42 protein-coding genes and 2 pseudogenes (1 of these 44 running past the window's edge) are annotated in these 57,671 nt (G+C 55.5%); 32 read left to right on the top strand and 12 right to left on the bottom strand.

Annotation, left to right across the window (positions count from 1 at the left end):
• On the bottom strand, positions 1-984 hold the beginning of the coding sequence (locus tag HY788_09300) for a tetratricopeptide repeat protein (protein MBI4774357.1). Its footprint begins 1,830 nt before the window's first position; only the first 984 of its 2,814 coding nucleotides appear in the window; the start codon lies at positions 982-984; its stop codon lies off the left edge, out of view.
• Position 985: 1 nt separating this feature from the next.
• Complete coding sequence (locus HY788_09295) at positions 986-2,179, bottom strand: hypothetical protein (protein ID MBI4774356.1); 1,194 nt, start codon at positions 2,177-2,179, stop codon at positions 986-988.
• Between the two features lie 697 nt (positions 2,180-2,876).
• Here HY788_09295 and HY788_09290 point away from each other — a divergent pair.
• Positions 2,877-3,686 (top strand): methyltransferase domain-containing protein, encoded by an 810-nt coding sequence (locus tag HY788_09290; protein ID MBI4774355.1) that lies wholly within the window; start codon positions 2,877-2,879, stop codon positions 3,684-3,686.
• Positions 3,687-3,734: 48 nt separating this feature from the next.
• Here HY788_09290 and HY788_09285 read toward each other — a convergent pair whose 3' ends face one another.
• The 4 genes from HY788_09285 to HY788_09270 form a co-directional block, all read right to left on the bottom strand.
• Positions 3,735-5,930, bottom strand: a complete 2,196-nt coding sequence (locus tag HY788_09285; protein ID MBI4774354.1) for a hypothetical protein — start codon at positions 5,928-5,930, stop codon at positions 3,735-3,737.
• Between the two features lie 353 nt (positions 5,931-6,283).
• Positions 6,284-7,690: a HAMP domain-containing histidine kinase gene (locus HY788_09280; GenBank protein ID MBI4774353.1), complete on the bottom strand. Its 1,407-nt coding sequence runs from the start codon at positions 7,688-7,690 to the stop codon at positions 6,284-6,286.
• Positions 7,691-7,997: 307 nt separating this feature from the next.
• The gene (locus tag HY788_09275; GenBank protein MBI4774352.1) at positions 7,998-8,456 is read right to left on the bottom strand and encodes an Hsp20/alpha crystallin family protein; all 459 of its coding nucleotides are present in this window, start codon (positions 8,454-8,456) and stop codon (positions 7,998-8,000) included.
• 108 nt (positions 8,457-8,564) lie between these two features.
• Positions 8,565-9,065 (bottom strand): CDC27 family protein, encoded by a 501-nt coding sequence (locus HY788_09270; GenBank protein ID MBI4774351.1) that lies wholly within the window; start codon positions 9,063-9,065, stop codon positions 8,565-8,567.
• A gap of 262 nt (positions 9,066-9,327) precedes the next feature.
• Between HY788_09270 and hflX the strand changes: the two are divergent.
• Positions 9,328-10,909 (top strand): annotated as a pseudogene (hflX, locus tag HY788_09265) (GTPase HflX).
• Positions 10,910-11,015: 106 nt separating this feature from the next.
• Here hflX and HY788_09260 read toward each other — a convergent pair.
• The 3 genes from HY788_09260 to HY788_09250 all read right to left on the bottom strand — a co-directional run bounded on the left by HY788_09260 (position 11,016) and on the right by HY788_09250 (position 15,230).
• A complete protein-coding gene (locus HY788_09260) occupies positions 11,016-11,330 on the bottom strand; it encodes a hypothetical protein (protein ID MBI4774350.1) in 315 nt (104 codons plus the stop codon).
• Positions 11,330-12,505: a J domain-containing protein gene (locus tag HY788_09255; GenBank protein ID MBI4774349.1), complete on the bottom strand. Its 1,176-nt coding sequence runs from the start codon at positions 12,503-12,505 to the stop codon at positions 11,330-11,332. The genes HY788_09260 and HY788_09255 overlap by 1 nt, the downstream gene beginning before the upstream one ends.
• Before the next feature lie 238 nt (positions 12,506-12,743).
• Positions 12,744-15,230 (bottom strand): AAA family ATPase, encoded by a 2,487-nt coding sequence (locus HY788_09250; protein MBI4774348.1) that lies wholly within the window; start codon positions 15,228-15,230, stop codon positions 12,744-12,746.
• A gap of 1,553 nt (positions 15,231-16,783) precedes the next feature.
• Here HY788_09250 and HY788_09245 point away from each other — a divergent pair.
• From HY788_09245 to HY788_09190, 12 genes are all read left to right on the top strand, one after another.
• Entirely contained in the window at positions 16,784-17,680 is an 897-nt protein-coding gene (locus tag HY788_09245) for an FAD-dependent oxidoreductase (protein ID MBI4774347.1), read from the top strand.
• Positions 17,652-17,987, top strand: coding sequence for a hypothetical protein (locus tag HY788_09240; GenBank protein MBI4774346.1), 336 nt, complete (start codon positions 17,652-17,654; stop codon positions 17,985-17,987). The genes HY788_09245 and HY788_09240 overlap by 29 nt, the downstream gene beginning before the upstream one ends.
• Positions 17,988-18,047: 60 nt before the next feature.
• Positions 18,048-19,868 (top strand): DUF1566 domain-containing protein, encoded by a 1,821-nt coding sequence (locus tag HY788_09235; GenBank protein ID MBI4774345.1) that lies wholly within the window; start codon positions 18,048-18,050, stop codon positions 19,866-19,868.
• Positions 19,869-20,074: 206 nt separating this feature from the next.
• A complete protein-coding gene (gene recC / locus HY788_09230; protein ID MBI4774344.1) occupies positions 20,075-23,323 on the top strand; it encodes an exodeoxyribonuclease V subunit gamma in 3,249 nt (1,082 codons plus the stop codon).
• The gene (gene recB, locus HY788_09225; GenBank protein ID MBI4774343.1) at positions 23,296-26,943 is read left to right on the top strand and encodes an exodeoxyribonuclease V subunit beta; all 3,648 of its coding nucleotides are present in this window, start codon (positions 23,296-23,298) and stop codon (positions 26,941-26,943) included. Before recC ends, recB begins: the two co-directional genes overlap by 28 nt.
• Entirely contained in the window at positions 26,892-28,832 is a 1,941-nt protein-coding gene (gene recD / locus HY788_09220) for an exodeoxyribonuclease V subunit alpha (protein MBI4774342.1), read from the top strand. Before recB ends, recD begins: the two co-directional genes overlap by 52 nt.
• Positions 28,833-28,988: 156 nt before the next feature.
• On the top strand, positions 28,989-30,938 hold the full coding sequence (locus tag HY788_09215; GenBank protein ID MBI4774341.1) for a chemotaxis protein CheW: 1,950 nt from the start codon (positions 28,989-28,991) through the stop codon (positions 30,936-30,938).
• A 317-nt stretch (positions 30,939-31,255) separates the two neighbouring features.
• On the top strand, positions 31,256-31,663 hold the full coding sequence (locus HY788_09210) for a hypothetical protein (GenBank protein MBI4774340.1): 408 nt from the start codon (positions 31,256-31,258) through the stop codon (positions 31,661-31,663).
• Between the two features lie 544 nt (positions 31,664-32,207).
• A complete protein-coding gene (locus HY788_09205) occupies positions 32,208-32,540 on the top strand; it encodes a DUF2318 domain-containing protein (protein MBI4774339.1) in 333 nt (110 codons plus the stop codon).
• 2 nt (positions 32,541-32,542) lie between these two features.
• Positions 32,543-33,700: an ABC transporter permease gene (locus tag HY788_09200; protein ID MBI4774338.1), complete on the top strand. Its 1,158-nt coding sequence runs from the start codon at positions 32,543-32,545 to the stop codon at positions 33,698-33,700.
• Positions 33,701-33,710: 10 nt separating this feature from the next.
• Positions 33,711-34,463 carry an ABC transporter ATP-binding protein gene (locus HY788_09195; GenBank protein MBI4774337.1) on the top strand — a complete coding sequence of 251 codons (753 nt, stop codon included), beginning with the start codon at positions 33,711-33,713 and terminating at the stop codon, positions 34,461-34,463.
• A gap of 373 nt (positions 34,464-34,836) precedes the next feature.
• The gene (locus tag HY788_09190; GenBank protein ID MBI4774336.1) at positions 34,837-35,754 is read left to right on the top strand and encodes a tetratricopeptide repeat protein; all 918 of its coding nucleotides are present in this window, start codon (positions 34,837-34,839) and stop codon (positions 35,752-35,754) included.
• Between the two features lie 23 nt (positions 35,755-35,777).
• Here HY788_09190 and HY788_09185 read toward each other — a convergent pair whose 3' ends face one another.
• From HY788_09185 to HY788_09175, 3 genes are all read right to left on the bottom strand, one after another.
• Positions 35,778-37,328 carry a HAMP domain-containing protein gene (locus tag HY788_09185; protein ID MBI4774335.1) on the bottom strand — a complete coding sequence of 517 codons (1,551 nt, stop codon included), beginning with the start codon at positions 37,326-37,328 and terminating at the stop codon, positions 35,778-35,780.
• Between the two features lie 294 nt (positions 37,329-37,622).
• Positions 37,623-39,017, bottom strand: coding sequence for a S41 family peptidase (locus HY788_09180; protein MBI4774334.1), 1,395 nt, complete (start codon positions 39,015-39,017; stop codon positions 37,623-37,625).
• Positions 39,018-39,172: 155 nt separating this feature from the next.
• Positions 39,173-40,528 carry a TolC family protein gene (locus HY788_09175; protein ID MBI4774333.1) on the bottom strand — a complete coding sequence of 452 codons (1,356 nt, stop codon included), beginning with the start codon at positions 40,526-40,528 and terminating at the stop codon, positions 39,173-39,175.
• 216 nt (positions 40,529-40,744) lie between these two features.
• On the opposite strand from HY788_09175, the gene HY788_09170 reads away from it, so the two are divergent.
• The 18 genes and pseudogenes from HY788_09170 to HY788_09085 all read left to right on the top strand — a co-directional run bounded on the left by HY788_09170 (position 40,745) and on the right by HY788_09085 (position 57,629).
• Positions 40,745-41,182: a DUF177 domain-containing protein gene (locus tag HY788_09170; protein MBI4774332.1), complete on the top strand. Its 438-nt coding sequence runs from the start codon at positions 40,745-40,747 to the stop codon at positions 41,180-41,182.
• 19 nt (positions 41,183-41,201) lie between these two features.
• Positions 41,202-41,381 (top strand): 50S ribosomal protein L32, encoded by a 180-nt coding sequence (gene rpmF, locus HY788_09165; protein MBI4774331.1) that lies wholly within the window; start codon positions 41,202-41,204, stop codon positions 41,379-41,381.
• Positions 41,382-41,443: 62 nt separating this feature from the next.
• Positions 41,444-42,421: a phosphate acyltransferase PlsX gene (gene plsX, locus HY788_09160; GenBank protein MBI4774330.1), complete on the top strand. Its 978-nt coding sequence runs from the start codon at positions 41,444-41,446 to the stop codon at positions 42,419-42,421.
• 9 nt (positions 42,422-42,430) lie between these two features.
• Positions 42,431-43,588, top strand: a complete 1,158-nt coding sequence (locus HY788_09155; protein MBI4774329.1) for an acyl-CoA dehydrogenase family protein — start codon at positions 42,431-42,433, stop codon at positions 43,586-43,588.
• A 9-nt stretch (positions 43,589-43,597) separates the two neighbouring features.
• Positions 43,598-44,392, top strand: a complete 795-nt coding sequence (locus HY788_09150; GenBank protein ID MBI4774328.1) for an electron transfer flavoprotein subunit beta/FixA family protein — start codon at positions 43,598-43,600, stop codon at positions 44,390-44,392.
• 139 nt (positions 44,393-44,531) lie between these two features.
• Positions 44,532-45,725 carry a 4Fe-4S binding protein gene (locus HY788_09145; GenBank protein MBI4774327.1) on the top strand — a complete coding sequence of 398 codons (1,194 nt, stop codon included), beginning with the start codon at positions 44,532-44,534 and terminating at the stop codon, positions 45,723-45,725.
• A 108-nt stretch (positions 45,726-45,833) separates the two neighbouring features.
• Entirely contained in the window at positions 45,834-46,577 is a 744-nt protein-coding gene (gene fabG / locus HY788_09140) for a 3-oxoacyl-[acyl-carrier-protein] reductase (GenBank protein MBI4774326.1), read from the top strand.
• Positions 46,578-46,665: 88 nt separating this feature from the next.
• On the top strand, positions 46,666-46,902 hold the full coding sequence (gene acpP, locus HY788_09135; GenBank protein MBI4774325.1) for an acyl carrier protein: 237 nt from the start codon (positions 46,666-46,668) through the stop codon (positions 46,900-46,902).
• Positions 46,903-46,931: 29 nt separating this feature from the next.
• Positions 46,932-48,115 (top strand): annotated as a pseudogene (locus HY788_09130) (beta-ketoacyl-[acyl-carrier-protein] synthase II).
• 400 nt (positions 48,116-48,515) lie between these two features.
• Positions 48,516-49,763, top strand: a complete 1,248-nt coding sequence (locus HY788_09125) for a serine hydroxymethyltransferase (protein ID MBI4774324.1) — start codon at positions 48,516-48,518, stop codon at positions 49,761-49,763.
• Between the two features lie 180 nt (positions 49,764-49,943).
• Positions 49,944-50,435 (top strand): transcriptional repressor NrdR, encoded by a 492-nt coding sequence (nrdR, locus tag HY788_09120; GenBank protein MBI4774323.1) that lies wholly within the window; start codon positions 49,944-49,946, stop codon positions 50,433-50,435.
• Positions 50,410-51,528 carry a bifunctional diaminohydroxyphosphoribosylaminopyrimidine deaminase/5-amino-6-(5-phosphoribosylamino)uracil reductase RibD gene (gene ribD, locus HY788_09115; GenBank protein MBI4774322.1) on the top strand — a complete coding sequence of 373 codons (1,119 nt, stop codon included), beginning with the start codon at positions 50,410-50,412 and terminating at the stop codon, positions 51,526-51,528. Before nrdR ends, ribD begins: the two co-directional genes overlap by 26 nt.
• Positions 51,529-51,626: 98 nt before the next feature.
• The gene (locus HY788_09110) at positions 51,627-52,280 is read left to right on the top strand and encodes a riboflavin synthase (GenBank protein MBI4774321.1); all 654 of its coding nucleotides are present in this window, start codon (positions 51,627-51,629) and stop codon (positions 52,278-52,280) included.
• A 76-nt stretch (positions 52,281-52,356) separates the two neighbouring features.
• The gene (locus HY788_09105) at positions 52,357-53,556 is read left to right on the top strand and encodes a bifunctional 3,4-dihydroxy-2-butanone-4-phosphate synthase/GTP cyclohydrolase II (protein MBI4774320.1); all 1,200 of its coding nucleotides are present in this window, start codon (positions 52,357-52,359) and stop codon (positions 53,554-53,556) included.
• A gap of 40 nt (positions 53,557-53,596) precedes the next feature.
• A complete protein-coding gene (locus HY788_09100) occupies positions 53,597-54,061 on the top strand; it encodes a 6,7-dimethyl-8-ribityllumazine synthase (protein MBI4774319.1) in 465 nt (154 codons plus the stop codon).
• 6 nt (positions 54,062-54,067) lie between these two features.
• Positions 54,068-54,520 carry a transcription antitermination factor NusB gene (nusB, locus tag HY788_09095; protein ID MBI4774318.1) on the top strand — a complete coding sequence of 151 codons (453 nt, stop codon included), beginning with the start codon at positions 54,068-54,070 and terminating at the stop codon, positions 54,518-54,520.
• Positions 54,521-54,526: 6 nt separating this feature from the next.
• The gene (locus HY788_09090) at positions 54,527-57,112 is read left to right on the top strand and encodes a leucine--tRNA ligase (protein MBI4774317.1); all 2,586 of its coding nucleotides are present in this window, start codon (positions 54,527-54,529) and stop codon (positions 57,110-57,112) included.
• Complete coding sequence (locus HY788_09085; GenBank protein MBI4774316.1) at positions 57,099-57,629, top strand: LptE family protein; 531 nt, start codon at positions 57,099-57,101, stop codon at positions 57,627-57,629. The genes HY788_09090 and HY788_09085 overlap by 14 nt, the downstream gene beginning before the upstream one ends.
• Positions 57,630-57,671 lie beyond the last annotated feature (42 nt).

Here is a 57,671-nt window from a genome sequence, read left to right as displayed (position 1 = left end):
GACGCTTTGAGGTACGCGGCGTTCGGAGAGGAATTCCACGATCTTCTGCTGAAGCGCCGGGAGCGGCTGCATCTGTTCCTGGTAGTACGTCGTGAGGCTGTCCACCATTTCCAGAAAAGATCGCGCCAGATCCTGGACGGATTCCCGATCTATAAACTGATAGAAAATCACCAGGAGTCGCGGATTGCCCCCGGTGATCTCGTGAATTGCGCGGATCCGGCCCCGACCCGCCTCCGATCGAAAGGACTTCCCGAGGTGCGCGCGTTCCTCGGATTCCGCCAGCTTTTCCAGCAGCTCGACCGCTTCCTCGAACGTGAATGTCCGGAGGTGTTGAATTCGAAAAAACCCATAAAACGGGGCCTGCTGGGTCTGAATGTCTTTAAAGAGTGATTGCGTTGACGCCATGATAATCCAGAAAGGATGCTGCTGGACCAGGTCCCTGAATCTGCGCTGCCCATCTTTGCCCATGCCTTTGGTGTCCGAAAAAATCTCGCCAAGGTTTTCCGCAATCAGCAATAGCCTCCGGTCACCCACGAAATCGAGCAGGATTCGCTCCGCCATGATTTGGGCGTCTTCTATCGGCATCCGGGTGAGTCGAATCAATTCATCTTCAAGCGACACGTCTTTTTTGGACTGGGCAGGGGTCTCTTGGCGTCGCTCCAGAGCTCTAAGGATTCGCACGAGCCAGTCGAGAAAGGTAGCTACGCCGCGTTCTTCTTCCTTCATATAGGCGATGGCCAAGCGGTCCCGGAAGTCCGGATTGGCGTCGATCCGGTTGTAGAGGACAGCCAGCAGGTGCGTCTTTCCCGTTCCCCGGGGGCCTATTAGGAGCCAGTTGTGTCCGACCCCGGTCCGAATGCTGTCCAGGACGGCTTTTTCGAGTGTATCGACGAGGTGGTGTTGGCCAACGAGCATGGATTCCAACAGCCCTGGCGTGCAGTTTCCCGGACTGAACAGCGAGACGGTGTCCATCTTTGTCGGCATGTTACCCTCTATTCTTGAGCCACCATCTCCTGATGATGTCGTACTTGAATTGGTACAACCTGTTTTTCTCGTCATGGTCTCGGCGCAAATAGTGGTCCTTGACCAACAAGCCGAGGACCCTTTGGAAAAGATTCCGGTCCGTAACTACCATTTGCGCGGCAACATGATTCAAAATGTCGTCTTCACCGAGTGACTCATCAGAGCGGCAGAGGCTCTTCAGAATCTCGAAGGCGATATCTCTCTGCTGAAACCGTGAGGGATAATAGGCTTGGATGCGTTCCGCATAGTGACCGAAATGAGCTTTGTCTTCGGGATCCAACAGCAGCCCGTCGATTGCCGATACCGCGTCTTCGCATCCGATGGGCTGTCTGAATTCGGATAAAGTCTCCACTGCGTAGTTGATATAAAAAGGCAGACCGTCCGTCGCCGCGGCGATGGTTCGCCCAACACCATCGAGAGAATCTCGAAGTTCTATTTCGCCGTCATCCATCAGTTCCTGCAATCCCTGACATGCGAGTTCCCCTGCATATCGAGGGCCAAGACCTTCCAAAGCAAACGTGGCCATGTCGTTGGTAGGATCGTTCCGGTAGCCGGCGTGGTAGAGTTCCGAGATGACCAGATGAAGCCCAACGGAACCGGTGTAGATCATTCGCAGTTTTCCCGAATCATCGGCTATGCGGTGGTCCCTGAGGATATCTAGGAGTTCCATCGCCGTTTTGACTCCGAGGTCGTCTTTGATATTGGAGATCATGAGGGGCAGCTCGTCCCAAAGAAAGAGAACCGTTTCGTCGAAGTTGTCTCGGATATCGTTGAGAGTCGTTTGAAGCAATCGCTTCCAATTCTCCTTGAATTGGGGCAGGGTCCAACTGCCGATGCTTCCACCGCCGAGTTCCACACACATTTGCCTGAACTTGGTTAAAGCGCGACCTTTCTTGCTCAATATAGGGGATACGGCTTCAACGATTTTTGAGATGAATTCGGAGGGAGATCGGACGCCTTCGATGACCAGGTAGACCGGGTACCAACCGTCGATGGGCTCTTTTCCCATTTTGCGTATAACGGACGTCTTGCCGATCCTGCGCTCTGAAACCAGCACAACACTTTGATTTTCAAGGGCGTTCCATATTCTTCGAATGTCGTCGTCTCGTCCCACGACCCGGTCAGGCGGTACATATCCTCCGACAACTGGTCTCATTTCGCCCCCTTCTACGCCGTTGTTGATGTACGTTACTATTGATGTACGTCTCTATTGGTGTATATTACCTTTTCTCTGCCGGCTGTCAACCCCGTAAATGGCCCACCTCGCTATCTCCATTTAGAATTTCGAGTAATCGTCGCACTTCTCGCGGGTGAGAAAGAGTCGATGTCCGACCGTATGGTCATACGATATTAACGCTTAACCTGTGAACAGCGACACCGGAGCGTGGGTGCCTTCCCGTTTAGGTCAACCACTTTATAAGTTACTTATTTTATTGTGAAATAAATTGGATATCCATGGCCTGGAATTCTTTCAGGTACAAGCCTTGATCCTTTCTCCCCAATTCTCTAAAATGCATTGCCTGCTCGAACGCGGCGCAAACAGCCACGGATATTCCACTGTGAAGGTATACTGATATGCAACATCCTCTGTTCATTCAAGGGGCGTATATCTCGACTTCCGGATAAAGTGGAGGAATGGGGCCGTGTATCGTCCCTGCCGCAGAGTAAGCTTTCCGGGAGAGTGTTTATGGACCGGCGAGCGAATCCAGTGGAACCCGATAAGAACTTCCGTATGTATTGGGCTTGGCTCTTCAACCCAACCTTCGGCTCCCTCCTTGATGGGCGCGTCGGGATCGATACGGGGTTGACGTTGCGCCGGGTTTTGAAGAGGCGTCATGCCTCGGGGGATAAGAATGAGCAACATCTACGTTCACGGCTATGACCGGAAAGAGACCGTCCGGCTGCAGGACCAGGCATCCACGTTGGTCGAACTTCTGCATGCGGACACCGCATTTCCCGCGGGGAGTCTCGTTCTTGAAGCAGGCTGCGGAGTGGGCGCCCAGACCGTCACTCTTGCACGGAGCAGCCCAGACGCTCGGATTACCTCGCTTGACATATCCAACGCTTCGGTGGTCGAAGCCCGTCGGGCCGTGTTGTCTGCCGGTTCAGGGAATGTCACTTTCTTACAGGGCGATATTTTCCATTTGCCGTTCAGGGTCGAGACGTTTCACCACATTTTCGTCTGTTTTGTCCTCGAACATCTATCCGAGCCGGTGGACGCGTTGATCCATCTGAAAGCCCTTCTCCAACCCGGCGGCTCCATCACAGTAATTGAAGGGGATCACGGGTCCGCCTATTTCTTTCCGGACAGTGATTGCGCCCGGAGAGCCATCCAATGTCAAATCGAACTTCAGGCGGCCTCCGGGGGCAACGCCTTGATCGGTCGCGAGCTGTATCCTCTGCTCGACAGAGCCGGGTTCGAGAACGTCTCCGTTTCCCCCCGCATGGTCTATGTGGATACCAGCAGGCCGGAACTGGTCGACGGATTCACCCGGAAGACGTTCACAGCCATGATCGAGGGTATTCGCGAGTCCGCCCTCGAGGCCGCTTTGATCGATCCGGCGACCTTCGACAAAGGGATAAGGGACCTCTACCGAACCACGGAACCCGACGGCGTCTTTTGCTACACGTTTTTCAAGGCGTCAGCTCGGAAGAAATCATAATTCGTCCGCTCAAGTCAGAATATGTGTATCGCAAGAGCGGTACTATTTCTATTGCACGGAAGCCGGACCGGGCCCCACGAAAAATTGTTTCAGCATACGCATCGCGTCTCCAAAATTGAGCCTGCCGAAGTCCGGCATGATCGTGGCATCCGTGAAGGTCCCAGTGACTCGAAGCGGCAGGCTGAAATCCTTCGACGTCGAATCCGCATCGCGCGCGGACGCCAATAAGGTGGGCGTGATCGTCATATCCAGTGTCTGATCCAGCCCGAAAGAGCCCTTGCCCGCTACGGTGAGCACCGGCCCCTCCATGAACAGATCTTCGCTGTGAAATCGACCGTTGAGGATGCGAAACGAGCCTTCCAGCCTGCTGAAAGGAATCTTCATTCGAGGTGCGGTATTGCTTCCGAGGATCTGATGTTCGACGAACCGTACGCCGGCCAGCAGATCCGGTCCGACCAGGGCGCCATGTTTCATTCGAACCCAGGCCCGTCCCTCGATTCGGTTGACGAGATCCTCGAAGCGGGGCGCTACGCCGGTCAGTTGTATGCCCATCCTCGCCAGGCCTTGAATCTGCTCGATGCCGGTCAGATCCCGTGACAGATCGCTCGTCCGAATTCCAAGCAGCGTGCCGTCCATTTCCAATCGCCGGACGTCCGGACTGGTCTCCATAGTCGCCTTGGCACGGGCGGAACCGCCATAACACTGAAAGCCGAAGGGATCTAGTTCGTACCGGCCGCTTTCCCCATTCAGGGTGGTCTTCAAGGCCGAAAACCGAAAGCCTCCAACGAGGCCTTCTTCCAAGAAGACCCTGCCCGATACACGGATTCCGCTCTCTGAATCCGGGCCGTTTCGCAGCGCCGCGAACGCTTCCGCGCGTTTGAAGCCAAGGGTGGACGGCGAACGCTTCCATGGGAGGAAGAGGTAACGGTCCATGTCCAACCCGGTCACGTGGAGATCGAAGTTGATACTCCGTGCGGCGTTGAGGCGCAACTGTGCGCTGAACCGGCAGGAGGTGTGGTCTATCTGAAAAAGGCCGTTCTTGACCTTCAAATCATTGGCCGATCCGGAGATGTCCGCGTCCAGACGCACCTGATCGAAGGCTTTGTAACGGACATCGGCGGGTCCGGAAACCATTCCCGCGCGGACGAGTAGTTCGTAAGCACGGAACCCGGGAATAGCGATACGCAGATCGATATCCGGAGATCGGGTCACGTTTCGGAGTTCTCCGTCCGCTTTAATCCGGCCGGGACCGACCTTGGGCTGCACGGTGACCTCTTTTAGCAGCAGCACATCCTTCAGAGGATCATAGTCGGCTCGGCAGCGCGCCTCGATCAGACGCAGAAAGGGTGAAGCGTCGCTTGTCCATTCGGCCCCGGCCTCCAACGAAATCGGATTTCCCGGAGACCCGGACAGATCGAGTGTCAGCGACACGGGTCGATGATCGAGAACAGCGATCCGCGGCCAGCCGAAGTTGGGCAATACAAGCGCCGGTCGGAAGTCGGCGCTTTTCAAAATCGCGCGAAAGGCTGGGAAAGAGAGGATCGGTTGTTCAGAGAGGGGTCCCACGGTTCCCGATAACGTTACCTCGGAACCATACAGTCGGAAATGTCCTTTGAACGGCGCCGGGCGCTTCCGGGACTCAAAGACCGAGTTCAGAGTGATGTGATCCACCCTCACGGGAGGTTCTCCTTCCCTGGAGGACAAGAACAGGGAACCGTCGGACATCCGGAGTTCCACGCTTTCCAAACCGGACCAAGTGTATCCATTCAAAGCCAAGGTTTTCGTAAGAGCCGGAATAGACTCCCCGTTAGCGGGTTTCGGCGCGCCTGCGCCGGGCGGGTCGGGCCGGTCTTCGGCCTTTTCCCTTCCTCCTCCGGTTTGAGAGGAAAGTCGCTGTACTGTAAATACGGGAGCGTTCAGGATGATCCGATAGGGTTTCAAGCTCTTTCGCAGGAAAGAAAGGAACCTTATTCGCATCTCGATGTGGGGGACGGACACGCTGGTCCGGGAGGCGAACCCGCGCAATCCGGAGAGGGAAAGATCGTAGCCGTGGACCGTGATCTTGGGGTACAGGGACAGACTCAATCGCCCGATAGTGGGTCTGGCCCCGGTAGCCGTCTCGACTTCCCGAATGAGCAGCTGCCGATACCTCTCTAAGTCCGTGCGCTCCTTAAAGGCCCACAAGAAAGCGATCAGAGAGGCGAGGCCGACGGCGACCAGGAACAGAGCTTTGTAATTCTTCATAGTGTCAAAACAGACCTTCGGAAACCGTGAGAACGAGAACGATCCGCCCCCATTTGCCCTTCCCGCGCGGCGAGGCGATTGCCGGGAAGGGAGACTCCGCCGTCCCCCGAACGAGAGGAATCCGCTTTATCCCGAACGGATCTTCGAGGGACGTGCATGGGAAGAAGAATCGGCTCCCGGAGAACTCTTTTGGCGAACGCCGGACCTTCCGTCCAACGATCCCGCACCTTGCACATCCAGAAACTCTTCAAGCGCGACTCCCGCGTCCCGATGCGGCATCAAACGGAACGGACCACGCGGTTCAGCCGCCGACACGGTGGGGGATTTCCCGGTTGCCTCGTGAGAGAATTCGATTACTTGGGCAAAATGAAATAGAAGTTGTTGCCCATAGGCGTGGGTTCGTAACCGGCTTTTCCACCGTGCAACTCTATTACTTCTTTGATGAAGTTCAACCCGTGCCCGGTGCCGTATTCATCCCCAACGTTTTTGCCGCGATACCCTTCGCTGAACAATCGGAGCACGTCTTCATCGGGGATATGGGGTCCCGTGCTGAACAGGTTGAACTTGATCCCGTCCTTGCCTTCCCCGAAATAGCTTCGGAGGATCTCAAGTCCCAACGCGATGAACTTGTGACGGTTTCCGTACGGGTCCGACGCTTCCCTGGTATATTTCACCGCGTTGGTGAATAAATTCGCGTACACCTGAGAAATCAATCCGGCATCCGCCACAACCGTGATTTCGTCATCCGGGATTCCGATGAGACGGTCGTCCACGGCAATGCCCCTCTCTTCGAGACGATGCAGGTATCGGTTCAATTGAGGGCGTATGATCTTTTCCTTGAAATTGACTCGGGTAGGCTCGAGGACATATCTTCCTTGCTCGAAATGGGATCTTCTCAGCAAGGTTTCCAGGAACAGACTCGTCTGCTCGTAGTGAGAGATGATCTGTTGAAACAGTTCCTCCATCGATTCATTGATATAGTTCAATTCCTCCTGGAGCGGTCTAATCTGCGCAATGGCCTGAGCTCCGCGCGCTTCTATAGCCTTGTCCAGTTGTCTCTTCAAGTCACCGGATATTTCCTGCGCCCGGTCTATCTTCCCTTTGAGCCTCTTATAAAATAACTTGAAATACATATTGGGTACGATCACGTTATGCCCAATATCATTCACCAAATTTTGAATGAATCGAAGGTGTTCAACGTTCTTTTCTCTTATGAACCGGTTATGAAGTTGAAAGCCGATGCGGTTTGCGAATTTCTCGAAAAACAGTTTCATGTGATCCGAAAGATCCGAGCCCTTACAGATCTGTAATATCCCGATAACGCCTCCTTCAGGAACCTCCCTCAGCTCGGACAGAAGCTTTAAATTACCTTTGATGGGAACAAAGAAGGAGTCATCCTCTACTGTCGGTTCTTTGTATAAAGATGGCATTATGGGGGCAACTTCAGGAGGTTCTTTGCAGAGATATTCCGAACGACAGACCAGTCTTAACGAGTTCGGACTATCCGCTACATACAGAATGCTCTCGAGATCGTAGAAGATCTTCGAGATCATGACGCAAATGCAATAGAAGTCCCAGCGGCTATCGAATTCCTGAGCCAGATCAAAGAAGGTCTTGAGTGCGCAGTCCTGGACAGGACTGAACGAATACTGTTCGTAATCGTCAATCTTTTCGTTGATGCGCTTCTGGATGACGAAAATGCGATCTTCGTCCGGAGCTAGTGTGGGTTGCCTACCCAATCGAATCACCTGCGTAGCCATGTTGAAGGTTGTTTCCCCCGGGCGGTACGGGTAAATTCCCGGCTGTTACCTTTCTTAGCATATTCGAACGTTGAAAAAAAGCCTCACACCCCAGATTATCCGAGTCCCGTGCAAACTTCCCGGAGACGCGTGGGACGCAAGGTCCGTCTCGGACGCACCCACGGAATGGGCAGGTCGGTCTTCCGTTCTTTTGATGCTTCCTCGTCCGCCCACAAGGCGCCGGGCACTCCTCCTGCTCTGTAACGGATAAAAGAATGCCGGAAAGACGCTCCGGCCCTTCCGGCATTATACACCCGTGTTTTCAGGGTTAATGGACTTCAATTTTCTTTACGTGTTCTTTTGCTTCTTCAGTCTTGTGGAGAGTGACCTTCAGTACGCCGCCTTCGTATGCAGCATCCACGTTGGTTTCGTCTACCTCGCCAGGCATGCAAACGTTCCGTCTGAAGCTGCCATAGCGACTCTCCCGCGTGTGATAACGTCCCTCGGTCTTCTCCGTCTCTTCCTTCTTCTCTCCACTAATACACAGCACATTGTCCTTCAGCGAGAGATCGAAGTTCTTGGCTTCCATTCCCGGAGCTTCCACTCGAACTACTACGTCCTTCTCCGTTTCGCTGACATCCACTGACGGCAGGAAAGCATCACTTGAAAGATCCACTCCGCCTCTCAAGACCGGAAAATCTTCGAAGAAGCGCTCGAACACATCATCCGTTCTTCCCCACATCGTAGGAAAGAGAGTTCTTTTTCGAAAAGGAATCAGATCGAACATAATCACACCTCCTTCACTGCCAAATCTTCATATATTCGACCTTCGGCCGTTCTACCGGCCTCTTGCTTTCGATAGCAAATTAACCAGGATCTTTATAAAGTCAAGTGGTTAGGGTCGATCCTGGGTTCCTTGCGAGTGTTCGCGCATGGCTTTCAGTATTTTTTCCCGAGCGCTTTCGATCCTCTCCTGCAGGGAAGGATCCGGTAAATCCTCCGGCTTAATCTGATTCAAAGCATCCAGGGCCTCCTGGTATCTTTCGAGTTTGAACAGACAGAAGCCGATCTCGTAGTGAGAGCTGGACCGATGTGGCCCATAGTCGGTAAGTTCGAGAACCCTTCGGTATTCCTCCAGGGCTTTTTCCCACATTCCCCACGATTCGAGGAGTTGGGCTCGTTCGTAATGCGCCTGGGCCCGGTCGCTCGGTTCGTCGCTGATGCTTGGCATTGTCGAATCGGTGTTTTGCGCGGCTGCAGGTCCCCCCGCAAGCGGGATCAGCGTCAGTATGACGAGAAGGGCGAGCCACCCTCCCACGCTCCGCGCGCCGATGTGCAAGAGTTGTCTGGTCGATCCGATAAAACGCCCATGTCCGCCGTCGTTGATTTCAACCATATCAAATGCCCCCTTTCATGGAATGTGTCCGACTCAGGCGGTTCAGGCTCTTCGGGCTCGTGAACGCCGGGATGATTCGGATGATAGGGATTGATTCGACTTCGATGTAGACTTACAATAAAAGTAGAGTTCATTCAAAGTCGCAACAGTATACGAAAGGACAAAACCTATAAGCAATTTATCCGGAAACATTCAAGGGCTGAAGGCGGATCACAGCCGTCGTCTGACACGTATTTTCCAGCGACGAATCTCCCCTCATGAAATGATTTCCCTTGCTGTGGGGCGAGAAATCTCTGTCCTATCCGACGAAATCGGAAGGCGCATTGGCCTGCTCATAGATCGCAAGGGAACGGTTGAATTCGTTATCGTCGGAGAGCCGAGCCGGCTATTGATTCCCAACCTGGAACGTTTGCGTTACGGTTTGGGTCGTTTGAAGGGGCTTCGCCTGGTTCATACGCTTCGTCCGGGCGAAAGGTTGAACATCGACGATATGGCTGATCTGGCTCTGTTGAGGCTCGATGCGGTTATCGGACTGGAAAGGGACGTGGGGGGAGAGCCGGTTCGTGTCGAAGCGGCCCATCTTCTGCCGATGCCGAAGGACGGCGCCAACATCGAGCGGATTGGTCCCATTCCGTTTTCACGGTCCGCCGAAGAGGTGGATTTCGTGGATCTGATTCAATCCTTGGAAGAGGAGTTTGCCACCTTCCAGCACTTGCACGATACCGGAGGTGACGAGGAGCGGGCTATGTTGGTCAGTGTGAGCACGCTTCCCAAGGTCCTGGTCAGTGAACGCCTGGACGAGTTGGCTGAACTGGCCCAATCCTCCGGCCTTCGAGTCGTGGGCAGGATAGTCCAGTCTGCAAAACGCCAAGGATCGGCAACGTTGTTAGGGAAGGGGAAGCTCAGTGAAATCGTGATCCAGGCCCTCCAGAGGGGCGCCGATTTACTGATTTTCGACCATGACCTGAACCCATCACAAGTAAGAAGTCTCACCGACGCCACCGAGCTGAAAATTATCGATCGGACACAGCTCATCCTGGACATTTTCGCTCAGCGGGCTCAGTCCCGTGAGGGCAAAATCCAGGTTGAACTGGCTCAATTGAAATATATGTTGCCCCGCCTGGTCACGAAAAACACGGCGATGAGCCGTTTGACGGGTGGGATAGGAGGTAGAGGTCCCGGTGAAACCAAGCTCGAGATCAACCGAAGGCGCGCCAGGGAGCGTATAGACCGGCTTCAGTCCGAACTTGAAAAGGTTCGCCTCCGACGCAAAACCCAGCGGAAGCTGCGACAAGACAGGGAAGTGCCCATCGTCGCCATCATCGGGTATACGAATGCAGGGAAATCGACCTTATTGAACACCCTGACCAAGAGCCATGTATTTGTCGAGAATCGGCTGTTTGCAACCTTGGATCCCACAAGTCGCCGCCTGAAGTTCCCGAAAGAACGTGAAATCGTCCTAACGGATACGGTGGGATTCATTCATGACCTGCCTAAAGACCTGATCGAAGCTTTCAGAGCGACCCTCGAGCAGTTGGAGGATGCGCATCTATTGCTGCATCTTGTGGATGTGAGCAATGCAATGTTCGATCGGCATATCGAGGTTGTGGAGAGAATTCTAGGTGATTTGCCCCAGAATAATGGTCTTCAATAAGGAGGATCGGGTCTCTCCGGTGGTTGCGGCGCAAGAAAGCGCTCGCAACCACGCTCTAAGCATATCCGCCCTTGATGAAGAAACGCTGCTCCCGCTCACTCGGGAAATCGAACGCCGCCTCTGGCCGGAATCCCGACACGCGGATCCGATATTACCGCCGGAGGATCAACACGCAGTCTTGCCTTCATGAATGCCGGCGGAAACCGACGGCAAAAAGCAATCGGGTGCGCCTGTTGACCGGATAGGAAGGGGGCGACAAGGACAATCCCCGGACGGGATCCTCACGCTCCCGCGGTTCACTTTTCCACGAATTCCTTCTTGATGTCAGCAAGGATGCATTCGAGGATTCGGTCCATCTGGGCCCGCATGTCGAACATTGTTTCACGCATCCTGAGGATGACTTCCACTCCCTCCAGATTCACTCCCATATCGTTCACCAGGACGCGAGCGACCCGAACCTTTTCAGCTTCGCGGGGCAGGTAACGTCTTTCCTGGCCGGGCTCGCAAATGGATCGGACGATCTCTTCGGCCTCGAGTTCCTCCAGGAACTGTTCGCTTATCTGCAGCAGTTCCTTTATCTCAGTGAAGGTGAGGTGTTCTTTAGTCGCCATTAGAACCTCAAGTTCGCCCTTGGGTTTTCGCTATAAAACCGAGAGAGCACTTTGGCGGCCTCCACGGCTTCTTGATCGCTTGTTTCCGGGACCCGGACGTCCAATTTAACCAAGAGGTCTCCCGATTTCTTCGTTTTGGGATTCTCGGCCCCTTTCCCCTTTAGACGGAGCAGCTTGCCGCTTTGACTTCCCGGCGGGATCTTGAGGCTTACGGAACCGTCAGGAGTGGGGACGACAATAGACCCTCCCGCAAGCGTCTCCTCAACGGTTACCGGAAGCCCATATATGAGATCGTCGCCTTTTCGGGTCAGCAATGGATGCGGTTTCACTCGAATGATGAGATAGAGATCGCCCGGCGGCCCACCGGAAGAGCCGGGCTCTCCTTTTCCGGCAACTCGAACGCGAAAGCCGTCTCGGACACCTCTAGGAATGGACACTTTAATGGTGGCCGTGACCTGTTTACGGCCTTCTCCGTAACATACGGGGCAGGGGCGGCCTACTCGGCCTTGTCCCTGGCATTCGGGGCAGGGGCGTGAAAAAGGAATGGGGCCCTCTGCAACGGAGATGCGGCCGGAACCTTTGCAAGAAGGGCATATTTTCAGTTCGACGTTGGGATCGGAGCCCGAACCGCCACAATTGGGACAAGTTTCCAACTTCTCCATGGAAAGAAGGGTCTCGATGCCTCGCAATGAGGACATGAAATCGACTTCCATGGTGTGCTCGATGTCCCGGCCCCTGGACCTGGGACGCTGGGCGAATCCTTGCTTCCCTCCAGTGAACAGGTCTTGAAATACGTCTTCATATTGATGGTATTGTCCGTACTGGCGCTTCCCGAACAGGTCATCAAATCCGAAGCCGCCCGCCGACGCCCGGAAACCTCCGGAGCCTGCACGGGTCGAGGATTGCCACGCCTTATATTGGCGCGCCTTCTCTGCGTCAAATCCCTGGGCGAGACCTTCTTCGCCGAATTCATCATACAGTTTACGCCGCTCGGGATTGCCCAAGGTGTCGAATGCCATAGAGATGTCCTTAAACCTCTCTTCAGACTCTGAATTCCCTGGGTTGATATCCGGGTGCCACTTTCGGGCCAGCTTTCGATAGGCCTTTTTTATTTCCTCCTGCGTGGCGCTCTTCGAGACACCCAATATTTTATAGTAATCTGCGTTTTTTCCCATATGAAACCATGTGTTCCGCAACTTGAAAAGCGGAGGGACGCCCTCCCGCCGTGTGTGTGCAAAGAGTCCCCTCGGGCTGCGTTCGAGGGTAATGGAAGCCTACCGTCGAGCCGGCCCGTGGCTCTCAATCCCGCATGATCCGAAGCAAGCTCTATTCGATCCGTCGCCTTCCCTCCGGAGAATCGATGACATTGAAAGTCCTTGTGTTTCCGGGGAGGCATTCAGCCACGAACGGTTCCTATTCTTTGTCTTCGGGCTTCTTCCGGGCGGTTCGTTTTTTGCCTGCGGCCTTGTTTTCCGCTTCTTTCCCGAATTCGGCCAAGCCCTTGGCGAGGCTCTCCAATTTTCGGTTCACTAGATCGTTAATGCTGCCTTTCGGATAAGCGCCTTTGGCGTCGCGGTTTCCCGCGCTCATGCCGGTCAGGATTTCGATCCCCTGGTCGATGGTTTCGACCGGATAAAGATGGAATTTCTTTTCTTTGACGGCCTCGATTACGTCTTGCTTGAGCTGGAGATCTTCGGTGTTGCGATGGGGGATCAGAACTCCCTGCTTGCCTGTCAAACCCTTCGCCTTGCAGCATTCAAAAAAGCCTTCAACTTTCCAGTTTACCCCGCCGATGGGCTGGATTTCACCGTGCTGGTTTACGGAGCCGGTCACTGCGAGGTCTTGCCGAATGGGCACTTCGGCCAGACTGCTCAGCAAGGCGTAAATCTCGGTTGAAGACGCACTGTCGCCGTCGACACCCGAATACGATTGCTCGAACGCAATGCTGGCGCTGACGGAAAGCGGCTTATCTTGTGCGTATTTCTCTCTGAGATAACCTCCCAGGATGAGCATGCCCTTGTTGTGTGTGCTGCCGGACAGGTCCGCCTCCCGTTCTATGTTGATAATGCCTGCGCGGCCCATGCTTGTGGTTGCCGTGATTCGGGTAGGTTTTCCAAAGGCGTAATCTCCGAGATCGTACACGGACAGACCGTTCACCTGACCTACGACTGCGCCATCGGTGTCGATCATCAACGTGCCTCTATCGATCATTGCCTGGATCTTTTCTTCGATCATGTTGGATCGGTAGATGCGCGCTTCGATCGCTGCTTCGACGTGAGCATCGCGGACCGTCTCGGCGTTTTCACGTTTGGCCAACAGGTCGGCTTCGAGCATCAAATCGGTAATCTGGTGGAAATGGGTCGATAACTTATCTTTCCGGCCGGCGAGACGCACGGAATGCTCGACAATGGCAGCGACCGCCGTCCTGTGAAACGGAAGCAACTTTTCCTCCTCGACCTTCCTCCGTATGAAGCCCGAGTATTGGCTGATGGCTTCGTCTTTCCGGTCCATGACCGGGTCGAAGTCCGCTCGAACCTTGAAAATTCTAGGAACGTCCGGGTCATAGTGGTATAGGATGTTGTACGATCGCAAGTCTCCTACCATGATGACCTTTACGTCGATTTCAATGGGCTCCGGTTTGAGGCCCGTGGTTGTGAACAAGAAGAACGGGTCATAGGATTGAAGTTCATAACGGTCCGTTTTTAGCGCCCTTTTTAGCGAGGGCCACACTCCCGGCTCCAGAATGGCATCCATCAGGTTCAAGATCAAATAGCCCCCGTTCGCCTGAATAAACGATCCGGCCTTGATCCGGCTGAAATCCGTACGCCACACTCCCGTCCGGTCCACAATCCGTTCGATGGAGCCAAAAAGATTCCGGTATGTCGGATAGCTTTCGATAATGATGGGAGGCGTCTTACATTCCGAATTGTCAACAAACAGATTCACCTGGTAGGGTTGAAAGGGGTCCGATTCTACGGCCTGCGGAATAGGTATACCAGGCATATACTGTTGTTTTTGTTTGAAAATATCGAGGTTGGACGCCATGTCTTCGATCATGCTGTCCAAAAAGTGAGTTACAGTCTTGATCTTGTACTTGGCTTTCAGGGCATTGATCGGATCCGCTACGCTTTTGAGAAAGAGGTAGCGGTCCATTTCCTCGAGTTTCTTCTTGACCTCGCGATCCATGTCGCGCATTTCGAGAAACACACGGTCAATCTGGTCCGTGAGTTCGGCCTGTTTGCGCTTCATCTTGTCGAATTTTTCTTTGGGAAAGTTGCCGGCCTCCACCATGGCTTCTATCTGGTCGATATGAACGGGTTTGTCCTCTATCATCGGCATGACCACCGGCCGCTTTATCGGACCGATCTGCATTTCGACAAGAGCGAACCCCTCGTCCTTTACTTTGTTCCCGATTTCTTTGAAAAATTTCTTGCCCTGCTCCTCATACTTTTCGAGGATGTCCTTTTTCATGTTCAAATAGTCTTCGCTCTCGAAGAGCATGGGCACATTGACCTTGAGTTGTTCCAGGAGCGCATCGGAGTCGGATTTGAATTCGCCTCCGGTGCCGGCTGGAAGGCGAATCAGCTGAGGCGCTTCAATCTTTCCGAAGTTATTGACGTAGCAGAGGTCGTCGGGTATCCGGTCTTTCATTATCATCTGTTTGAGCAACCGCTCGATGGCGTGATTCTTTTCAGAGCCGGTCATTCCCGTCACAAAGATGTTATACCCGCTTTTTTCCATCTCGACGCCAAATCGGAAGGCCTCCAAGGCTCTCTTCTGGCCGATGAGATCCGACGTGGGTTCGAGTTCCTCCGTAGTCTCAAAAGGCAATGTACTCGGGTCCAGTCGCCACCGCAGTTCCTCGACCGGTATTTCTTTATATGATCTTCCTCGGGCCATAAACGCTCTCCTCCTCAATGGGTCATCGTGCATGAGTGAGCTTACTCACCGAAACGTCTTTTTATCGCTTTGATTGAGAACAACAGTCGAAGTCGAAGGGTTGAACCGTGATTACAAAATATCTTCTATCATACAGTAAGAACGATGAAAAGGGAACCTCGAACTGTTCCTGGATCGTTGGGGGAGAGACGGCGTGTCGGGCAGAGGCCATAGGGAGGCGATCGGCGTGCTGCCGCTCGGTTCGGGGAGTCCGGAAAGAAGAACATCTTCTATCGTGCGTGGAGTGCTTCCCAAGCAGCTCGCCGCACGGGTATGGCGTGGGGGAAAACCCGAAGCGGATGGGCGTCGAGGGCGCAAACCGAGCGCCCCCATTTCGGCTGCCGGTGACCTTCGAAATCACCTAATCGCTTGTGGTGCTACTGTATAGCCTGTTTCGCGAAGGGGTGTACAAGTACCGGCTGAAGAGGGAGGGTTTGAAAATCAGTCCGATGATGAGTTTGCAACCGAAGGTTTCCACCACAGCGGGAATCTCTTCCCTGGAGTTCACGTGTCCGCATTCTATGCACGTCCAACCCCGCCAATTGCTCTGACAGGCTTGATCCAAACACCGCATCCAAACACCGCTCGTAATAGGGGCATACCACATTGCGTACCCCTCTTCCTTCAGGGGATGCCTGAGGATTGGCACATCCGGACATCGACGGTCTCCCAATATCGAAGAATGAAAAAACCGCCTAGCTTAGCGCCCCGAACGAAGTAAGTATATAGTGAGTCGGAATCGTTGTCCAACGAAAAATGTATTGTGATGTAATTCAATATCTAGATTTCTTAAAACATCTCCCTTGTTACTCGGAGCCGGTAACAGAGGTCTCAAGATACCGATTGAATCCGTGTTCAGTCCTTTCGCGCCTTGAACAAAGTTGCACGCGGACGCCGTCCGAAATCAGTCGCGATATCTTCCCCTATTACGCACGAACGCCCATGATATCTAAGTATTGAGCCATAACGGCATTGGCTTCGGGAACGCTCTCGACAACTAGCCGAACCATGAATCCGCTTGGCGAAGGATGCGATTTCTCCGGCTCGTCCGGCCTGCGCGGCGCCTCCCCACTCCGGTCTCGTGCTGACTACAATACGCCTGAACTCTTTCCCGAGTCCGCCCGAGGAACCTGCCGTTTTGTCAGCGGCTCAATCGGGCTCCGGGAATGCTACTCGCCTGGCGAGCCTGACGATCCGCCGTCATACGAAAGCCTGTCGTGACTATTGCATATCTCCGGAAACAAGGATACAGTGTTGACGTTTTAGTCTTGGCGCGTGAGGTTCTTCCTCGGCGTAAAACGCGGCTGGAATCCGGCCCCTGCGGCCCCAAGCCGCGGCCGAGGAGCACCAACCGGAACCGGGCGCATCCGTTTCAGAACATCCCCTGGCCGGGTCGCGGTCCGGGAAACCACGCGCGATACGAACACCGTTCGAATCCGATGAACTTCGTCAAGACTCAAGAAGAACAACGCACCATAGAAACACCGGACAAAAGAACCACCCAGGAGAACACCATGGCAGAACGAGTCGTTGTGGTCGGCGGGGGGGCAGGCGGTCCGAGCGCCGCAGCCAAGGCAAAACGACTAAAGCCGGACCTCGATATCCATATCATCGAGGCGGGACCCCACGTTTCCTATGCGGCGTGCCCGACCCCCTACTACATCGCGGATATGATCGCTACGCCGGAAGAGATCATCGCCCGAACGCCGGAGGAGTTCGAAAAGTCGGGTATACATGTTCATCTGAACACGGCCGTCGAAGAATTGGATTTCAATCAAGGAACGGCCCTGGACTCCAGAGGAAAAAGGTGGTCTTTCGACAAGTTGGTATACGCGGCCGGCGCCTCATCCATCCTCCCCGATATTCCGGGGGCGCATTCGGGAAGGATCTTCGCCCTGAAAAGCCTCCAGGACGCCATCCGAATAAAGACTTTCATTGAAACTCGTAAGCCGAAGTCGGTTATTATTCTCGGGGCAGGTTTTATAGCCCTGGAGATGTGCGAGGCGTTCCGGCTTCGGGGGCTGGATACCACGGTGTTGTATCGGGGTAATCTGCCCGCGAAGCGAATGGGTGAAGAGCTATCCAAGATCGTTCTCGACGAAATGAAAGCAAACGGCGTGCGATTCGTTCCCGGTGTCGAGCCGGCGGCTATCGTGGAAGAAGCCGACCGGCTGCGGGTCGAAACCAAGGACGGCGTCTTTTCCGCTGATATGGTGCTGGCTGCGCTGGGTGTTCACCCTGGTGTCGCGGCAACCGGAGTTTGTTCCTCTTGGAGACGTGGCGAACAAACAGGGCCGGGTGGCCGGAGCAAATATCGGCGGAGAAGCATCCGAATTTCCAGGCGTGGTAGGATCCTGGTGCTTCAAGTTCTTCGAGCTGGAAGTGGCTTATACGGGTCTGAACGAGGTTGAAGCACGCAGGGCGGGATTTCACCCCGTCAGCGGGTTTGTGACCGTACAATCCAGGGCCACGGCCTATCCGGGAGCCAGTCCGATTCACATCCGGCTGGTAGCGGATCGCCCCACCGGCAGGTTGCTGGGCGCACAGATGGTGGGGAAAGAGGGAGCGGTAGGCCGCACCAATGTGGTCGCCGCATGTCTGCATCGCCCCACTCCGCTCGAAGAACTGGCGCTCATGGATTTGTGCTATGCGCCTCCGTTTTCGCCGTCCTGGGACCCTCTTCATATCGCGGCCCAGGAGTGTTTAAAGAAATTTTAAATGTTCTTTTATAAAGTTGAAGCCTTTCAGCCGAGTCCACTGCGCCAAAGGAGTACCCCGATGAAAGCGAAACTCATTTTCATCCTGCTCACGTATGCTTTGTTCGCCTTGCTGACGGGGTGTGAAAAACGAGAAGCGCTGCCTCCTGCATCCAAGAAACCCAAGCTGCTGGTGGTCCCATTGGCCGGTGGGTCCAATCTCGCCCCCGGATTCCACGATAGTCTGAACCGAAGTATTCAGTATGCATTGGCGAATCTTCAACGGTTCGACATTGTCAAACCCAGGGAGACAAAGTGCGCCGAAGAGGACCTCGGCTGCGTTCTTCGGGAGACGCACGTGGACCATGTTGTGGGTTGGAAACTCTACAAGAGCGGTATCTGCTACCATCTTATGATGGAGCATTACACCGGCAACCAGGACACTCCAGACTCGCTGGATCGGAATATTGTCATTGACGACTATATCGTGGATCCGCGGAGATGCATCGAACGTAGTCCGGATTATGACCCGCTCAATTTCGTGAAAGAAAACGTACTTGAAACCATGGGCAACGATCGGTTGGCCAAACTGAGGGGTTCACTCTCCTCTTCGCTTTTGCTCCTGCCGGTGGATACAGGTTCCGGATTCGATCTGCCGGCGCGTCAGGTTTCGGACGGAGTGGCGAGCGCGCTCGCGGCTATGGGCTTCTCGAACGTGCGGATGTTAACAGAGGCCGAGTCTTCGGCCGGCGTAAAAGCCGCGAGTTCTCTCTGCGCGTCTCTGGAGCAATATCGAGCCGCCGAAGGGTTGGAGGTCCGACTGGACCAATGTGGGAAGGTCTACATGGCTACCCTTTCTCATTGTCTCAGACGCTCCAGCGGTGCTTGCGAAATCGAGGAGACCAAAAAATGTATGAGCCTGGGGCCGATTGAAGGCCCTGAAGGTTGCTGTTTAACCGGAGTCAATGAGCAGAGTCTCGCCAACCTGATTACGGATAACGCCGTCGGTCTCATTACGGGCGGGGGTGAGTTCGCCCGGTATATCGCTAAGAAAGATCATACATTCCAACGGCAAGCGCAGGTTCCCGAGGTAACTCCTTCCGATTTGGTTGCGGGAAGATTCCATGTTGACGGCGATCTGGTATATGATTACCGCCTCGGATTGATATGGTGCAAGAGGTCGAAGACGGATGCGAGGTACACCAGGAATGACGCCATGGGTTACGCCGAGAAGGTCTTCAGCGTGCAAGGCTACAAGAACTGGAGGCTTCCCTCGCCATTGGAAATGCAAAGCTTGTACTATGACGCTCCGGATCGTCAGAAACGAACCAACTATTCGAAAACCAGCGAGAGGCCTCGTCCCACCCTGTTGAATCCCATCTTTGAATACCCTCCCGGAGCCTACTGGATGGCAGGCGCTCGAGTGTCGGCGAGCGTGATTCTGGAGGAAGTGCTGGCAGGAGAAAAGAATTCCTGGCTTGTGAGCAATACGCGGGAGCACGCCCGGCTGTTTCCCGTAAAGCCATTTCCTAAAGAAGCTAGAACCCGGTACGCTGCTCTCATGGGTCAGGTTGCTCCGATACCTCTGCGATTCACGGTTTCGTTTATCGGGGGGACGAAGGAAATCGATTCTGCCGCGGAATTCCTTACTCTAACCACCGGGAAACAAGTTGCGGCTTTTGGCCTCGAGAACTGGCTGGAAGAGCATAACCGGACGGGTGTTTCGTTTCACCTTCACGGGACCGAAGCCGGCATGGGGGACTTGTTGAATTACCTGGTATCCAACAATGCGCTGGGCGTGATTCACGATAATTCACTGTACCTGATTACATCGGCGGCAAATGCAACTCCTCGCAACAAAGGAGCCACCGTGGCCGCCTATCGGCGGCAACAGGGCCAGTAGAGAGCCATTCCGGATGTTCCCGATCGGCAGGAGTGCTGAGCCCGTTTGTCGCGGCGACCGGCGCCTCGGATGGTCGATCTTCGATCAAGAACGGGACCTCGGCCGCCCTCGGCCGGGCTATTTTCTCTTCAAGACACTCAGGGAACCCGGATTTGGAAGGGCGCCGGGGGGCAACAAGGTCGAACCAAGCGTGTCAAAACAATTCCATGCCGGGCCTGAACGTTTTTCTGAGTAATCGCCTGGAGAACCTGGTGTCCGCCCTGGCTGAGACACTGCGCGTTCCCTTGCCGTCTCCGCTGCGAACAGAAATGATTGTTGTCCAGAGCAAAGGCATGGAACGATGGGTGTCTTTGGAACTCGCCAAACGTCATCGTGTCGCTGCAAACCTGAGTTTCCCGTTTCCAAACGCTCTGATCGAGGTCGTCTTCCGTGTTTTTCTCGCAGACCCGGCCGAAGGATCTCCCTTCGAGCCCGAGGTCATGACCTGGAGAATCATGGAAGTCCTGAGCGATCCGCTTCGGAGACGACAATTTCCGGATCTGGACTCGTACCTCTCTGATGACGAAACCGGACTGAAACAACTGCAGATGTCGATTCGCATTGCGGATCTCTTTGACCAGTACCTGCTGTTTCGACCGGAGATGATCCTCAGGTGGGACAATGGAAGTGAACGCCATTGGCAGGCGGTTTTGTGGAGAGAAGTGGCCGCGGGTACGGACAGGTCCCATCGCGCAACGCAGAGGAACCGGTTCTTTCAACATCTCCACAGCCGGGAATTCATTCCCGGGTCGCTTCCTGAACGGATTTCCGTTTTCGGCATCTCCTACCTGCCGCCTTTTCATCTCGATATCTTGCGTGGACTTGCGTCAACGGTTCAAGTGAACCTGTTTCTTATGAACCCGACCGGAGAATACTGGGGAGACATCGTATCCGAACGCGAGATGCGTCAATATACCGTTTTCCCTTCCGAATCCGGCCCGTTGCATCTGGAAGAGGGAAATAGTCTCCTTGCGTCGTTAGGCCGGCGCGGGAGAGCGTTCTTCTCGCTGGTTTCCGAACTCGAAGATTCAACGGAACTGGAAGATTTTGAGGATCCGGGGGAGCGAAGCATACTCGCGTGCGTTCAATCCGATATTCTCCACCTCCGCAACCGCTACTATGAGCAATGCCGGCTTTCGTTTGACGTGGAATCGGACCGTTCGATCGAGTTTCACTCTTGCCACGGCACTATGCGCGAGGTAGAGGTCCTTCACGACCACCTGCTCGGGATGTTTGACGAGAAGCCCACGCTGGAACCCCACCACATCATGGTAATGACCCCGGACGTAGAGGTCTATGCCCCATTCGTACGGGCCGTTTTCGGGGCTCCGGAAAACGAGTCTTTGCGAATACCATTTCGAATAGCCGATCAGAGTCTTCGAAAGGAAGGGCTCCTGGCGGAACCCTTCCTTTCCATCCTCGATCTGGCCGCCGGCCGGCTCGGAGCAACGGATGTGCTTTCCATTCTTGAAGCTCCTGCGGTCCGGCGAACGTTCGGTCTATCCGAATTGGATGTAGACCTGATCCAACGTTGGATAGAGGAAACGCACATAAAATGGGGCGTGAGTGCTTCGGAACGAGCCGGAATGGGGCTGCCTGCAATTCCGGAGAACACCTGGTCCGCCGGGCTGGATCGCTTACTACTAGGGTACGCCATGCGCGGAGAAGGCCGGCGGATGTTTGACGGCATTCTTCCCTTTGACGGCATCGAAGGCGGTGAGGCCATCGTTTTGGGTTCTTTCGTAGAATTCATGGATCGGATATTCCAATGGCGGATGGCGCTGGGAAACCCGCATAACCTCAGCGAATGGGCGGAGATGCTTGAAGGGATTCTGGACGATTTTTTTGAACCCCGAGACGAAAACGAATTCGAGATGCGGATGCTTCGACGCCTCATCTCGAGCCTCACTGAAATGGAGGATCGATCCGGCTTCTCCGGGACGGTCGCGGTTGAAGTCGTACGATCCTATCTGAAGCGGGCTTTCGAACGCGAGGGCTTCGGCCTGGGGTTCCTGGCCGGAGGCGTCACGTTCTGCTCCATGCTGCCCATGCGCAGCATTCCTTTCAGAGTGGTCTGTCTCTTGGGCATGAACGATGACTCCTTTCCAAGGAAATCGAGCGTGCTCGGCTTCGATCTTATGGCCAAGGCTCCCAGGAAAGGAGATCGTTCCCGCAGGGAGGATGACCGCTATCTGTTCTTGGAGGCGATCCTCTCCGCACGAGAGAAACTCTATATCAGTTATGTGGGTCAGAGCATTCGAGACAACAGTAAGATCCCGCCGTCCGTAGTGGTCAGTGAACTGTTGGATTACGTCAGGCAGGGATTCCAGGCCCCCGGAAGAGAGGCGCCGAGCCGGTGGGTGTGCGAACATTCCCTTCAGGCGTTCAATTCCATGTATTTCGATCCGGACGGGGACCTGCTCAGTTATTCGGAGGAAAATTGCGGCGCGGCTCGAAGTCTGAGAGCGCATGTCCCGCAGCCTTTTCGCTTCATTGCTTCGCGCTTGGACGATCCGGGAGAGGAATGGCGCGTCGTGGATGTGGAGCAGTTGTGTTCCTTCTACGCCAATCCCTGCAGATTCCTGTTGAAGCAGCGTTTGGGAGTGGCCTTGGATGAAGAACCCGCCTTGCTGGACGACCGTGAGCTTTTCGCTCTGGACCGCCTCGAGGAGTATGTCCTGAAGCAGGAACTAAACGAGGAGCTGATTTCGGGTGCGGACGCAGAGGCGTTTTTTGCCAGGGCCCGGGCTTCGGGGCGTCTCCCTCACGGGGCGGCCGGAATCTGTGAGTACGATCGGGTGGAGAATGCCGCGTCCCGATTTTCGGAAAGACTGAGACCGATCGTGGAACTCGGCGCCCTGGCTCCAGTTGAAGTGAATGTACCCTTGGCGGGATTCCGGCTTACAGCCCGGATTGATCATCTCTACCCCGGAGCGCTGCTCCACGCACGATGCGCAAAGATCAAAGCACAAGACCGGCTGCGTATCTGGATTCATTATTTGGCGCTAGGCTCCTCCGCTCACTTCGATTCGTCCCGGAAGGGGATTCTGATAGGGGAGGACAAGACGTTTGTTTATCGGCCTCCAAATCAACCCGAGCGGATTCTGGAGACCCTGCTCTTAAGGTATTGGGAAGGACTTTGCAGGCCCATCCATTTTTTTCCTGAGGCCTCCCTCGCCTTTGCCGGAGCCGCGGCGAAAGATGGGAAAATGGGGGAAAATGCCTTGAAGGCCGCTCGGAGGGTCTGGGACGCTCCATGGCGTCCTGAGGCCGCCGACCGATATTACGAGCTATGCCTCCGCGATTCCACTCCTCTTGACAACGAGTTCGAGCAGTTGTCCCAGGAACTTTTCGGCCCCTTGCTGGAACGTCAGGAAGAACACAGTCTATGGGAAACGTTAGAAATTTCGACTTGATGGGCGTACCGCTATCAGGGACCAACCTGATCGAAGCCAGCGCGGGCACGGGCAAGACTTTTGCCATCGAGGGGCTTTTTCTCCGGCTGATCATCGAAAAACGACTTTCAGTCCACCAGATTCTTGTGGTCACGTTCACCGTGGCGGCGACGGAGGAACTTCGGGGTAGAATCCGTAGGAGGCTGATCGAGGCCAGGAAAGCGTTTCAAATCGGGGAGGGAGAGGACGAGCTTCTGCGTAAGCTGACGGAAAACCATCTCGGAAATGTGGATGATGTCATCCACCGACTGACCGGCGCGATCAACGACTTCGATGAATCGGCGATTTTCACCATTCACGGGCTGTGCCAGAGGATACTTCGAGAGAATGCGTTTGAAAGCGGCAGCCTGTTCGATGCGGAAATGATCCTGGACCAGGAGACTCTTAAAAGACAAATCGCCGAGGACTTCTGGCGGAAGCACTTCTACGATGCACCCGTCGAACTGGTCCGATATTTTATGGGAAAAGGGATATCCGCGGACACGTTCCTGAAACTCGGCCACACTTCCATAGGGTGTCCGGATTTGAGGGTCATCCCCGACGTGACTCCGCCCCCAATACATAGCATGTCGGAATTGCTCTCCGGCGTTCGAGAAAGCCATGGGAGCCTGAGGCGGACATGGCTATCGGAAAAGGGCGAAATCGAACGGCAACTCCGGAACTCGGACCTGAGTGCTCGAAGCTATAATGAGACTCAAGTTTCCAGATACCTGGCCGATTTGGATTCTTATCTGGAACAGAAGGGCCCGATGCCGTCGGCCTCGATCGAATCTTTTTCCAAGTTCACCACCGATACCCTGAAGAGAGCCACGAAGCAAAAGGGGCGGTCACCCGACCACCGGTTCTTCGTGCAGTGCGATCGGCACGAGGCGTTGGTCAAGCAGGCCGAGGCAACCCTGGATCGCTATTTGATGTTCTTGAAAAGCGCTTTCTTACGCTATCTCAAAGCCGAGTTGCCGACAAGAAAAGAGAAACGAAACGTCCAACATTTTGACGATTTGTTGCTCAAGGTCCGGGCTGCGTTGAACCGGGAGGGCGATTCACGACTCGCGGGATCTCTCAGGAAGAAATACAAGGCAGCGCTGATCGATGAGTTTCAGGATACGGATCCGATCCAATATGCCATCTTTGACTCCGTTTTCGGTACGAGGGATTCGATTCTGTTTCTCATCGGAGATCCCAAACAGGCTATTTACAGTTTCCGGGGAGCCGATCTGTTCGCCTATATGAAGGCGGCGTCGCACGTGGCGACCCGATACACGATGACCGAGAACTGGCGGTCGGAGCCGGGGCTGATTGAAGCTGTAAACGGCGTTTTCTCCAACGCTTCCGCTCCGTTCGTGTACGACGAGATTCCCTTTCATCCCGTTCGTCCGCCGGAAGGAAGAGTTCACGCGTTTCTGACGGTCGGCGGTCGAAGAGAGCCTCCGTTTTGGATCTGGTACGCGGATCCCGAGCGGGTCTCTTCTGAACGGAAAGTGATTTCAAAAGGTCTGGCTGGTGAAGTCATAAGCAGAGCCGTGGCCGGCGAGATCGCCCGTTTGCTGGAATCCGGGCGGCGGAAGAGGGCGCTTCTGGGCGATCGTCCGCTGCGGGAGAGCGACATTGCCGTGCTGGTCCGAAAACATACGGAAGCAGGTCTGATCCAGACCGCACTGAACGAGCTTGGAGTCCGGACCGTTATGCTGAGCACGGGAAATGTGTTCGAATCCCGGGAAGCGGAGGAACTGTGGCGTGTGCTGGTGGCGGTCTCCGAGCCGAGCGAACCGAGATTGCTCAAATCCGCCCTGGTGACGGACCTGATCGGTGTGCGGGGTGAAGAACTAGTGGATGCCGATTCGGAGAGACCTACTTGGCAGCACTGGGCTTCACGGTTCGAAACCTATCATGAATCATGGATGGAAGGCGGATTCATGAAGATGTTTCGTGGGCTGATCCAGGGCGAAGGCGTTCGAAAACGCCTGCTGTCCTACCGGGACGGCGAGCGGCGGCTGACGAACGTGCTGCATCTGGCGGAACTGTTGCAGAGGGAGGCTTCGGCCCGCAACCTGGGAATGAGGAACCTGCTGAAACGGTTCGCTGAGTTTCGGGAGGAAGGGACACCTCAGGACGAACATGAGCTTCGGCTCGAGAGCGACGAAGACGCGGTGCGCCTGCTGACGATGCACAAAAGCAAAGGGCTTCAATTTCCCATCGTGTTCTGCCCCTTTGCCTGGATGGGTTCCGAGAGCGGAGGTTCCGAGGTCCTGTTTCACGAAAAGCGGGACGATTCCTTTGACGTCGTTCTGGACATGGGATCAGACAAGATGGACCTGAGTCGGGCGTCGGCCTCCACCGAACTTCTGGCCGAAAACCTCAGACTGTTGTACGTCGGCCTGACGCGGGCCATAAACCGTTGTTATCTGGTATGGGGACGGTTCAACGGTGCTGAAACCTCGGCGCCTGCCTATCTGTTTCACCGGCCGGAGGCGCTGGACCCGGAATGCCTCGTGAAAGATCTGGGGGAGAAGTTCAAGCGATTGCAGGACCAGGAACTCGTCCGGCAAATCACGAGTCTTGCGGACAAAGCCGGGGGTAGCATCGCATGTGCGCCCATACCTTTGCAGGCGGAAACGGAATATGAACCGCGCGATCGGTTAGAAAAGCCGTTGGCGTGTTCGACGTTCAGAGGACGCATCCATACGGACTGGCGAATCTCGAGCTTTTCCTCTCTGATCTCGGACATAGCCGTCCGGTCCGAGTTTCCCGATCATGATGCCGGCTCGGAGGGCGGCGTCAAAGTTGTGGAAGGGGTCTATTCGGAAACGTCGGACACCCGGAGCGATCCGAACATGTTTCAATTCCCCAGGGGCGCGGAAGCGGGAAGCTGCATTCACGAGATTCTTGAGCAGGTGGATTACGCGAACCCGGATGAAGCCCTGAGAAGTGAACTGGTGAGGAGGAAGCTTTCCGAATACGAATTCGATGTGAAGTGGTGTGAGCCCGTATGCGCTATGATTCGGAACGTTCTCGAGGTGAATCTGGATCCGGAACGCCCGGAATTATCACTCTCGCGAGTAGGGCCGAGGGATCGAATCAACGAAATGGAGTTCTATTATCCGCTGAATCCCGTATCGGCGGATACACTGAAGGATCTGTTCAGATCCGGAACGGAGGACCTCGTTACGGATGAGGCCGCGCTGCACCTGGCGCGCCTTGATTTCAGGCCCGCCAGAGGGTTCATGAAGGGATTCATCGATCTGATATTCCGATTTGGCGGCCAGTACTATCTGGTGGATTGGAAAAGCAATTTTCTCGGCGGCAGGGTTGAAGATTATCACCGGCGAGCCCTCGAGTCGGTTATGAACGCCGAATACTACGTGCTGCAGTACCTGATCTATACGGTAGCCCTTGATCGGTACCTGAGCCTGCGCGTTCCGGACTACAGTTACGAGGATCATTTCGGCGGGGTATTCTACCTGTTCGTCCGCGGTATAGATATGAAACGGGGTCCTGAATTCGGGATTTACCATGGAAGGCCCTCTTCCGAATGGGTTCACGAAGCGTGTTCAACGCTGCTTCCAAGTGGAGAATCGAGTTGACCTCGAATTATGAAGGACTCGAACGGCTCCGGAGCGAAGGCCGACTGGAAGATATCGATCTCCATTTCGCCCGGTTTTCGGCGGGCAGATGCAGGACCGCGCATTTCGAAGTAGCCCTTGCGGCCGCGCTGCTGAGCGCTTATACGAGGAACGGACACATTTGCATCCATCTGGATGCGTTGGCCGGAAAGCCATGGCCCGCGGACGAGGCGGAAGGAGTCGCTGTGTTGTGTCCGGACAGGTCCACATGGGAACAAGCGCTCCGCGCGAATCCGGTAGTGGGAGAACCGGGAGGTTTCACACCTCTGATCCTGGATGAACGGTCGAGACTCTATATGTGCCGTTACTGGGAATACGAGAGGAGTCTGGTGAAAGCGATCCTGTCGCGGGTTTCAGCTCCCCTCGAGTGCTTGAACCCTTCAGCCCTGCGCGGCTCGCTTTCCCGCCTTTTCCCCGAAAGAGCGGAACACGGCACGGATTGGCAGAAGGTGGCCGCGGCAACGGCCGCGATGAAGCGCTTTTGCGTCATATCCGGGGGGCCCGGCACGGGAAAGACCACCACCGTGGCAAGAATCATGGCTTTGTTGCAGGAGCCGGCCGTCGGTTCTCCCTTGCGGATTGTCCTGGCGGCGCCCACGGGCAAGGCGGCTGCTCGCCTCCAGGACGCCATAGCTGAAACCAAAAGGAAGCTGCCCTGCAAAGACGAAGTGCTGGAGGCCATTCCGGAACACGCGTCAACTGTTCATCGCCTGCTGGGCGCCATCCCGGGCTCCCCCGATTTCAAGCATGACGAGAAAAGACCCCTGACCGCCGATCTCGTGATCGTAGACGAAGCATCCATGGTCGATCTTCCGCTCATGGCCAAGCTTTTTCGTGCGCTGCCGGCCAAAGGGCGTGTGATTCTGCTGGGTGACAAAGACCAGCTTGCATCCGTGGAAGCGGGCGCCGTATTGGGCGACATTTGCTCGAACGACCGGAGTCATCGTTTCTCCAGGGAATTCTCGGAATGCCTCGAAACCTTGGCGGATATACACGTCGACGCCTCTGACATGGAGGACAGACCTTCCGGCCTTCAGGATTGTATTGTGCACTTGAAGAAGAATTACCGTTTTGACAGTGGAGGCGGGATTGCCGGGGCCGGTGCATCCGTGAACGAAGGACGCGGTGAAGAGCTGGTACGGACCCTGGCCGGGGGCGGCTTTGATGACTTCCGATGGCGGGACTTGCCTTCGTATGCCGCATTCGAGAGGGAACTGAAGCCTTCCATACTGGAAGGCTACTCGTTGTATCGAGAGGCCTTAGGATCGATTCGGCGAAACGGGATTTCGGATGAACTGGTTCGGAAGACGTTCGAGGCATTGGACCGGTTTCGGATCCTCTGCTCCCTTCGAGAGGGCCGGTTTGGAGTAAATAACCTGAACAGACTGTCCGAGAAATTTCTCTCCGAGGACGGTGTAATTGACCCGAAGGGAAGATGGTATTCAGGAAAACCGATTCTGATCACAAGAAACGACTACAGAAATCATCTGTTCAATGGAGACGTGGGTGTTGTTTTGGAAAACCCGAAAGCCGGCCCGGGCCTGACAGCCTGGTTTTCTCATCAGGAAGAAGGTGTAAGGGCCTTCGCGCCGGCTCGACTGACGGAGCATGAAACCGTTTTCGCCATGACCGTACACAAGAGCCAAGGATCGGAGTTTGATCGGATTCTAATGCTCCTGCCTGACAGGGACGCCCCGGTTTTAAGCCGTGAATTGCTGTATACGGGAATTACTCGTGCACGGAAGCATGTGGAGATCTGGGGAGCGCGCGACGTGTTTTGCTCCGCGTCCTCGAGGCGGATAGAGAGGGTTTCGGGCTTGCGGGACGCTCTGTGGACGCATGGGTCCTAACAGCAGAGGACATCCGTCTCGAGAGCTTTCCATCGGTTCGAAGTGGGTACAAGCATTCGTTTCCGTCGATTTCCCTAGTGTCATCGTCTTGCTTTAGGGACGGTACGGACCTGATCATGGTCGTAATATAAGCCTACTAGAAGGGAGCCAATCGTTATGGCAGTCGATCCCAACATCAAGATCCTTGTGGTCGAAGATTCAAAGATTACGCGTAAAATGGAAGTCAAGGCGCTGAAGGAGGTGGGCTTTGACAACGTAGCGGAAGCGGATGACGGACTGGACGCTGTTGAAAGGTTGAAAGTCCAGCCGGATGTCGGTTTGATCATCAGCGACTGGAACATGCCCAATATGGACGGCTATGAGCTGCTGGTGTGGGTACGCGGCAGCGAGAACTTTAAAAATATCCCTTTCATCATGGCTACGGCGCGTGGAGAAAAGAAGCAATCGGAAACAGCGGTACAAGCCGGTGTCAGCGACTTCCTCACCAAACCGTTCAGTCCGCCCGAGCTGAAAGCCGTTATAGAATCCGTTTTTGCTCCGAAGGATGGCCGCGAGGCCGAAGCGGGTGTCGGCCGAAGGGAAGTACGCATAGCCGCTTCCGGAAAGCTGATGCTCAATGTAGCCCACATTCAGATCACCGATCACCTGACACTCGGCGTCCTTAAGCACCTGATTCAGACAGAGAAGCTGCGTTCGGATTCTTTTGAACTCGAAACCGTGTGCATGCCGAGTTGGAACCCCGTTCAGCGCGCGCTGGAGAAAGGTGAAGTGGACGCTGCGTTCGTTCTGGCTCCTATTGCAATGGATCTTTTCGCATATGGCGTACCCCTGAAATTGATTCTTCTGGCCCACAAAAACGGCAGTATCGCGGTGCAAGGGAAAAAAGGAGCGGCAGGCGGTCAGGCGGCGCTGAAGGAAGGGTTCAAGCAGAAGACGTTCTATATACCGCATGAATTGTCCATTCACCACATGCTTTCTCACATGTTTCTTCGCGCCATAGGCTTGAGCCCGGGCTCCGTCGGACGGGGCGATTTCGACGTGTTTTTCGAGGTGGTGCCGCCTGTGAAGATGCCCGAGTTTCTGGGAACCAATCCGGACGCCTGCGGGTTTATGGTGGCCGAGCCTCTGGGCACGAAAGCCATTGCCGAAGGCAGCGCCCAACAACTCTTTCTGTCCGGCGAGCTCTGGTCGAATCATCCCTGTTGCGTGGTGGCCATGAGGGACGAAGTCATCGCCTCTCACCCGACGGCTGTACAGGAATTTGTCGGCGCCCTGGTGGAAGCGGGTCGTTTCATCGCTCAGAAACCGGAAACCGCGGCGGAAATCGGCGTCTCTTTTCTGGATCCCAAGGGACTGCTGGGACTGAAAGTACCGATCCTTAGAAATGTCCTCAAAGAAGCGCAAGGCATCCGAACCGATGATCTGTTTCCCGTTGTCGAAGATCTCGATCGGATTCAAGACTACATGGTGAACGAAATCGGCGTCGGCTCCAGGATAAACCTCGAGAAATTCGTGGACCTGAGATTCGCGGAGGCTGCCTGTGGAGGGTCTTTGCAGAGATCGATGCTTCATGACGTTTCGTCGATCATCGCCAATCTCTCGACCCGGACAAAGGAGGAACGTTCGGGCAAGGCCATGCTGGGCATCGAGGGGAAATATCTGACGTTCAAGTTGGACTCCCAGGAATACGGCCTCGGGATCCTGTCCGTGAAGGAAATCATTGGCGTGATGCCGATAACGACGATACCCAAAACGCCTTCCTTTGTTAAGGGCGTCATCAATCTCCGCGGAAAAGTGATCCCCGTTTTGGATCTGCGGCTCAAATTCGGATTGGCGGAACTCGGATACAATGAACGTACCTGTATCATTGTGATCGAGATAAATGGCCGATCCGGGACCATCCATTCGGGAATCATCGTGGACTCGGTCTCCGACGTATTAAGCATCAAAGCGGAGGATACGGAGGAAGCGCCCATGTTCGGAGTCGGCATCGATACGAGCTACATTCTTTCGATGGCTAAAGTGGACGGGGGGGTGAAGATAATGCTGGATACCGATCGGCTGTTCAGTGATACGGAGTCCCGAGGCCTGGCCGCCGTGGCATGATGAAGCTCGCCCGCTCAATGGCGTATCGGGCCGCGGACCGAGGCGTGCAACAGTCTTGGGCCTGTATTCATCGACCCGGAGCCGGTGAGGGAAAACGGATGTTTCATCGACCAGGCGCGTGGAGCGGCGCTTCCCGGCGATACGATCGGACGATCCTGTTCCGGGAGACGGGTGGAAAGAGTTTTTGCTCTGATTGACAATAGACGGGATGTGGGCCGGGCCGTTGGTCCTTTGTGCTGAACAAGACGGTTCATCGATTGACAAGCCATAGGTATGGCGTTATTTTGTTAGTACTAACTTTTGACTGAAAGGCTGCCGTGATACGGAGACGCTTTCATAAAACGGTGGGATTGGCGATCGCCGTGCTTTTTCTGATCGCAGGAGTGGCTCCTGCGAGCGCCGCTTGCCCTGCGGGGTGTTGCGGGATGCCGGAAGGTATGGTCGATCCCCATGCCGGTGCGTCGCGCTTCGAACGCCAGGGGTGCTGCGCGAACACGGGTGCGATGTTTGGCTGCCATATGGAAGACAGGCCCGAGGAAGCACGGCAGTCGATGGCTATTCATGCCGCGCGGCTAATTGATTCGCCCGTTACGGCGGCAATGATCGCGGCGGCCGATTCGGATCTCGACATGGTAGTTGAATCGGCATTCGCCTCATCCTGTCGGGAGGGTCCCAGAGCCGGCCCCGTTCCCGTGTTCCTCCTGAACCTCTCACTCCTCATTTGAGCTTCCACGGTTCCGGATCCGGCCTCGAATTTCGGCCGGAAACGGATACGCGCGCCTTTTTTCTCGCTTCACTTACGTAACAGATTGACGGGCTTCGTGGATATCGCTTCCGTTCAACGGTTGCGAAGAGCGCCATGGCCATTGCTCCTTGCATCCCAAGAACGAGTTCGTGAGCTGTTTCTCCATCGAGTCGGAAAAAACGACGATCTGATCTATCAAGAACTGCAAACGATGATTGCGTTTGAACATACTAATTTGGGAGATACTTATGTCTAAGAAAAGCTGCTGTGGAAACCATATAGATGCCCGGGATAAACGCGCCGCAAAAAAGGCCGCCGTCCTGGGAAACAATAAATCCAAGTCCTTTCGCTTGTTGCCCCTCGTCGTTCTGGCCGCAATAGCTCTTGGCGCCGGAGCCGCCTTTTTCACTGGAGCGGGCGATCGAAAACCTGTCGCGATTTCACCGGTGGCCCAGACGGCGGCTCAAACACAGACCGCATCCGGGGAGCCCGTTTCCGAGCAGGAGGTGGCCTATCCGGTTCAGATGTTCGAAAACGGGGAGGTCAAGCATTTCTCGTATCAGCACGGCGCATACAACATAAAATACTTCATCCTCAAAAGCTCCGACGGGGTTATCCGCGCCGCTTTTGATGCGTGCGACGTCTGCTGGCCGGCTGGAAAAGGGTACGTTCAGCAGGGTGACGAGATGATCTGCCGCAATTGCGGAAGACGCTTTGCTTCCGTCTTGATCAACGAAGTCAAAGGCGGATGCAATCCGGCGCCGCTTCACCGGCAGATTGTGGGGGACAATCTGGTGATCAAGGCGGCGGACATCCTCGAGGGAAAACAATATTTCGATTTCGCCGATAGGGGCTGATTATGACGTTGAGAACCATCGCGCTGTGCAACCTCAAACGCCGTAAAGCAAGAGCAGCGTTTGTGCTGGTAGGGCTCCTGGTCGGTGTTTCCTCCGTGGTGGCGTTTGTCAGCCTGGTGGACACCCTGACCATGGACATCAACCACAAACTGGAAAAATACGGGGCCAACATTCTGGTGCTCCCGAAAACCGAGAACCTCTCCCTCACGTATGGAGGTCTCTCTATAGGAGGGTTTTCGTTTGACATGCAAGAGCTCCGGCAAGAGGACCTGGGGAAAATTGTAACGATCAAAAATGCCGGGAACGTGGCCGCGGTCGGACCAATGGTATTGGGTCCGCTCCAAATACGCGGTCAGAACGTGCTTCTGGCAGGAGTGGATTTCGAGGTAGTGTCGTATCTGAGACCCTGGTGGAACGTACATGGTGAAATGCCGGTGGGACAAGGCGTGCTGGCAGGCTCGGAAGCGGCTCGGATCCTTGAAATTCGCCAGGGAGACCGGTTCGAGATCGATGGCCGGGAACTGATCGTTACGGGAATCCTGGAACCTACTGGATCGCAGGACGATCAGATCCTCTTCGCGCCGCTGAGCATGGCCCAGTCGATGTTGGGCAAAGAGGGGAAGATTTCCATGGCCGAAGTGGCCGCCCTGTGCGCGGGATGCCCTATTGAGGAAATGGTGAAACAGATTTCCGGTGTCCTTCCCGGCGCCAAGGTGATGGCCATCAAGCAAGTTGTGAAAGGTCGCATGGAAACACTGGGTCATCTTCGAAAAGTCGTGTACGGGCTTTCGGGTCTCGTCATGGCCGTGGGAGCTCTTGTTGTCCTGGTGACCATGATGGGCAGCGTGAGGGAACGTACTTCCGAGTTCGGCATCTTTCGCGCCATTGGTTACAAGAAGAGCCAGGTGATGCAGATCGTTCTGTTCGAGGCGGCGATCATTTCCGTATTGGCAGGCGTGCTGGGGTATATCCTGGGCCTCGCCGGTACTCGGTTCGCCATACCGTTCTTTACGGAAAGTCAGCACGTAGCGCTGCATTTCGATCCGGTATTGGCCGGGGGAGTTCTGTCGCTGTCGCTGGTTCTGGGCCTCGTTTCGAGCACCTATCCGGCGCTTCAAGCCGCTCGGATGGATCCCAACGAAGCCCTGAGAGCATTGTAGGAGAAGAACTATGAATACTATGCAAGCGGAGAATCTCGTCAAGCGGTACGGTGTCGGGGAAACGGCGGTTACGGCTGTAAGAGGAATCAACTTCGGCATGGAAGAAGGCGAATTCATCGCGATTATGGGTGAATCCGGTTCCGGCAAGTCAACCCTTTTGAGCATGCTGGGCGCTCTGAATACACCCACCGAAGGACGTTACCTGGTGGACGACATCGACGTATACGCCCTGGGTTCGGAACAAAGGGCGGAGTTCAGAAGGGAGTTCTTAGGATTCGTATTCCAGAGCTTTCACCTGATCCCGTATTTGTCCTTGATCGAAAACGTGATGCTGCCCGTGGCCACGATCCGAATGAGCGCCAGGCAAAAACGCGCCATGGCCGAAACGGCGCTCGATCGAGTAGGGCTGGCGGACAAGGCAAAACGATTGCCAAACCAGATTTCCGGAGGAGAACAGGAGCGGGCGGCCATTGCGAGAGCGATTGTCAACGAGCCTCCCCTCTTGCTCGCGGACGAACCCACTGGCAATCTGGATACAAAAACCGGCCGGGAAATCATGCGGCTGTTCCAGGGTCTCAACCGCGACGGAGTAACCATCATTATGGTTACGCACAGTCACGATGCGGCGGAGTATGCGGATCGCTTTCTCAGGATCTCCGATGGCCGGCTGACAGAAGACGAACGTCACGTGAAAACGTACGAGATCACGGGACAAGATCCATTTCCGGAGCACAAACCAATGGCGCGGTTCGCGCGCCTTTGAACGTATGTTTGTCCTCCTCCGGCCCTGGCGGCTGGATGAGGACTCATCTAAAGGCCGGACATGGTTTCTTAATCAACAGGGGGGATACAGCTATAACGGAATCCCCCTGTTCCATTCCCATTCCGTTTGGGTTGCTTTGGGACAAAGCGAACGAAGAAAGCGGCCTTACGCTTTTTCCATGGACCGATGAAAGGGCGAGGCCTCCGACATGGACAACTTGACGAACGGGGCTGATTCGTGCTTTGTTCCTGCCGTCTTCAGTTACTCCTGAAACGTTCGAACCACGCGAACGATGATCGTAGACAGAGATTGGGTCGCGAGGAGCATGTTCGAGCCCATGCGACAGATATAAGCAATTCGTAGAGGAAGACGGATGCGCTTGTTCCGGACAGAGTCTCTCATATGCTCACTGCTTGTGCTAGGCGTCGTGCTGCTCCTTTCATCGGGGGCGCAAGGCGAGGATCTTACGGCTGCGCCTTTTTTCAAGGAATACTCGAAGGCCGTGGACGCCTACAACCAGGGTCAACTGGCCAAAGCGGAATCACATCTTACCGCTTCCCTCGAGGATTATCCGAACGATTTGCTGGCCTGGAACCTGCTTGCTGAAGTGTATCAGAGAACGGGTAAGCACCAAAAGGCGCTGGAAGCCTACAACCAGGTGGAGCGGCTCTACCCCGGATGGCCCAATACGCGGCGCCGGATGGCCTACTTATACGAGCGGACGAATGATCCCCAGTCGGCGCGGAAGATCTATCTCGAACTGCTCGGCACGGAGCCGAACGACGCCGAACTCTGGCAGCGTCTGACCGACCTCCTGCTTCGGAGCAACGAGGAAAACGAGGCCATGCACACTCTGGAAAAAGCCGTCAAAACGGTCCAATCCAAAACGCTCGTTCGAACGCTCGCCACGCTGTATTTCAACCGGAAGGAATATGAAAAAGCCGAGCCCTTGTTTCTGGATCTGGCCCGAACGGAACCTCGGGAAGCCCCGGATTCCTATTGTCTGGGTGTTATTGCCCACGGTCGGGGAAATCAAACCGATGCCATCAATCGGTTTCACGAGGCATTGGCTCTGCGTCCGGACTATTTCGATGCCTGCTACAACCTGGGCGTTTTGTTGAAACAGGGCAAACGGTACCCGGAAGCCCTGACCACATTTGAAACGTGCTCGAAGATCGAGCCGAAGAATAAGGACGTCTATCGCCAATTGGGACAGATCTGCGAAGAAAATATCATGGATATGGAAAAAGCCAACGCCTACTTCGAAAAGGCCGGAGGAAGGACACCCTAGCCGAGGGCTAGGTGCGTGAGGCATCAAAACAATCGAAAGATCTCCAAGGGTTCGGTTTTGCCTCGAACCATCGTGGAGGGCAGTTTCTTCAGGTCAAACTCTTCATTCAATCCCGCCCGCGTGGCGGCGCTGACGAGAATATCCGTGTCAAACTGCTTGTTGAGTCCCTGTATACGGGAGGCCACGTTGACCGTGTCGCCCACGAGGGCATAGGAAAGACGTTCGGGACTTCCAATATTGGCGGCCAGAACTCTTCCCGTATGAACGCCTATGCCGTGATTGATCCCCCGGTGTCCGCGCTGATTCAGTTCCGAATTGAATAGCGTCAACCTTCTCCGCATTTCCAGGGCTGCCTTGACCGCCAACTGCTGATGATCCTGCCTGGCGATGGGAGCGCCGAAAACCGCTTCGATTTCGTCCCCGATAAACTGCAGAATGAGTCCCCCATGTTGCCGTATGGCCTCGGCCATTTCCCCGAAGTAGCCATTGATGATCCTGACCACTTCCCGGGGAGGCGTAGCCTCGACAAATCCTGTAAAGCCCCTGATGTCGGAGAAAAGGACCGTGGCTTCCCTCAGTTCGCCGTCCAATGGAATGCGACCCTCGAGGATTTCATCCCTGATTTCCCTGGTGACGTACTTGCCGAAGGTCTCCTTGATGAAGTCCCGTTCCCTCAGCCCTTCCGTCATGCGATTGATCATGTCGGCGGTGTAGCCTATCTCGTCGTTGGACGTCACACGCACTTTTCGATCGAATACACCTTGCTTGACCTCTTCGAGAGCTTTGGTGATTTCCGAGAGAGGTCGGGTGATGTTGATGGTGAGGAAGAACGCTAACGCAACGGAAAAAAGCAGGAAGACGAGTGTTTCGATCCATATGATCGACTGAGACGCCTGCAGGATTTCCTCGGGCGCGATCCTCCCGCTGACCGCCATGCGGTGTGAGAAATGAATGGTCAGATGAATGGCGCTCAAGGGAACGATGCTGCAGGCGAAGATGAGAGCCGCTAGACGGGTGCCGATCCGGATACGAAGCACGCCCGGAGTCGAGTGCAGATCCCCGGCCGGAAAGAAAAGAGGCGTCACTCTGTGCTGCAGAATGTGCTCGATGAGGAAGAAGGCAAACGTGACGGTGATTAAAGCCGTGACGATGGATCTGAAGGCAATGCCATACACCATATGTCTGGCCGCGGGATGGGTCCAGGCCGACGTTGAGAAGACGAGAGCGGCGACACACCAGATAGCAAAGTCAAGAACCACCGCGAAATAGGGCTCGTTCAGCAACCTCCGGCGAGCTGCGAGCTGTTCCTCGGATGGGACTTCCCGCTGTTCGTACATGGCCTTGAGATACCGGCGGTAGGGGAGTTCGTACCAGAAGGTGCCCAGGGCGCCGAACAGGAAGGCGAAAAACGGGAACACCATTCCCATCATGCGAAGAGCCGGGACGGCATCCCTTGCGCCCTGGGGTAACGCCGCACTGGTGACAAGCTCCACGGCGCCCCAACCCGCCAGATTGGCCACGAAATTCCCGAAGAACATGGCATTGCTTATGAACAGGAGCCGTGCTTTTCTCATATGCATGTTTCTGCCCCCCCAAAAGGTGCGCCTGTGGTGACGCCGCTGCAAAGAGAGTCTCGTAGTATACCCTTTTTCGTGCACGGGTAGTATCGTTCTTTTGGGAATCGGAGGTTCGGGTATCCCGGAATAGGAACCACGAAACGACCAATTCCGAACAAACGCTTGAGTTGGGGCGGGCGAGGCTCTATGGAAATTGAACTATGCGGCCGATTTTAGGGAGTTCGCCGGGGCCGGAATCCGATACGAAGGCGGGGTGGGGGAACTCCTTCAGTTGGGAGTTCCCCCACGATGTCATTCAGCGGCGGCTTGCGGTTTGAGTTTGCTGAAAATATTCCACGTCCGGAGTAGTTCGACGGCCCGGTTGAGCTGGGTATCTTGACTCTCTTTCTCCGGTTCCGGTGTTTCCTTCATCTCTTCTTGGGGAACTTCCTCCTGCAGGGGTTCCTCGGGCGCTGTCTGAGTGTCTTGCTGAATCATGGGTTCTTCTGAATTTTCAAGATGGTGAAACAGATCCTTTTCCCTTAGGAAACGTTTTTCCTTTTCCTTTTCCGTCTCCTCCTCTTTCTCTTGGGGGCGCGGCGCCATTTCCACCGTTACGTCCGGCGTAATGCCCTTCGCCTGGATCGAGCGCTCGCTGGGCGTATAGTACAGAGCGGTGGTCAGTCGGAGGCCCGAATCGTCCTCCAGAGGAATGATGGTCTGAACGGATCCTTTGCCGAACGTCTGAGTACCCAGGATAATGGCCCTCCGATGGTCTTGCAGGGCGCCGGCGACAATCTCGGAAGCACTGGCGCTTCCCTCGTTGACCAGAGCGATCATCGGCAGATCCTTGGGAACGAAGATATCCTCGTCGGCGTAAAAACGCATATTCTGGTTTTGCATCCGGCCTTTGGTGAAAACAATCAGGCCTTCGGAAAGGAAGGCGTCGCTGACTTTTACGGCCTGATCCAAAAGGCCTCCCGGATTGTTTCGCAGGTCGAGGATCAGTCCTTTGTAGGGTTTTTCCCCGACGGATAGTGACTGCAATGCTTCCTTCATTTTTTCGATCGTCCGATCCTGAAAAGCCAAAACCCGAACATAAGCTATATCCTCGCCAATCGGTTTCCATTTCACACTCTGGATCTGGATAATGTCGCGTTCCACGGGAATGTCGAGCAGTCTGGTCTCGCCTTCCCTCAGGATGGTGAGCAACACTTTTTCTCCCTTGGGACCTCGAATCAGCTTGACCGCGTCCAGCAGGCTCATGTCTTTGGTCACTTTTCCATTGATCTTGATGATCCTGTCACCCGCTTTGACTCCGGCGCGGTAGGCCGGAGTATCTTCGATGGGAGATACCACGGTCAAGATGCCTTCCCGCAATGTAATCTCGATACCTATGCCGCCAAATTCACCCTTGGTTTCAATGCGCAGCTCCTTGTACTCTTCCGGAGCAAGAAAGGCGGAATGAGGGTCCAATACCTTCACCATGCCCCGAATGGCGCCATAGATCAGCTTTTCCGAGTTTTCCTCTTCCACGTACTTGTTTTCGATTTCGTTGAGGACGGAGGTGAAAACTTTGAGCTTTTCGTAGGTGGCGTCCGAGCCGGCATTTGAAACGGGCAGCGGCTGGAGAGTGAAGGAAAGGAGAATGGCTGCAATGGCTACCGCCAGCGGCGCAATCAGTTTCCAATAGTTCTTCGAATTCATGGTTGTTTTCGCACCTTTCTATTTATAATGAGAATGCGGACTCCCGTAATCAGGAGGAACGCGGTTCTTTAGATAGACGCGGACAGGGACCCCGTTAGCGTCGCCGGGGACCGGGATCCCGACCGGAGGAAGGATCCGCCGTTATCCCGGATTCCTCAATCCAGTAGTCCCATGGCCACACGTAATTGCGCTAAGGCTACGTTGTAGCGATACAACGCACCGTAGTAATTGTCTTTGGCTTGAGAGAGGAGCGTTTGAGCATCCAAAACTTCCGTGTTCGTAGTGACCTGCTCTTTGTATCTCTCCACGCTCATGCGATGGTTTTCTTCAGCCTGCTCGATCGAGGTTTGCGCCACCGGCACATTTTTCTCGGACTCGCGCAGATTCAAAAAAGCTTCTTTGACCCGAAGAGCGATGAGTTCTCGTAGTTGTCGTTCTGCCTCCTCGGTTTGTCTGACCCTAACCCGGTTTTCGGATACGGAATGAAAGGTCCTTCCCCATTCCCAAAAGGTCCAATCCACTCCTGCAGTTAGCGACCAAACCTCCTGAACCTCGAATTCCGAGCCACTGACTTTCCACGTGTCCCCCATTTTTTCGTACGCAAAGGTCAATCCGAGGTTAGGATAGTATTCAGATTGAGCCAACTTGACGTTTTTTTGAGCGGATTCCGTGTTGAAGCGGGCGGCCTTCAGCTCGGGTCGATTTTGGTACGCCTGTTCAAAAGCGTAATCCAGCGTGTAGGGTACGGGTGCGTAGTTCATGACGTCTACCACCTGGGTGTTCATATCAACAGGGTACCGGAGTAGGTTGTTCAGCTCCGCCCGCCGGATTTCAACGAGGTTTTTCGCTCGAATCAAGTTCTGGCGGGCATTGGCCGCCTCGACTTGCGCCTTGAGGTAGTCGTTTTTCGGAGTCATTCCGACATCGAAAAAGTCCTTGGCCACCTTGGCCTGGGCCTCGAAGCCCACGACCGCGTCCTCGGCGACGATGGTTCCCTTCTCCGCCAGGAGCAGATTGAAATAAGCGACCTTGGTCTGTACGATCAGATTCAGTTTGGTGGTTTCCAGGTCCACGTGCGCGACATCGATGCCCAGTTTGGCTAATTCGTAGGAAGTCACTAGTGCGAATCCGGCGAACACGGGTTGGTTGAATTCAGTCTTCCAATCCCAGTTGTTGACGGTGCCAATTTCAAGATTCTGGGGTATGCCCGGAAAGCGGATACTTTGAAGCTCCGGTGCTTCGTTCAGTCGGGTGTAGCTGTAAGTCGTATTGGCTTTGAACAGGAATTCCGATCGAGCCTGGTTCTTTCGCTCGACGGCGGCGTTAATCTCGTCTCTTGCGATAAGTATGTCGGAATTTTTGTCGAGAACGATCCGGATACAATCCTCCAACGAAAGTGGCTCGTTCGCGGGTCCGGTTTTCTCGGTCTCCTGTCCGAAAGCACTACTCACCAATACCAGAAATGCAACCGACATCATCGCCGGCCACAGCCGTTTTATTTTGGGTAACATGATCCTATCGCCTCTTTCCGTTTTCTTCGATGATCTCCGCTGAGCGGCTATTTCAGTCACATTGAGGTGCAGGCAAACGGGAAATCTGTCCGGCTCCAAGTCCTGTTCGGGTCCATTTCTATTGAAAAAACCACAAGTAAGGAGCCCTTTTCCGACGTCCAGATTATGGACAACGATTCCCCGGAGGTCAAGTGATTTTGTACGTGAAAAGGGTGCGTGACCGGAGTTACAAGCCAATCGCGGACGGGTCGTGTCCGGGTTGAACGGTCCGGCGACTATTTTGTGGTTCGGGGTGAAATGGAAACCACGGTGACTTTGGCATGCGACCGGTGTTTGGAGAACTATTCGCAGCCCGTGCATGCGCAAATTTACGCCGTCCTGGTTTCGGCGGACCTCTTGCGGGAAGCGGGTGCGGAGTCCGTTGAACTTACTTCTCAGGATCTGGACATTACCTCCTACGAGGGGGAAGAGTTTGATCTGGAGCCCATCGTTCAGGAACAGATCATACTTTCGCTCCCGCTAAGACACGTGTGTGGCGAAGAATGCCTGGGGATCTGTCCGAAATGCGGAGCCAACCGTAACCGGACGCCCTGTCAGTGTTCGGATAACGGTCCGGAGAGTCCGTTTTCCGTTTTGAAGAAATTGAAGATCTAGCAAATTTCGGAGGCTGATCATGGCCGTACCTAAACACAGAAAGTCCAAATCGCGCAAGAATATGCGCCGTTCCCACGATAAGCTATCCTCACCTTCACTGTCTTTGTGCGCTCAGTGTGCGGAGCCCAAAATGCCCCACCGGGCGTGTCCGAGTTGCGGCACTTACCGGGGGCGGACTTATATCGAGACGGAAGACTAAGCTGAATCTGAGCCTTATCTCCGCCGGGTGAGATCGTGAGCGATTCAACGAGTCGGGACGACATCCGAATTGCCGTAGACGCCATGGGCGGTGACCTTGCGCCACAGGCTCCGGTTCACGGGGCGGTCTGGGCTGCCCGGGAGTTTGGCTGTCCCGTGGTCCTGGTGGGACAAGAGGCGGCCATCCGCCATGCGCTGAGCGAGGTGGAGGACGTCCCCGCCGAGCTCATCGAAATATGCGACGCCCCGGAATTCATTGAGATGGATGAGCCCGCTGCAGCCGCTTTTAAGAAAAAGAAGGGCTCCTCCATACGGGTGGCTTTCAACCTGGTCAAAGAGGGCAAAGTACACGGAGTAGTGAGTGCGGGCAATTCCGGCGCCATCATGACGGGTGCGGCTTTGGTGCTGGGTCGAACCGTCGGCGTGGATCGTCCTGCTATCGCGGGTGTTTTTCCATCCCTTTCGGGTCCCATTGTGGTCATCGATGTGGGCGCCAATGTGAATTGCAAGCCGCGGCATCTTTTCCAATTCGCCATAATGGGAGACATCTACGCGAGGAGCGTTCTGCACATCGAGAACCCGCAAGTAGGGCTGCTCAGTATCGGGGAAGAGAGTTCCAAGGGGAACGAACTGGTCAAGCACGTCCATGAGCTGCTGCGAAACACCAACCTGAATTTTATCGGAAACGTAGAAGGACGAGACATCTTTTCGGGTAAAGCACAGGTCATCATCTGCGACGGTTTTGTGGGCAATGTTTGCTTGAAGCTCACCGAAGGTCTCGGACAGGTGTTTAAGATCATGCTGGTGGAAGAGGCCAAGAAAGAATGGATGAGCCGGTTGGGATTCTTCTTCGCCAGGGGCGTCAACGGAGCGGGTATCGTATGTCACGGCTCTTCTCCGGCTAAAGCGATCAAGAATGCCGTACGAGCGGCCAGGGAAGTCGTTCAGAACCGGGTAAACGAGCATCTGGCGAGGGGACTCGCCCGGTTTTCCCAAGAGGAGATGAGTTCTCAGCCCGAAAAAGGGGAAGGGGTTTCGTAGGAGCGTCGGATGGACTATTTTCTTACTGAAGAACAGCAGATGATTCGAGATCTCGCCCGACAGATCGCCGAGACCAAAGTGATTCCGGTGAGAGCCGAACTGGACGAACATGAGATTTTTCCGCATGACATCATGAAAGATCTCGCCCAGTCGGATTTGTTCGGAATAGTAATTCCGGAAGAATATGGCGGACTTGGCATGGGGTGCCTGGAAAACTGTCTTGCCGTGGAAGAGCTTAGCAGGGCCTGCTGCGGTGTGGCGACTACATTTGCTGCAAGCGGACTCGGGGCCTACCCCATTTTGCTGAGCGGATCCGAAGAACAGAAACGGACCTATCTCCCCCGCGTCGCTTCCGGCCAATCCCTGGCCGCTTTCGGTCTCACCGAGTCCAACGCGGGCAGCGACGTGGGCGGCATACAGACTACCGCGGTGTTGGATGGGGACGAATACGTAATCAACGGCACCAAGCAATGGATTACGAACGGGGGAGAAGCCGAGATTTATACGGTGGTCGCGGTCACGGACAAATCCAAGGGACCCCGTGGGGCTACGGCGTTCATCGTTGAAAAGGGGGATCCGGGATTTGGTTTTGGGAAGAAAGAACGGAAGATGGGGATCCGGGCTTCGACCACGCGGGAGCTCATCTTCGAGGACTGCCGCATTCCTAAGGATCGGGTCATCCGCAAGCCCGGCGCCGGGTTTCTCGTCACCATGAGGACCTTCGATCATTCGCGCCCCGGTGTGGGAGCCCAGGCGGTGGGCCTCGCTCAAGGCGCTCTGGACGAGGCGGTGAAATACGCCAAGACTCGAGTCCAGTTCGAAGTCCCCATCATCAGTTTTCAAGCGGTTCAGCACATGTTGGCCGATATGGCGATTTCCGTGGAAGCGGCGCGGGCTCTGGTCTACAGTGTTGCGCGTTACGTGGACAGTGATCCGAAGGACGTGTCCAAAGAGAGCGCCATGGCGAAAGTGTTTCCCACCGATGTGGCCATGAAGGTGGCCACCGACGCGGTGCAGGTACTGGGAGGCAGCGGGTACATGCGGGAATATCCCGTTGAGAAGATGATGCGGGACGCCAAGATACTGCAGATTTATGAAGGCACGAACCAGATCCAACGGAACATCATCGGGCAGGCCCTGAACAAAGAATATACGCGGAAGAAATAGGTAAGATCCATGAACGTGATCGTCTGCCTGAAACAGGTGCCTGACAGCAAAAACATCCAGATCGATCCGGTCACGAACACGCTGCAACGCCAAGGGGTGGAGAGCATCGTCAACCCTTTCGACCTGTATGCGCTGGAAACCGCGCTTCGGATCAAAGACGAACTCGATGGCAAGGTTTCAGTGATTTCGATGGGGCCTCCTCAAGCGGAAAGCGCCCTGAGAGAAGCGATATCCTATGGTGCGGACGAAGCCGTCCTTTTGAGCGACCGGAGATTTGCGGGCGCCGACACACTCGCCACATCGAGAACCCTGGCGGCCGGTATCACGAAAATGGGTCTCTTTGATCTCGTGATTTGTGGAAAACAAGCCATCGACGGAGACACGGCCCAGGTGGGGCCGGGTTTGGCGCAGAACCTGAAGGTGCCTCATGCGGCTTTCGTGAAGAAGATTCAGGGGATCGAAAACGGCAGGATGGTTATCCACCGGATGATGGACGACGGGTATGATGTGGTGGAAATACGGCTGCCTGCCTTGATTACCGTAGTGAAGGAAATCGGAGAGCCCAGGGTGCCTTCCTTCAAAGCAAAAATGCGCGCCAAGAAGATCGAGATTCCGATCTGGGGATGCGAGGACATCGGGCTTGCCGAAACCGTGGTGGGCCTTGCGGGATCGCCTACCTGGGTCGAACGCATTTTCGCACCGGAACCGCGTGGCGGCCGGGAACTTCTTGAAGGGGAACCGGAGGTTCAGGTAGCCCATCTGATCCGACGTTTGAAAGAAGATCAGGTGATCAAGCTCTCATAGCCGGACGCGACAGACACTGACAAACCGCCTGAATCCGCTTTGACCGCAGTGGATGGGTTGACACCGGGCTCTCCGGAATGTAAAAGACCGTCCCAAACTACCCCAAAAGAGCACTTGAACGGACCATTGACCTAACGCAATGAGTATATCGATCGATCAGGAAAAATGCACGGCCTGCGAGAGCTGCGTAGAAGCATGTCCTTTCGGCGTGATTGAGATCGTGGACGGAACCGCCGTGGTCGGCGACGGGTGCAACCTCTGTGGCGCATGTGAAGAGGCCTGCGCCTTCGAGGCGATAACGATCCTTCACAAGACCCGTACCGAGCGTGGGACCGAAGCGTATCGAGGGGTGTGGGTCGTCGGCGAACAGCGCGACGGGCAGGTAGCGGGTGTGTCTTTCGAGTTGCTGGGGGAAGGCCGCAAACTCGCCGAGAAGTTGAATGAAGATCTGTGCGCCGTGCTGTTGGGCAACGACATGGAGTCCGCCGCGCAGGAAATGATCCGATACGGCGCGGATCGTGTGTACCTGATGAACCATGCCGATCTCCTTCACTATCACGAGGATACCTACGCTCGATCGATCGCCGATCTGGTGCTCGAGCACCGGCCGTCCGTACTGCTCCTGGGAGCCACCGCCATCGGTCGCTCCCTGGCTCCCCGGCTGGCGACCATGCTCGAAACCGGCTTGACCGCGGATTGCACCGGCCTTGACATTCGCGCCGAAGATAGGGCGCTTCTCCAGACCCGCCCGGCTTTCGGTGGAAACATCATGGCCACCATCGTGTGCGCCGACCGGCGGCCCCAAATGGCTACCGTTCGACCCAAAGTGATGAAACGTGCGACCAGGGAAGAAGGACGTCGGGGAGAGATTGTACCGGTTGATGGGATACCGGCCGGCCATGGTGGTCTCATCCGCGTTCTCCAAGTTGTCAAAGACCTGGATGATCGCATCAACTTGTCCGAGGCGGATGTCATTGTCACGGGGGGACGCGGGCTTCGGGAGGCTAAGAATTTCGATCTGCTTAGGGAGTTGGCGGAACTCCTGAACGGGGCCGTGGGTGCGACACGGGGCGCCGTGGACTCGGGATGGATCGGGTACGCGCACCAGGTAGGGCAAACCGGAAGGACCGTATGTCCCAAACTGTATATCGCTTGCGGCGTTTCGGGAGCCGTACAACATCTGGTGGGGATGCAGTCATCCGATGTAATCGTAGCCATCAATAAGGATCCCGAGGCTCCGATCTTTCGAGTGGCGGACTATGGCATTGTGGGCGATTTGTTCGAGATCGTGCCCGAGATAATCGATCAGATCAAGAGAGAACTGGGGCAGTGAACGAGGTGTTCCGTTCGCCGAGCGGGAAGTTCGGTCAGCGGCGGATGAGAGAAACCTCCGCGAGGCGGAGCGTAACCGTCAGCAGCGTTGTGTGAGAGGAGTTCCGGTTTGGAGAGTAAAGGTCGAGTCATTCTTGTTACGGGTGGATCGAGAGGTATCGGGCGGGCCATAGCGTTGAAACTGGCCGGGTCCGGGGATACCTTACTGATCAACCATTACGACAAAGACGACGAAGCTGCCCGGGTTACGGCCTCCGAGGTTGAACATCTCGGCGCCAAGGCGTACGTGTATTTTTTCAGCGTCGCGAATGCGGAAGAAGTGGATCGCTACGTGGGAGAAATGATCGAGGCGTTCGGCCGCATCGATGTGCTGGTGAACAACGCCGGAATCACCATGGATTCCCTCTTCGTGCGGATGAAGGAGGAACAGTGGGATTTAGTGATCGATGTGAACCTCAAAGGCGTGTTCAACTGCAGCAAGGCGGTAGGTCGCGCTATGATGAAGCAGCGACAAGGTAAGATCGTGAACATCGCATCCGTTGTGGGCGCTATAGGTAATGTCGGCCAAGCCAACTACGCTGCTTCGAAAGCCGGGATCATGGGGTTCACGAAGACGATTGCCAAGGAACTGGCCGGGAGGAACATCAACGTAAACGCCGTGGCTCCCGGCTTTATCGATACGGAAATGACGGCGAATTTGCCGGAAAAAGCCAAACAGGCCTTCCTGGAGTCCATTCCCATGGGCCGTATGGGGTCCCCGGAAGAGGTAGCCGACCTTGTGGAATTTCTTTGTTCGGATAGATCAAAGTATATCACGGGTCAGATTATCCATGTAAACGGCGGCCTGTACTAATCGGCCCGTACCTGAGCCGGTGGGAATTCCCCGCTTCGGTCGGGTTTGTTAGAGACAGGAAATTAATCCTAATTCGGAGGGAAATGCAATGTCTTCCATTGCAAAGCAAGTAAAAGACATCATTTGTGAACAATTGGGCGTGGATGCGGCGGACGTAGTGGACGACGCTTCATTTGTGGACGACCTGGGCGCCGACTCCCTGGATCTGGTGGAACTGATCATGGCGATGGAAGAAGCGTTCGACGTAGAAATCGCCGACGAGGAAGCCGAAAAAATCCGTACGGTGAAAGATGCCGTGGCCTACATCGAGGGACACAAGTCCTAACCTGGGGAGTCCCTGAAAGGAAGTTGTTTGTGGGCAAGCGAGTCGTCGTTACAGGATATGGGCTGGTGTCGCCTTTGGGCATCGGGGTCGAGGAAACCTGGGATCATCTGTGCAAAGGATCCAGCGGCGTCGGGCCTATCACGCTGTTCGACGCTAGTGCTTTTCGAACAAAGATCGCCGCGGAAGTCAGAGGGTTCAACCCGGAGGACTTCATGGACAAGAAGTCCGTCCGGCGTGTGGACCGGTTCATCCACTTTGCCATCGCTGCGGCGCGGATGGCCCTCGATCATTCCGGCCTCGAGATCGGCAAGAACAACCCTGAACGGATAGGCACCTACATCGGTACCGGACTCGGAGGGTTGCAGTCCCTCGAATACTTCCACACGGTGCTGCAGGAAAAGGGGCCTCAGAAAATCAGCCCGTTCTTCATTCCTATGCTCATAGGCAATATGGCTCCGGGACAGATCTCGATCATGTTCGGAACCAAAGGACCAAATCTGAGCGTTTCCACGGCATGTGCGGCAGGCTCCCATGCCATAGGCGAATCCTACAAGCTTATCCAGGCCGGGCTGGCGGATGTCATGATTTGCGGCGGAAGCGAGGCCGTGATCACGCCGTTGGCGCTGGGTGGATTTTGCGCCATGCGCGCGATTTCCGAGCGGAACGATGAGCCGGAAAAGGCGTCCCGTCCCTTTGAGAAAAACCGGGATGGATTTGTCATGGCAGAGGGGAGCGGCGTCGTGATTCTCGAGTCTCTGGAACATGCTCGGAATCGGGGAGCCCGGATAGGGGCCGAATTGATCGGCTACGGTTTGGGTAGCGATGCGTATCACATGACGGCGCCGGCGCCACAGGGCGAGGGAGCGGCCCGGTGTATGAGGCTGGCCCTTGAATCCGCCGCCCTGGCACCGGAAATGGTGGACTACACGCGGTTTTTGGCTCTCACGCGCAGACCATGCCGGTCAGTTCGACGAAGTCCATGACAGGACACCTGCTCGGCGCCGCCGGGGGTGTGGAGGCTATATTCAGCGTTCTGACCCTGGAAAGAGAAATCATTCCCCCGACTATCAACTATGACGAGCCGGACCCCGAAATCGTCCTCGACGTAGTGCCCAATAAGGCTAGAAAAGCCCGCGTGAATGTGGTTATGAGCAATTCGTTCGGATTTGGGGGCACCAATGCGTGCCTGATATTTAAGCGGTGGGAGGGTTAGCCCGGAACCTTACAGAACAATCGTTCGCTTCTAAGGGGCGTGTTATTGAGCCCGATGGTTGGGCTGTCGGGTCCTGCGGTACGTATATACCGCTTCGTACATGCCGCTTTGCCGTACCAAGATCGCGCTCCGAGAAGTTTCCGGGCTGGAATACCGTCCGGCGGTTTCGCTCGAGGGGAGCGCGGCGCATTCGAAAGTCCTTGATCGCCGGAAGTAAGCGGCGTTTCGCGTTCCCATGAGTCCGGGTCCGAAGCAAGATCCGTTCCGGAATCTCGAGGAAACGGGCTTATGAGTAAACTTCCTAAGGTTCCGGTTTTACGGATGGGCGCGAGAAATGCTGTCAATGGATAATAAGCCGTGTGGTCCATGGCTGGATGAATATAAGAAGCGGAATTCGATGATGGAGCACTTGAAACAGATCGATCCTGAAATTGCGCATGCTATCCAGATGGAAGTAAAGCGCCAGTCCGAAAAGATCGTCCTGATCGCATCCGAGAACTATGTCAGTCGGGCCGTAATCGAGGCGCAAAGTTCCCTCCTGACCAACAAGTATGCGGAAGGGTATCCGGGTCGCCGATTTTATGGCGGGTGCGAATATGTGGATATGGTGGAGACTTGGGCCATCGAAAGAGCCAAAACGCTTTTTCATGCGGACCATGCCAACGTCCAGCCTCATGCAGGATCCCAGGCCAACATGGCGGTCTTCTTCTCCGTTCTGAAAATCGGGGATACGATCATGGGAATGGATCTGAGTCACGGCGGACACCTGACCCACGGCAGTCCCGCCAGCTTCTCGGGACGGCTGTACAAGGTCGTCTCCTACGGAGTGGATCCGGTTACCTATCGGATCGATATGGACCAGGTGGAAAAAGTCGCTCGGGAACACCAGCCGAGAATCATCATCGCCGGAGGCAGCTCGTATCCGAGGATCATCGACTTCGAGGGCTTTGCTCGTGTCGCCAAAGAGGTGGGAGCCATGTTTATGGTGGATATGGCCCATTTCGCCGGTCTGGTCGCAGGAGGAGTCTTTCCGTCACCCGTACCCCATGCCGATTTCGTGACCTCCACGACGCATAAAACACTCCGGGGGCCGAGGGGTGGCTTCGTCCTTTCCAGTCAAGCGCACGCCAAGAAATTGGACCGCCACATGTTCCCCGGCATGCAGGGAGGCCCCTTGATGCACACCATCGCCGCCAAGGCCGTGGCTTTCAAGGAAGCTATGCAGCCGGATTTTGCGGACTATTCACTTCAGGTGGTCAGAAACGCCAAGGTCTTGGCCGAGGCTCTCGCGGGCAAGGGGTTGAAAATCATCACCGGTGGCACCGACTGTCATTTGATGCTGGTGGACCTGTCCGACGTTGGGATGACCGGCGCCGTGGCGGAGGATGTCCTGGATCGAGCCGGTATTACCCTCAACAAGAACGTGATTCCATTTGAACAGAGGAGCCCCAACGAGACCAGCGGTATTCGCATCGGCACACCGGCGGTTACAACGCGCGGTATGAAAGAAGACCAAATGAGATGGATAGCCGACCGTATTGTGGATGTGCTATCCTCTCCGGAGGACGAAAGACGAATTCAGAAAACCGCTGATGACGTCAAGGAATTCTGTGCCGAGTTTCCCATACCCGGAACGGAGGGGACCTGAACTTCCCGGGCGTTTCTTCGTTCCGGAAAATGCGCTTTCCTTTAAACCCGGCCGGCAGCGAGCTTCGACGGAAATAGCTAGGCGGTCCGCGCGTTTCGCCGTCGGCGCTCACCGGAGATCTTAGACGGTCGATAACCTGACACCTTCTGATTGCTTGCCATCCCACGGAGTACCTCCAACGTGAAATGCCCCTATTGCGGCGGAACAGAAAATAAAGTCATCGACTCCAGACTGAGCAAGGAGGGAACGGCGATCCGCAGGCGACGAGATTGCGCCGGTTGCGGCCGCAGGTTCACCACCTACGAACGGGTGGAAGAGATTCTGCCCATGGTTGTGAAGAAGGATAATCGCAGGGAGCCGTTCAGCCGGAGCAAAATCTACGACGGTATCAGGAAGGCGGTTCAAAAGCGGCCCGTGAGCGTCGAAAAAATTGAGGCATTTCTCGAGGAGATCGAAAGAGGGTATCAGGAAAGCTCGAAGAAGGAGGTTCCCAGCCGGGAAATCGGGGAGAAGGTCATCGCAAAACTCAAAGAGTGGGACGAGGTCGCCTATGTCCGATTCGCTTCCGTTTACAGACAGTTTGCAGACGTCAACGAGTTTATGTCCGAACTCGAGGAGCTGATCAAGGAGCGGAAGAAAAAGACCAATGACTGGGATACCGAAAACGGATAAGGAGTACATGCGCCTGGCGCTGCAACTCGCCAGAAAGGCATGGGGGCGCACCTCTCCGAATCCCATGGTGGGCGCCGTGGTGGTCCGGGAGCATTCGATCGTCGGCCGTGGCTACCATGCCAAAGCCGGGAAGCCGCATGCGGAGCGGATCGCACTCGAGGAAGCGGGAGAAGCGGCGCGTGGAGCGACCCTCTACGTAACCCTCGAGCCCTGCAATCACTACGGGAGAACGCCTCCGTGCACGCAGGCGGTCCTGGACAGTGGTGTCCGCAGGGTGGTTATAGGGCAGATGGACCCCAACCCGGCGGTTCGGGGTGGCGGCGCGCCGTTGTTGCGGGAGCGGGGGATCGAGGTAACGACGGGTGTGCTGGAACTCGAGTGCGCGCACCTGAACGAGGCGTTCACCACCTACGTAACGCAGGGCCGGCCGTTCTTGGCGATCAAAGTGGCTGCTTCCTTGGACGGGAAGATCGCCACTTCTATGGGAGACTCGAAATGGGTCACCAACGAACGCTCCCGAAATTTCGTGCATAAGCTGCGGGCCGGAGCGGACGCCATCATGGTGGGAAGGGGCACCGTTATGGCCGACGATCCGCAATTGACGTGCCGACGCAAATACGGATCCGATCCCATACGGGTGATTCTGGACAGCGGATTGAACATCCGGTCCGACCGGAAGGTGTTCAATGCGGATTCCGAGGCCGGATTGATCGTGTTCACCCGAAAAGGGGCGGCCGCTGAAAAGATTCGCGAAATCGAGGCCGCCGGCTCGGAGGTGATCCAGGTGACGGCCGACGGCGACTGGGTTTCGTTTCCCGAGGTGATCAGTGAGCTGGCCCGGCGCAAAGTGACCTCCGTGCTGATTGAAGGAGGAAGTCGGGTGGCCGCATCGGCCCTGCGTTCGGGATTGGCTGACAAGATTTACTTCTTCTATGCGCCAAAAATCATCGGTGGAAAAGACGCCCCGGGTATGTTCGGGGATCTCGGCATCCGGCGGATGGCGGATGGTATGAAGGTATACAACGTCAAACACCGCCGCTTCGGGGATGATCTGCTGCTCGAAGGGTATCTGCGGAAACCATTGCCGGCTTGATGGAAGAACCCGGCCTGTTTGATGTCCTTTACGACATGGACCTAACCGGTTCCTGACGGGCCGGCGAGTCGTCGAAGGAATAGCGAGGCGCGATTTTCATGTTCACCGGATTGGTGGAATGCATGGGTCGGGTGAACCGGCTGCTTCTCAAGGGCGGCGACGCGAGACTGGTGCTCGATGCTCCCGGCTTCACGGATGTGAGGTTGGGAGAAAGCATTTCCATTAACGGCGTATGTCTGACCGTCGCGTCCCTGAAAGGGGACCGGTACGATTTCGATGTGTCCGAGGAGACCATTAGCCGCAGCAATCTGGGCGTGCTGAAACAAGGCGACCTGGTGAACCTCGAAAGAGCGTTGCGCCTTTCGGATCGGCTCGGAGGACACCTCGTATCGGGCCATATTGACGCGGTGGGAGCGATCCTGATAAAAAGACCGCGGCTGGCCTCGATTCGGCTCAGGGTCTCGATCCCGGAATCGTTGTCCAGGTATGTGGCGCCGAAAGGATCCGTGGCCGTGGACGGCATCAGTCTGACCGTGAACGAGTGCGAGTCGAATTTCTTTGAAGTAAACCTGATCCCTCATACGGTCGAGATGACGACCCTGCAATTCAGAAAAGAGGGCGACAAGGTCAACATCGAGACGGACCTGATCGGCAAGTACGTCGAACGGATGCTCGCCGGCCGGGGTCATGAACAGGAGCGGAAGAACGAAGGGGTTTCCCTCGAGAGCCTGGCGCGAAGCGGCTTTCTGTGAGCTTCCATTCCAAGGCCGTCCAAGGCTGAAAGAGAACGATTCATAACCGCTGCAACCAGTTAAAAGGGCTGTTTTCATGCCTGTGAGCACCATAGAAGAAGCAATCGAGGATATTCGGGAAGGCCGGATGGTCATCCTGGTGGATGATGAGGATCGGGAGAACGAGGGCGACCTGACCATGGCCGCGGAGAAGACGACCCCTGAAGCCATCAATTTTATGGCCAAATACGGGCGTGGTCTGATTTGTCTTTCCATGACCCCCGAACGTCTGGATCGGCTGAGGATACCCATGATGGTCCGGGACAATACGTCCCCTTTCAATACGGCCTTTACCCAGTCCATCGACGCCCGAAACAACCCGTACGCCGACATATCCGCCGCAGGACGCGCCCACACGATCCTAAAGGCGACGTCCGACGACGCGGGAGACGAAGACCTGGTCTCGCCGGGACATGTATTTCCGCTTCGGGCCCGCAAGGGGGGGGTTCTGGTCCGTACCGGGCAGACCGAGGGTTCGGTGGACCTGGCCCGTTTGGCCGGGCTCAAGCCCGCAGGCGTTATCTGCGAGATCATGAACGAGGACGGAACCATGAGCCGTATGCCCGACCTCGAACGTTTCGCAAAACTCCACGGACTCAAAGTCGTGACCATAGCCGATCTTATCGCATACCGGATGGTCAACGAGCGCCTTGTGCGCAGAGCGGCCACGGCCGTGTTGCCTACGCCGGCCGGCCGTTTTAAGGCCATCGCGTACGAGAACGATGTGGACGAACATCAGCATCTGGCGTTGGTCAAAGGGGAGATCAAGCCCGGAGACGAGGTGCTGGTTCGCGTACATTCCCAGTGTCTGACGGGAGACGTGTTGCATTCTTTACGCTGCGACTGCGGCGACCAGTTGGCCGCGGCCCTGATCAGAGTGCAGGAAGAAGGCAAAGGCGTGATTCTGTACATGCACCAGGAGGGTCGGGGGATCGGGCTGATTAACAAACTCAAAGCCTATGCGCTTCAGGACCAGGGAAAGGACACGGTCGAGGCAAATCTGGCTTTGGGCTTCGAGGCGGATCTCCGCGACTACGGAATAGGGGCCCAGATCCTGGCCGACCTCGGTGTGCGTAAGATGCGTCTCATGACGAACAACCCGAGAAAAATCATCGGACTGGAAGGCTATGGACTTACGGTCGTCGAACGCGTGCCCCTCGAGATTGAGGCGAATCCCCAAAACCTCAGATACTTACGCACGAAGTGCGCGAAACTCGGGCATCTAATCAAGGTATAGAACAAACGGGTTAACATTCGACTGAATGTGGAGGGCTCTTATGGCCACTGTGCTCGAAGGCCACCTGAACGCCGAGCAGCTCAAGTTTGGGATTGTGGTCGGACGTTTCAATGATTTCATCACCGGTCGATTGCTCGAGGGCGCTATGGACGCGCTCGTGCGGCATGGTGCGGACGAACACCAAATTACCATCGTCAAGGTTCCGGGATCTTTCGAGATTCCTTTGGCGAGTCGTAAACTCGCACAGAGCGGAGCCTACGATGCGGTAATCTGCCTGGGAGCGGTGATCCGTGGCTCCACGCCGCATTTTGACTATGTTGCATCCGAGGTGGCTAAGGGAGTCGCCATGGTCGGCCTCGAAACCGGAGTTCCCGTCATCTTCGGCGTGCTGACAACGGATACCATCGAGCAGGCTGTTGAACGCGCCGGAACCAAGTCCGGTAACAAAGGCTGGAGCGCCGCCGTGTCGGCCATCGAAATGGCGAACCTTTTGAAACAGATTTGACAGACCATGGAAAAACGCCGAAAGGCGCGTGAACAGATCGTCCAGATTCTTTATCAGATGGATGCCGCCGGAGTGCAGGCGTTGGAAGCCCTCAAACTGTATGAATCCAACTTCTGTTCACCCAGGATTTTGTCCGACTTCGTGCGCGAGCAGGTCCTTGGAATTGCGGATCATCTGGCCGAACTGGATCGAATGGTGACGGAACATGCCGAGAACTGGCGCCTCGGACGGATGTCTGCGGTCGATCGGAATATCCTAAGAATGGCGGTTTATGAGCTTCTGTTCAGAGACGATATACCGCCCATCGTGTCCATCAACGAAGCCATCGACTTGAGCAAGAAGTTTGGAACGGACGAGTCCGGAGGCTTTGTGAACGGCATTCTGGACAGCATTTACAAGGCGATGCAAGAGCAAACTCCTGACAAGGAAAACAACGACGAACAGGTTCATCGGGAATAAGCAACCATGGAACAACCGTACAACCCTCTGGAAATCGAGAAGAAGTGGCAGAAATACTGGGCGGAAAAGGGTTATGACCGTGTTTCGGAAGATCCCTCTAAAACGAAGTTTTACCTGCTGGAGATGTTTCCGTATCCATCGGGCAAAATCCACATGGGCCACGCACGCAACTACTCCATCGGAGACGTGGTGGCGCGCTACAAAAGGATGAAGGGTTTCAATGTCCTGCATCCCATGGGCTGGGACGCCTTTGGCATGCCCGCGGAAAACGCCGCCATCGAAAACAAGGTTCATCCCGGCGTTTGGACTCGAGGGAATATCGCGGCCATGAAGGCTCAATTGCAGAAGATGGGCTTCAGCTACGACTGGTCCAGGGAATTTGCCACGTGCGATCCCTCGTATTACCGCTGGGAGCAGTTGGTCTTTATCCGGATGTTCGAGCGCGGCCTGGCCTACAAGAAGCGATCCCTGGTGAACTGGTGCTCGAAATGCCAGACCGTTCTGGCCAACGAGCAAGTCGAGAACGGCTGCTGTTGGCGGCATTCGGACACGGAAGTCATCCAGAAAGAAATGGAAGGGTGGTTTTTCAAGATTACCGACTATGCCGAGGAACTGCTCGAATATACGGACAAGCTTACGGGCTGGCCCGAACGCGTGCTGGCCATGCAGAGGAACTGGATCGGAAAAAGCCGCGGCGCCATCATCCGATTCGCCATGGAAGACGGAAGCGATCCCATAGAAGTATTCACTACTCGGCAGGACACCTTGTTCGGAGCCACCTTCATGTGCATGGCTCCGGAACTGCCCCGATCGCGGGAAATCGCCCAGGGAACGGATCAGGTGTCCGGGGTGAACGCGTTTATCGAAAAAACGCTTCGAGTCGAGTCGTATATACGCACCTCGGACGAGATGGAGAAAGAGGGCGTCTTCGCGGGCAGGTACTGCATCAATCCGGTGACGGGCCGAAAGATGCCGATCTATATTGCCAACTTTGTGGTCGCGGAGTACGGCACGGGCGCCGTTATGGCGGTGCCGGCGCACGATCAGCGCGATTTCGAGTTTGCGAAGAAGTACGACCTCCCGATCGTCGTGGTGATCCAGCCGGAAGGCCGACCGTTGGACCCGGCCGCCATGACGGAGGCCTATGTGGATGAAGGCGTGTTGGTGAATTCCGGAGATTTCAACGGTCTTCAGAACCTCCGGGCCCTCGATCGCATCGCCGATTACCTGAACGATCGGGGCATAGGGCATAAAACGGTGAGCTACCGTCTCAGGGACTGGGGCATCTCGAGACAACGTTTCTGGGGCGCTCCGATTCCGATCATCTATTGCGACCAATGCGGCATCGTACCGGTGCCCGAAGAAGACCTGCCCGTGGTGCTGCCCGAGGACGCCAATCTCGAGGACGACGGCCGTTCGCCTTTGCCGTATTTGGATTCGTTTGTTCGTGCGCCGTGTCCCAACTGCGGCAGGGAGGGGCGGAGGGAAACGGACACCATGGACACGTTTGTCGAGTCGTCCTGGTACTTCGCGCGTTTTGCTTGTCCGGACTATGAAAGCGGTCCGTTGGACCGGAGCAAGGCCGACTACTGGATGCCCGTGAATCACTACATCGGAGGCATCGAACATGCGATTTTGCACCTGTTGTATTCCCGCTTCTACACCAAGGTGCTGAGAGACTACGGTATGATCGACGCGGACGAGCCGTTTACCAACCTGCTCACCCAGGGCATGGTATGCCATGAAACCTACGAGTGCCCCAAACATGGGTATTTGTATCCTTACGAGGTGCGGGATTCGAAGTGCTCGAAGTGCGGCAGCGACGTTATTTCGGGTCCGAAGGTGAAGATGAGCAAATCCAAACGGAATGTGGTGGACCCCGAAACGCTCATCAATCATTACGGCGCGGATACCGTGCGGATGTTTTGCCTCTTTGCGTCGCCTCCCGAACGGGATCTCGAGTGGAGCGAGCAGGGAGTTGAAGGGGCGTACCGGTTCCTGAATCGGGTTTGGCGGCTGGTGAACGATTATGCGGAGGCCTTGAAGGGTGTCCGACCGTATCGGGGGGGAGCACCCCTCGAGGGCGCTCTTCAAGATTTGCACAGAAAGACCCACCAGACCATCAAGAAAGTTACCGAAGATATCGATGATCGCTTCCATTTTAATACGGCCATAGCCGCCGTGATGGAATTAACCAATCAGATCTATAAGGTCATCGATACGGAAAATCCTTCGAACAAGACGGCGCTCAGTGTGGTTTCGGAAGCCGTCGAATCGCTCCTGACCATGCTGTTTCCTTTCGTCCCACATATAGCCGAGGAGCTGTGGTCACGGCTCGGTCAAACACCGGAACTGGTGCATCGGCCGTGGCCGTCCTACGATCCGGATTCCGTGGTGGCCGACGAGATCGAACTGGCCATCCAGGTGAATGGAAAACTCCGGAGCCAGGTTATGGTGGCCCGGGAGGCGGACGCAGAAACGATCAAGGGAGCGGCGTTCGACGATCCCCGAATTCAGAAGTGGACCGAAGGAAAGACCGTTCGCAAAGTGATCCTGGTTCCCGGGAGGTTGGTCAATATTGTGGTGTCGTAAATGGAGTCGATGCACTGCGGCCCTGACGGCCGTATGGCTGCTCCTTGTAGGGTGCGGATATCAGTTGAAAGGGCGGCACGGCAGCCTTCCGGAAGACATGCGCACCATCGCCATTCCCGTCATGCAGAACCGTACCAACGAGCCGGGACTCGAAACCACGGCCACGCGTATCTTCATCGAGGAATTCAACCGTAGGACCGAGCTGAAAGTGGTGACTGAAGATCGGGCGGATGTGGTTCTTCGAGGCGAGATTCAGGATATCTACGTTTCTCCCTTATCCTACGGCGCCAACGAGCATGCGTCTGAACGCAGAGTAACGCTCACCATGGGGTTTCAACTCGAGAAACGGGATGGCGACAAACCTGTTGAAAACGTGAACGGCTTGAGTTTTCAAGAAGGATACGAGGTGGTTCCGGACGACCCGCTGGCCACGGATGCCAATCAGAAGGTTGCGCTGAACAAGATCCTGTCGAATCTGGCGGAGAAGGTCAACGAGATGCTGTTCAGGGATTTCTGATGGGCTGAACGAAGAAAAATCGTTCCCCGGCGGGGGGAACGA

The sequence above is a fragment of the Deltaproteobacteria bacterium genome (genome assembly GCA_016208165.1).
Lineage (GTDB): Bacteria > Desulfobacterota > Desulfarculia > JACQYL01 > JACQYL01 > JACQYL01.
This window is presented reverse-complemented; position numbering and strand designations above follow the sequence as displayed.

What these genes read in the sequence shown, in the direction of transcription:
- HY788_09295 (MBI4774356.1), bottom strand. Translation starts at nt 2,179, where the DNA reads ATGAGACCAGTTGTCGGAGGATATGTACCGCCTGACCGGGTCGTGGGA.
- HY788_09290 (MBI4774355.1), top strand. Translation starts at nt 2,877, where the DNA reads ATGAGCAACATCTACGTTCACGGCTATGACCGGAAAGAGACCGTCCGG.
- HY788_09285 (MBI4774354.1), bottom strand. Translation starts at nt 5,930, where the DNA reads ATGAAGAATTACAAAGCTCTGTTCCTGGTCGCCGTCGGCCTCGCCTCT.
- HY788_09280 (MBI4774353.1), bottom strand. Translation starts at nt 7,690, where the DNA reads ATGGCTACGCAGGTGATTCGATTGGGTAGGCAACCCACACTAGCTCCG.
- HY788_09275 (MBI4774352.1), bottom strand. Translation starts at nt 8,456, where the DNA reads ATGTTCGATCTGATTCCTTTTCGAAAAAGAACTCTCTTTCCTACGATG.
- HY788_09270 (MBI4774351.1), bottom strand. Translation starts at nt 9,065, where the DNA reads ATGGTTGAAATCAACGACGGCGGACATGGGCGTTTTATCGGATCGACC.
- HY788_09260 (MBI4774350.1), bottom strand. Translation starts at nt 11,330, where the DNA reads ATGGCGACTAAAGAACACCTCACCTTCACTGAGATAAAGGAACTGCTG.
- HY788_09255 (MBI4774349.1), bottom strand. Translation starts at nt 12,505, where the DNA reads ATGGGAAAAAACGCAGATTACTATAAAATATTGGGTGTCTCGAAGAGC.
- HY788_09250 (MBI4774348.1), bottom strand. Translation starts at nt 15,230, where the DNA reads ATGGCCCGAGGAAGATCATATAAAGAAATACCGGTCGAGGAACTGCGG.
- HY788_09245 (MBI4774347.1), top strand. Translation starts at nt 16,784, where the DNA reads ATGGCAGAACGAGTCGTTGTGGTCGGCGGGGGGGCAGGCGGTCCGAGC.
- HY788_09235 (MBI4774345.1), top strand. Translation starts at nt 18,048, where the DNA reads ATGAAAGCGAAACTCATTTTCATCCTGCTCACGTATGCTTTGTTCGCC.
- recC (MBI4774344.1), top strand. Translation starts at nt 20,075, where the DNA reads ATGCCGGGCCTGAACGTTTTTCTGAGTAATCGCCTGGAGAACCTGGTG.
- recB (MBI4774343.1), top strand. Translation starts at nt 23,296, where the DNA reads ATGGGAAACGTTAGAAATTTCGACTTGATGGGCGTACCGCTATCAGGG.
- recD (MBI4774342.1), top strand. Translation starts at nt 26,892, where the DNA reads ATGGGTTCACGAAGCGTGTTCAACGCTGCTTCCAAGTGGAGAATCGAG.
- HY788_09215 (MBI4774341.1), top strand. Translation starts at nt 28,989, where the DNA reads ATGGCAGTCGATCCCAACATCAAGATCCTTGTGGTCGAAGATTCAAAG.
- HY788_09205 (MBI4774339.1), top strand. Translation starts at nt 32,208, where the DNA reads ATGTTCGAAAACGGGGAGGTCAAGCATTTCTCGTATCAGCACGGCGCA.
- HY788_09200 (MBI4774338.1), top strand. Translation starts at nt 32,543, where the DNA reads ATGACGTTGAGAACCATCGCGCTGTGCAACCTCAAACGCCGTAAAGCA.
- HY788_09195 (MBI4774337.1), top strand. Translation starts at nt 33,711, where the DNA reads ATGAATACTATGCAAGCGGAGAATCTCGTCAAGCGGTACGGTGTCGGG.
- HY788_09190 (MBI4774336.1), top strand. Translation starts at nt 34,837, where the DNA reads ATGCGCTTGTTCCGGACAGAGTCTCTCATATGCTCACTGCTTGTGCTA.
- HY788_09185 (MBI4774335.1), bottom strand. Translation starts at nt 37,328, where the DNA reads ATGAGAAAAGCACGGCTCCTGTTCATAAGCAATGCCATGTTCTTCGGG.
- HY788_09180 (MBI4774334.1), bottom strand. Translation starts at nt 39,017, where the DNA reads ATGAATTCGAAGAACTATTGGAAACTGATTGCGCCGCTGGCGGTAGCC.
- HY788_09175 (MBI4774333.1), bottom strand. Translation starts at nt 40,528, where the DNA reads ATGTTACCCAAAATAAAACGGCTGTGGCCGGCGATGATGTCGGTTGCA.
- rpmF (MBI4774331.1), top strand. Translation starts at nt 41,202, where the DNA reads ATGGCCGTACCTAAACACAGAAAGTCCAAATCGCGCAAGAATATGCGC.
- HY788_09155 (MBI4774329.1), top strand. Translation starts at nt 42,431, where the DNA reads ATGGACTATTTTCTTACTGAAGAACAGCAGATGATTCGAGATCTCGCC.
- HY788_09150 (MBI4774328.1), top strand. Translation starts at nt 43,598, where the DNA reads ATGAACGTGATCGTCTGCCTGAAACAGGTGCCTGACAGCAAAAACATC.
- HY788_09145 (MBI4774327.1), top strand. Translation starts at nt 44,532, where the DNA reads ATGAGTATATCGATCGATCAGGAAAAATGCACGGCCTGCGAGAGCTGC.
- acpP (MBI4774325.1), top strand. Translation starts at nt 46,666, where the DNA reads ATGTCTTCCATTGCAAAGCAAGTAAAAGACATCATTTGTGAACAATTG.
- HY788_09125 (MBI4774324.1), top strand. Translation starts at nt 48,516, where the DNA reads ATGGAGCACTTGAAACAGATCGATCCTGAAATTGCGCATGCTATCCAG.
- ribD (MBI4774322.1), top strand. Translation starts at nt 50,410, where the DNA reads ATGACTGGGATACCGAAAACGGATAAGGAGTACATGCGCCTGGCGCTG.
- HY788_09110 (MBI4774321.1), top strand. Translation starts at nt 51,627, where the DNA reads ATGTTCACCGGATTGGTGGAATGCATGGGTCGGGTGAACCGGCTGCTT.
- HY788_09105 (MBI4774320.1), top strand. Translation starts at nt 52,357, where the DNA reads ATGCCTGTGAGCACCATAGAAGAAGCAATCGAGGATATTCGGGAAGGC.
- HY788_09100 (MBI4774319.1), top strand. Translation starts at nt 53,597, where the DNA reads ATGGCCACTGTGCTCGAAGGCCACCTGAACGCCGAGCAGCTCAAGTTT.
- nusB (MBI4774318.1), top strand. Translation starts at nt 54,068, where the DNA reads ATGGAAAAACGCCGAAAGGCGCGTGAACAGATCGTCCAGATTCTTTAT.
- HY788_09090 (MBI4774317.1), top strand. Translation starts at nt 54,527, where the DNA reads ATGGAACAACCGTACAACCCTCTGGAAATCGAGAAGAAGTGGCAGAAA.